Annotated in this window: 63 protein-coding genes (2 of these 63 cut by a window edge); 27 read left to right on the top strand and 36 right to left on the bottom strand. The window is 73.3% G+C overall.

All coding sequences use genetic code 11. The features are described from left to right. Positions 1–578 carry the 3' end of a pyroglutamyl peptidase gene (locus HPT28_RS07310; RefSeq protein WP_219090120.1) on the top strand. The gene continues 700 nt to the left of window position 1, outside the view, so the window shows 578 of its 1,278 coding nt (coding positions 701–1,278); its start codon lies off the left edge, out of view; its stop codon occupies positions 576–578. 11 nt (positions 579–589) lie between these two features. On the opposite strand, the gene HPT28_RS07315 is transcribed toward HPT28_RS07310, so the two are convergent. From HPT28_RS07315 to HPT28_RS07320, 3 genes are read right to left on the bottom strand one after another with little or no spacing between them, the layout of a single operon-like run. Then, positions 590–796, bottom strand: coding sequence for a DUF397 domain-containing protein (locus HPT28_RS07315; RefSeq protein WP_219090121.1), 207 nt, complete (start codon positions 794–796; stop codon positions 590–592). 29 nt (positions 797–825) lie between these two features. Beyond that, positions 826–960 (bottom strand): DUF397 domain-containing protein, encoded by a 135-nt coding sequence (locus HPT28_RS26670; RefSeq protein ID WP_308119120.1) that lies wholly within the window; start codon positions 958–960, stop codon positions 826–828. Then, the gene (locus HPT28_RS07320) at positions 902–1,870 is read right to left on the bottom strand and encodes a helix-turn-helix transcriptional regulator (RefSeq protein WP_257578211.1); all 969 of its coding nucleotides are present in this window, start codon (positions 1,868–1,870) and stop codon (positions 902–904) included. The genes HPT28_RS26670 and HPT28_RS07320 overlap by 59 nt, the downstream gene beginning before the upstream one ends. A gap of 138 nt (positions 1,871–2,008) precedes the next feature. Between HPT28_RS07320 and HPT28_RS26675 the strand changes: the two genes are divergently transcribed. Both HPT28_RS26675 and HPT28_RS07330 read left to right on the top strand, forming a co-directional pair. Continuing rightward, on the top strand, positions 2,009–2,626 hold the full coding sequence (locus HPT28_RS26675; protein ID WP_257578191.1) for a hypothetical protein: 618 nt from the start codon (positions 2,009–2,011) through the stop codon (positions 2,624–2,626). Further along, positions 2,623–3,057, top strand: coding sequence for a hypothetical protein (locus HPT28_RS07330; RefSeq protein ID WP_219090123.1), 435 nt, complete (start codon positions 2,623–2,625; stop codon positions 3,055–3,057). The genes HPT28_RS26675 and HPT28_RS07330 overlap by 4 nt, the downstream gene beginning before the upstream one ends. A 159-nt stretch (positions 3,058–3,216) precedes the next feature. Here HPT28_RS07330 and HPT28_RS07335 read toward each other — a convergent pair whose 3' ends face one another. The 3 genes from HPT28_RS07335 to HPT28_RS07345 all read right to left on the bottom strand — a co-directional run bounded on the left by HPT28_RS07335 (position 3,217) and on the right by HPT28_RS07345 (position 6,113). Further along, positions 3,217–3,516 carry a hypothetical protein gene (locus HPT28_RS07335; protein WP_219090124.1) on the bottom strand — a complete coding sequence of 100 codons (300 nt, stop codon included), beginning with the start codon at positions 3,514–3,516 and terminating at the stop codon, positions 3,217–3,219. 101 nt (positions 3,517–3,617) lie between these two features. Further along, positions 3,618–4,181, bottom strand: coding sequence for a Uma2 family endonuclease (locus HPT28_RS07340; protein ID WP_219090125.1), 564 nt, complete (start codon positions 4,179–4,181; stop codon positions 3,618–3,620). A 153-nt stretch (positions 4,182–4,334) separates the two neighbouring features. Beyond that, the gene (locus tag HPT28_RS07345; RefSeq protein ID WP_219090126.1) at positions 4,335–6,113 is read right to left on the bottom strand and encodes a biotin carboxylase N-terminal domain-containing protein; all 1,779 of its coding nucleotides are present in this window, start codon (positions 6,111–6,113) and stop codon (positions 4,335–4,337) included. Between the two features lie 367 nt (positions 6,114–6,480). Here HPT28_RS07345 and HPT28_RS07350 point away from each other — a divergent pair, with 367 nt between their 5' ends. Then, positions 6,481–6,921 (top strand): hypothetical protein, encoded by a 441-nt coding sequence (locus tag HPT28_RS07350; protein WP_219090127.1) that lies wholly within the window; start codon positions 6,481–6,483, stop codon positions 6,919–6,921. Between the two features lie 3 nt (positions 6,922–6,924). Here HPT28_RS07350 and HPT28_RS07355 read toward each other — a convergent pair whose 3' ends face one another. The 4 genes from HPT28_RS07355 to HPT28_RS07365 all read right to left on the bottom strand — a co-directional run bounded on the left by HPT28_RS07355 (position 6,925) and on the right by HPT28_RS07365 (position 9,747). Then, positions 6,925–7,551: a nucleoside triphosphate pyrophosphatase gene (locus tag HPT28_RS07355; RefSeq protein WP_219090128.1), complete on the bottom strand. Its 627-nt coding sequence runs from the start codon at positions 7,549–7,551 to the stop codon at positions 6,925–6,927. A gap of 39 nt (positions 7,552–7,590) precedes the next feature. Then, the gene (gene mmpB / locus HPT28_RS26680; protein WP_257578192.1) at positions 7,591–7,719 is read right to left on the bottom strand and encodes a morphogenic membrane protein MmpB; all 129 of its coding nucleotides are present in this window, start codon (positions 7,717–7,719) and stop codon (positions 7,591–7,593) included. 209 nt (positions 7,720–7,928) lie between these two features. Continuing rightward, positions 7,929–8,135 carry an acyl-CoA carboxylase subunit epsilon gene (locus HPT28_RS07360; protein ID WP_219090129.1) on the bottom strand — a complete coding sequence of 69 codons (207 nt, stop codon included), beginning with the start codon at positions 8,133–8,135 and terminating at the stop codon, positions 7,929–7,931. A gap of 13 nt (positions 8,136–8,148) precedes the next feature. Then, the gene (locus HPT28_RS07365) at positions 8,149–9,747 is read right to left on the bottom strand and encodes an acyl-CoA carboxylase subunit beta (protein WP_219090130.1); all 1,599 of its coding nucleotides are present in this window, start codon (positions 9,745–9,747) and stop codon (positions 8,149–8,151) included. A gap of 109 nt (positions 9,748–9,856) precedes the next feature. Here HPT28_RS07365 and HPT28_RS07370 point away from each other — a divergent pair, with 109 nt between their 5' ends. The 5 genes from HPT28_RS07370 to hutH all read left to right on the top strand — a co-directional run bounded on the left by HPT28_RS07370 (position 9,857) and on the right by hutH (position 16,072). Then, positions 9,857–10,783 (top strand): biotin--[acetyl-CoA-carboxylase] ligase, encoded by a 927-nt coding sequence (locus tag HPT28_RS07370; protein WP_219090131.1) that lies wholly within the window; start codon positions 9,857–9,859, stop codon positions 10,781–10,783. Between the two features lie 210 nt (positions 10,784–10,993). Beyond that, a complete protein-coding gene (locus HPT28_RS07375; RefSeq protein ID WP_219090132.1) occupies positions 10,994–12,244 on the top strand; it encodes an adenylate/guanylate cyclase domain-containing protein in 1,251 nt (416 codons plus the stop codon). A 199-nt stretch (positions 12,245–12,443) separates the two neighbouring features. Further along, positions 12,444–13,238 (top strand): enoyl-CoA hydratase/isomerase family protein, encoded by a 795-nt coding sequence (locus tag HPT28_RS07380; protein ID WP_219090133.1) that lies wholly within the window; start codon positions 12,444–12,446, stop codon positions 13,236–13,238. A 56-nt stretch (positions 13,239–13,294) separates the two neighbouring features. Next, positions 13,295–14,437 carry a GGDEF domain-containing protein gene (locus HPT28_RS07385; protein ID WP_219090134.1) on the top strand — a complete coding sequence of 381 codons (1,143 nt, stop codon included), beginning with the start codon at positions 13,295–13,297 and terminating at the stop codon, positions 14,435–14,437. An 81-nt stretch (positions 14,438–14,518) separates the two neighbouring features. After that, positions 14,519–16,072 (top strand): histidine ammonia-lyase, encoded by a 1,554-nt coding sequence (hutH, locus tag HPT28_RS07390; protein ID WP_219090135.1) that lies wholly within the window; start codon positions 14,519–14,521, stop codon positions 16,070–16,072. A gap of 73 nt (positions 16,073–16,145) precedes the next feature. Here hutH and HPT28_RS07395 read toward each other — a convergent pair whose 3' ends face one another. Continuing rightward, positions 16,146–16,445, bottom strand: coding sequence for a hypothetical protein (locus tag HPT28_RS07395; RefSeq protein ID WP_219090136.1), 300 nt, complete (start codon positions 16,443–16,445; stop codon positions 16,146–16,148). A gap of 141 nt (positions 16,446–16,586) precedes the next feature. Between HPT28_RS07395 and HPT28_RS07400 the strand changes: the two genes are divergently transcribed. Next, on the top strand, positions 16,587–16,964 hold the full coding sequence (locus HPT28_RS07400) for a hypothetical protein (RefSeq protein WP_219090137.1): 378 nt from the start codon (positions 16,587–16,589) through the stop codon (positions 16,962–16,964). Between the two features lie 223 nt (positions 16,965–17,187). Further along, positions 17,188–18,447 carry an Ig-like domain-containing protein gene (locus HPT28_RS07405; protein WP_219090138.1) on the top strand — a complete coding sequence of 420 codons (1,260 nt, stop codon included), beginning with the start codon at positions 17,188–17,190 and terminating at the stop codon, positions 18,445–18,447. 111 nt (positions 18,448–18,558) lie between these two features. Here HPT28_RS07405 and HPT28_RS07410 read toward each other — a convergent pair whose 3' ends face one another. From HPT28_RS07410 to hypA, 11 genes are all read right to left on the bottom strand, one after another. Beyond that, entirely contained in the window at positions 18,559–19,917 is a 1,359-nt protein-coding gene (locus HPT28_RS07410) for an APC family permease (protein ID WP_219090139.1), read from the bottom strand. 10 nt (positions 19,918–19,927) lie between these two features. Continuing rightward, complete coding sequence (locus HPT28_RS07415; RefSeq protein WP_219090140.1) at positions 19,928–20,077, bottom strand: hypothetical protein; 150 nt, start codon at positions 20,075–20,077, stop codon at positions 19,928–19,930. Between the two features lie 7 nt (positions 20,078–20,084). Continuing rightward, the gene (locus HPT28_RS07420) at positions 20,085–20,936 is read right to left on the bottom strand and encodes a hypothetical protein (protein WP_219090141.1); all 852 of its coding nucleotides are present in this window, start codon (positions 20,934–20,936) and stop codon (positions 20,085–20,087) included. A gap of 110 nt (positions 20,937–21,046) precedes the next feature. Beyond that, positions 21,047–21,964, bottom strand: a complete 918-nt coding sequence (locus HPT28_RS07425; RefSeq protein WP_219090142.1) for a TauD/TfdA family dioxygenase — start codon at positions 21,962–21,964, stop codon at positions 21,047–21,049. A gap of 569 nt (positions 21,965–22,533) precedes the next feature. Beyond that, positions 22,534–23,076: a type 1 glutamine amidotransferase domain-containing protein gene (locus tag HPT28_RS07430; protein WP_219090143.1), complete on the bottom strand. Its 543-nt coding sequence runs from the start codon at positions 23,074–23,076 to the stop codon at positions 22,534–22,536. A 109-nt stretch (positions 23,077–23,185) separates the two neighbouring features. Next, positions 23,186–24,277 (bottom strand): hydrogenase expression/formation protein HypE, encoded by a 1,092-nt coding sequence (hypE, locus tag HPT28_RS07435; RefSeq protein WP_306824590.1) that lies wholly within the window; start codon positions 24,275–24,277, stop codon positions 23,186–23,188. Further along, complete coding sequence (gene hypD / locus HPT28_RS07440; protein ID WP_219090144.1) at positions 24,270–25,442, bottom strand: hydrogenase formation protein HypD; 1,173 nt, start codon at positions 25,440–25,442, stop codon at positions 24,270–24,272. The genes hypE and hypD overlap by 8 nt, the downstream gene beginning before the upstream one ends. After that, the gene (locus HPT28_RS07445) at positions 25,439–25,744 is read right to left on the bottom strand and encodes a HypC/HybG/HupF family hydrogenase formation chaperone (protein ID WP_219090145.1); all 306 of its coding nucleotides are present in this window, start codon (positions 25,742–25,744) and stop codon (positions 25,439–25,441) included. Before HPT28_RS07445 ends, hypD begins: the two co-directional genes overlap by 4 nt. 12 nt (positions 25,745–25,756) lie before the next feature. Beyond that, entirely contained in the window at positions 25,757–28,276 is a 2,520-nt protein-coding gene (gene hypF / locus HPT28_RS07450; protein WP_219090146.1) for a carbamoyltransferase HypF, read from the bottom strand. 18 nt (positions 28,277–28,294) lie between these two features. After that, the gene (hypB, locus tag HPT28_RS07455) at positions 28,295–29,185 is read right to left on the bottom strand and encodes a hydrogenase nickel incorporation protein HypB (RefSeq protein ID WP_219090147.1); all 891 of its coding nucleotides are present in this window, start codon (positions 29,183–29,185) and stop codon (positions 28,295–28,297) included. Then, entirely contained in the window at positions 29,185–29,586 is a 402-nt protein-coding gene (hypA, locus tag HPT28_RS07460; RefSeq protein ID WP_219090148.1) for a hydrogenase maturation nickel metallochaperone HypA, read from the bottom strand. Before hypA ends, hypB begins: the two co-directional genes overlap by 1 nt. Positions 29,587–29,790: 204 nt before the next feature. On the opposite strand from hypA, the gene HPT28_RS07465 reads away from it, so the two are divergent. From HPT28_RS07465 to HPT28_RS07530, 14 genes are all read left to right on the top strand, one after another. Continuing rightward, positions 29,791–31,554, top strand: coding sequence for a hydrogenase maturation protein (locus HPT28_RS07465; RefSeq protein WP_219090149.1), 1,764 nt, complete (start codon positions 29,791–29,793; stop codon positions 31,552–31,554). A 142-nt stretch (positions 31,555–31,696) separates the two neighbouring features. Next, positions 31,697–32,761, top strand: a complete 1,065-nt coding sequence (locus HPT28_RS07470) for a hydrogenase expression protein HypE (RefSeq protein ID WP_219090150.1) — start codon at positions 31,697–31,699, stop codon at positions 32,759–32,761. 37 nt (positions 32,762–32,798) lie between these two features. Beyond that, positions 32,799–34,592 carry a nickel-dependent hydrogenase large subunit gene (locus tag HPT28_RS07475; protein WP_219090151.1) on the top strand — a complete coding sequence of 598 codons (1,794 nt, stop codon included), beginning with the start codon at positions 32,799–32,801 and terminating at the stop codon, positions 34,590–34,592. A gap of 9 nt (positions 34,593–34,601) precedes the next feature. Further along, positions 34,602–35,180: a NifU family protein gene (locus tag HPT28_RS07480; protein WP_219090152.1), complete on the top strand. Its 579-nt coding sequence runs from the start codon at positions 34,602–34,604 to the stop codon at positions 35,178–35,180. Continuing rightward, positions 35,177–35,878: a DUF5947 family protein gene (locus HPT28_RS07485; protein WP_219090153.1), complete on the top strand. Its 702-nt coding sequence runs from the start codon at positions 35,177–35,179 to the stop codon at positions 35,876–35,878. Before HPT28_RS07480 ends, HPT28_RS07485 begins: the two co-directional genes overlap by 4 nt. Next, positions 35,863–36,069 carry a hypothetical protein gene (locus HPT28_RS07490; protein WP_219090154.1) on the top strand — a complete coding sequence of 69 codons (207 nt, stop codon included), beginning with the start codon at positions 35,863–35,865 and terminating at the stop codon, positions 36,067–36,069. The genes HPT28_RS07485 and HPT28_RS07490 overlap by 16 nt, the downstream gene beginning before the upstream one ends. After that, positions 36,066–36,767, top strand: a complete 702-nt coding sequence (locus tag HPT28_RS07495; protein WP_219090155.1) for a DUF6084 family protein — start codon at positions 36,066–36,068, stop codon at positions 36,765–36,767. Before HPT28_RS07490 ends, HPT28_RS07495 begins: the two co-directional genes overlap by 4 nt. Before the next feature lie 92 nt (positions 36,768–36,859). Next, complete coding sequence (locus HPT28_RS07500) at positions 36,860–37,939, top strand: hypothetical protein (RefSeq protein WP_219090156.1); 1,080 nt, start codon at positions 36,860–36,862, stop codon at positions 37,937–37,939. Then, on the top strand, positions 37,936–38,832 hold the full coding sequence (locus tag HPT28_RS07505; RefSeq protein WP_219090157.1) for a hydrogenase maturation protease: 897 nt from the start codon (positions 37,936–37,938) through the stop codon (positions 38,830–38,832). The genes HPT28_RS07500 and HPT28_RS07505 overlap by 4 nt, the downstream gene beginning before the upstream one ends. Then, positions 38,832–38,987, top strand: a complete 156-nt coding sequence (locus tag HPT28_RS07510) for a hypothetical protein (protein ID WP_219090158.1) — start codon at positions 38,832–38,834, stop codon at positions 38,985–38,987. The genes HPT28_RS07505 and HPT28_RS07510 overlap by 1 nt, the downstream gene beginning before the upstream one ends. 137 nt (positions 38,988–39,124) lie before the next feature. Continuing rightward, complete coding sequence (locus tag HPT28_RS07515) at positions 39,125–39,472, top strand: DUF1330 domain-containing protein (protein WP_219090159.1); 348 nt, start codon at positions 39,125–39,127, stop codon at positions 39,470–39,472. A 68-nt stretch (positions 39,473–39,540) separates the two neighbouring features. Then, the gene (locus HPT28_RS07520; RefSeq protein ID WP_219090160.1) at positions 39,541–40,470 is read left to right on the top strand and encodes an SGNH/GDSL hydrolase family protein; all 930 of its coding nucleotides are present in this window, start codon (positions 39,541–39,543) and stop codon (positions 40,468–40,470) included. A gap of 89 nt (positions 40,471–40,559) precedes the next feature. After that, positions 40,560–41,993 carry an MFS transporter gene (locus HPT28_RS07525; RefSeq protein WP_219090161.1) on the top strand — a complete coding sequence of 478 codons (1,434 nt, stop codon included), beginning with the start codon at positions 40,560–40,562 and terminating at the stop codon, positions 41,991–41,993. A gap of 62 nt (positions 41,994–42,055) precedes the next feature. After that, positions 42,056–42,838 (top strand): MIP/aquaporin family protein, encoded by a 783-nt coding sequence (locus HPT28_RS07530; RefSeq protein WP_219090162.1) that lies wholly within the window; start codon positions 42,056–42,058, stop codon positions 42,836–42,838. Positions 42,839–43,017: 179 nt separating this feature from the next. On the opposite strand, the gene HPT28_RS07535 is transcribed toward HPT28_RS07530, so the two are convergent. The 5 genes from HPT28_RS07535 to HPT28_RS07555 form a co-directional block, all read right to left on the bottom strand. Further along, on the bottom strand, positions 43,018–43,251 hold the full coding sequence (locus tag HPT28_RS07535; protein WP_219090163.1) for a hypothetical protein: 234 nt from the start codon (positions 43,249–43,251) through the stop codon (positions 43,018–43,020). Next, on the bottom strand, positions 43,251–43,469 hold the full coding sequence (locus tag HPT28_RS07540; RefSeq protein ID WP_219090164.1) for a hypothetical protein: 219 nt from the start codon (positions 43,467–43,469) through the stop codon (positions 43,251–43,253). Before HPT28_RS07540 ends, HPT28_RS07535 begins: the two co-directional genes overlap by 1 nt. A 5-nt stretch (positions 43,470–43,474) precedes the next feature. After that, positions 43,475–44,014: an ATP-binding protein gene (locus HPT28_RS07545; protein ID WP_219090165.1), complete on the bottom strand. Its 540-nt coding sequence runs from the start codon at positions 44,012–44,014 to the stop codon at positions 43,475–43,477. A 57-nt stretch (positions 44,015–44,071) separates the two neighbouring features. Continuing rightward, positions 44,072–44,386, bottom strand: coding sequence for a hypothetical protein (locus HPT28_RS07550; protein ID WP_219090196.1), 315 nt, complete (start codon positions 44,384–44,386; stop codon positions 44,072–44,074). Positions 44,387–44,459: 73 nt separating this feature from the next. Beyond that, positions 44,460–44,747: a hypothetical protein gene (locus HPT28_RS07555; RefSeq protein WP_219090166.1), complete on the bottom strand. Its 288-nt coding sequence runs from the start codon at positions 44,745–44,747 to the stop codon at positions 44,460–44,462. 160 nt (positions 44,748–44,907) lie between these two features. On the opposite strand from HPT28_RS07555, the gene HPT28_RS07560 reads away from it, so the two are divergent. Further along, positions 44,908–46,047: a helix-turn-helix transcriptional regulator gene (locus HPT28_RS07560; RefSeq protein WP_219090167.1), complete on the top strand. Its 1,140-nt coding sequence runs from the start codon at positions 44,908–44,910 to the stop codon at positions 46,045–46,047. Here HPT28_RS07560 and HPT28_RS07565 read toward each other — a convergent pair. From HPT28_RS07565 to HPT28_RS07590, 6 genes are all read right to left on the bottom strand, one after another. Beyond that, complete coding sequence (locus HPT28_RS07565; protein ID WP_308119121.1) at positions 46,042–46,614, bottom strand: NUDIX hydrolase; 573 nt, start codon at positions 46,612–46,614, stop codon at positions 46,042–46,044. The genes HPT28_RS07560 and HPT28_RS07565 overlap by 6 nt on opposite strands. 154 nt (positions 46,615–46,768) lie before the next feature. Beyond that, entirely contained in the window at positions 46,769–47,689 is a 921-nt protein-coding gene (locus HPT28_RS07570) for a phosphotransferase enzyme family protein (protein ID WP_219090168.1), read from the bottom strand. Between the two features lie 341 nt (positions 47,690–48,030). After that, positions 48,031–48,303, bottom strand: a complete 273-nt coding sequence (locus HPT28_RS07575; protein WP_219090169.1) for a hypothetical protein — start codon at positions 48,301–48,303, stop codon at positions 48,031–48,033. Next, entirely contained in the window at positions 48,300–48,653 is a 354-nt protein-coding gene (locus HPT28_RS07580; protein ID WP_219090193.1) for a DUF6247 family protein, read from the bottom strand. Before HPT28_RS07580 ends, HPT28_RS07575 begins: the two co-directional genes overlap by 4 nt. Before the next feature lie 145 nt (positions 48,654–48,798). Then, a complete protein-coding gene (gene msrA / locus HPT28_RS07585; RefSeq protein WP_219090170.1) occupies positions 48,799–49,461 on the bottom strand; it encodes a peptide-methionine (S)-S-oxide reductase MsrA in 663 nt (220 codons plus the stop codon). A gap of 35 nt (positions 49,462–49,496) precedes the next feature. Then, entirely contained in the window at positions 49,497–50,687 is a 1,191-nt protein-coding gene (locus tag HPT28_RS07590; RefSeq protein ID WP_219090171.1) for a hypothetical protein, read from the bottom strand. A gap of 138 nt (positions 50,688–50,825) precedes the next feature. On the opposite strand from HPT28_RS07590, the gene HPT28_RS07595 reads away from it, so the two are divergent. Continuing rightward, positions 50,826–51,968, top strand: coding sequence for a cystathionine gamma-synthase (locus HPT28_RS07595; protein WP_219090172.1), 1,143 nt, complete (start codon positions 50,826–50,828; stop codon positions 51,966–51,968). 54 nt (positions 51,969–52,022) lie between these two features. On the opposite strand, the gene HPT28_RS07600 is transcribed toward HPT28_RS07595, so the two are convergent. The 3 genes in view from HPT28_RS07600 to HPT28_RS07610 are tightly spaced (at most 57 nt apart) and all read right to left on the bottom strand, a layout consistent with a single transcriptional unit that may run on beyond the window. After that, a complete protein-coding gene (locus HPT28_RS07600) occupies positions 52,023–52,307 on the bottom strand; it encodes a hypothetical protein (RefSeq protein ID WP_257578196.1) in 285 nt (94 codons plus the stop codon). Then, complete coding sequence (locus HPT28_RS07605; protein ID WP_219090173.1) at positions 52,304–52,786, bottom strand: sigma factor-like helix-turn-helix DNA-binding protein; 483 nt, start codon at positions 52,784–52,786, stop codon at positions 52,304–52,306. The genes HPT28_RS07600 and HPT28_RS07605 overlap by 4 nt, the downstream gene beginning before the upstream one ends. A gap of 57 nt (positions 52,787–52,843) precedes the next feature. Further along, a protein-coding gene (locus HPT28_RS07610) for a MarR family winged helix-turn-helix transcriptional regulator (RefSeq protein WP_219090174.1) crosses the window boundary here: on the bottom strand, positions 52,844–53,096 show its final stretch. 281 nt of this gene lie beyond the right edge of the window; only the last 253 of its 534 coding nucleotides appear in the window; its start codon lies off the right edge, out of view; it ends in the stop codon at positions 52,844–52,846.

Here is a 53,096-nt window from a genome sequence, read left to right on the forward strand (position 1 = left end):
GCACCCTGCTCCCGCACTTCGCCGAGGGCCCGGCGCAGGTCGACATGTTCGCCACCATCAGCCAGGGCCGTCCGGAGCAGTTCGACATCGAGCGCTTCAACGGCGCCTGGCGCGGCGGCTACCCGGACAACGAGAACGCCTCGGAGACGGGTCTCGTGCCCATCCCCGCCGGGGTCCCCTCCGTCACCCCGCAGCCCCAGTGGACGGCCACCTCGCTGCCGTACACCGACATCGTCAACGCGGACACCGGGCGGTTCCCCGTCCTGGACAACACCCGCGTCACCGAGATACCCGTCGGCGCGGCCGACCCCGTCGTCCGGGACGACGGCCCAACCCCCGGCTCGCAGGCCCGCCAGGGTGGCGGCGGCAACTACCTGTCCAACGAGATCGCGTACCGGGCCACCCTGCTCCGCGACGCCCTCGGCCTCGACGTGCCCGGCGGCCACATCCACACCCCGGTGCTGCGCTTCGGCGAGGGCAACACCGACGCCGTCACGGACCCGGCCTACGAGCGCAACCGCTCCGACATCACGGCCCAGATCCGCGCCATCGTCACCGTCGGGGCGGGGACCCTGTAGCGGTCAGGTCGTCAGCGAAGCGTCCCGGTGCTGGTGGAGTCCACGAACGCGGCCCACGCGGCGGCGGGGAACACCAGCACCGGGCCGTCAACGGCCTTGCTGTCCCGGACGGGGACGCTGCCGTGGGTACCGAGGGCGGTTTCCACGCAGTTGCCGCCGTTGCCGCCGCTGTGGCTGCTTTTGATCCACTGTGCGTTGGTGAGTTCGTGCTGCTTCATGTCGGGACGCCTCCCGGTGCCGTGGTCTCTCAACGAAGTTGGTCGGAGCGCGTGGCCCCGACGAATGCGGTCCACGCAGCGTTGGGGAAGATCAGCACCGGGCCGTCAACCGCCTTGCTGTCCCGGACGGGGACGCTGCCGTGGATGCCGAGGGCGGTTTCCACGCAGTCGCCGCCGTTGGCGCCGCTGTAGCTGCTCTTGGTCCACTGTGCGTTGGCGAGTTCGTGCTGCTTCATGTCGGCCGTACCCTTCCATGACGTCGCAGATCAGCGCGGCGGACTCTCGAGCGGACAGTGCATCAGCTCTGAGCACATCATAGATCTGGGATTGCGCGGCGAAGACTGCCGGATTATTACTGAAGTGGCCTCGGTCCAGCGACTCCGAGTAGACCCACTGCTGCCCATCAGGCAGATGGATCAGCGACATCGGGCTGTCCGGAGGGTTGATGCTCGGGTCTGACGAGGGCGCGATTTGAATGCGGACGGAGCCCAGCTTGCCCGCGGTGAGTAGGTGCGCGCATTGCTCACGCATGACGGTCGTTCCACCGACTACGTTGTGCAGCGCGCTTTCGTCGAGCACTGCCACCAGCAGTGGGCCCCGCCCGTTGGCTGCGAGGAACCGCTGCTGGCGGCTCATCCGGGCTCGGATCAGTTCCTCCAACTCTTCGCCCTCAACCAGGCGACGGAGGACCGCACGTGCGTACTCCTTCGTCTGAAGAAGCCCAGGGATGACCAACGTGCCGTAGATCCGCAGGGCGACGGCTTCGGCGTCCATCGCGGCCCGGCGCTTGAACCAGTCGGGGTGGGCGACTTCGGGGTACCAGTCGATGCGCTGCCACAGGCGTTCGAGCATGCCGCCGGTGCCCAGGACGTGGTCGGCGGCCACGGCGAACGTGTGCTGAGGGACGCGGGTACCGGCCTCGATGCGGGCGACCAGCGAGCGGTCGCACGGGATCTTGCAGGCCAGCTCCTCCTGCGTCAGGTGTGCCGACTCCCGCAGGTCGCGCAGGAGTTCTCCGAAGACGGCGGCCGAGGTCGCGGCCGGGTTCTTCGTACCGTTGCGTCGGTGTACCAAGGTTCCCCCCTTGTGACAGAAGGCCCATGGCACGCGGAACGCGTTGAACGCGCCATGGCCTAGGGCAACGCTGTACTCACGGATGGTAGCCGCCTCGTCCGACAAGCGGGGCGAAAACGTACAGGGATGCCCATGGTCATGACGCCTGCGGACACGCAGCGCGAAGCGCGGCGCATCGCGGCGCGGATCGCCGAGGAGCTGCATATCGCCTTGCTGGGACGGGGGTTCTACCTCCCGATGCGCGCGGCGCCCCCGCTCGGCGGGCGGGCCTACATCGGGGTGGAGCCGATCCGGGCGGACGTCGCGATCCGGCTGATCGACACCCTCGCGCCGCCCGCACCCGCCTTCCCGGCCATGGACGACCCGTGGGAGGAGGCCGAGGACGCGGTGGCCGCGATGCGCCGGGCGCTGTGGTCGGCGGGAGTCACCCTGCCCTCGCTGGCGGTTGACGCACCATACGGCGGAGGACGCGGCGTCCTGGTGACGTTGGGCAGGGCGCGGCCAGCGGCCGTGCGGCGGCTCGCGACCGCGGTTCGGGCCGGTGCCGGGCTCCGGCCGGGGGCACTCGTCGTGGACGTCGCGACCGGTCGGCCGGGGTACGTCGTCGCGGAGGACGGCGAGCGGTACCGGCTGCGTCCCGTCACCGGGCGGGGGCCGCAGTGGGACGCCGGGCACGTCCGCCAGCCGGATGCGAGGGAACGGCTCGCCGCCCGCAACGCCCGCGCGAACGCCCGCAGTCGCGGGGACGTGCTGTGAGCGCCCCCCGGGCCGCCACGGTGTTCCGGTGCGAGGCGACGGCGTACGCGCTGGACCACGCGCGGACCTGGCCGCTCGGCGTGTACCGGACGCACACGGCGCGGCTCGCCCTGCGCTGGCTGCGCGACCGGGCCACGCGCATCGCGGACGCGCTGGACCCGGCTCCGGGCCTGCCCTGGTGCCCGCCGGGAGCCCTGAGCTGTGCCACCGGGGACGCGACCGAGGCCGCCGAGACGCTCCGCGCCTGGCGCGACGGCACCGCCCAGCAGGACACCGCGCTCGCTCACCTGGCCGACGGCGCCGTGTTCACCCTCGCCGCCCGCGACGGTGCCGCCCACTACGTCCTCTGTGCCACCCGTGAACCGTGGCCAACGGCTCGTTCCTCGTGGACCGGCCGGGATGTCGGTGCCTCGGGATACGTTGCGGGGTGATGGGCCGGACGGAGATCGTGAGGGACTCGCGGCCATGGGGGGCGGGTCGTACAGGCCCCGGCGCCAGCTCGGGCCTGGAGGTGTCTTGCCGTGCCCCCGCCCCCCACCCGGAAGCCAAGGCCCCGCCACGCACGTCATGGCGGGGTGGGCGCGTGTCTGTCAGACGACTTCTTGGCCGATCGCGCGGAGGACGTCGGCAAGCCAGACCAAGTCGTAGCCCAGGGCCCGGTCCGGCTCGGCGAGAAGGTGTTCGAGGTGTTGCCACGATTCGGAGAGCTGCCCGATCGTCATCGTGGCCGGCTCGTCGGGCACCTGGTAGAGCTCGTCCACCGGGATGGACCAGAAGTAGTCGTGTCCGAGCTCCACCGTGCTTCCGGCTGAGGATTCGATGTGCTCCAGGGCAAGCTCGAAGGCATGGCGGAGCTGGCCAAGAGGGATCAGCAGGGGGTCGCTCGGCATGGGTCAAACCGCTGGGTCGAGGTTCGGAGGTCAGGCGCGCGGTGCGTCGGAGGCGTTGTCGGAAAGCGGCGCTTCGCTGTGCCGGTCCCGGACACCGGAGGCTACTGCCGGGAGAGGTCGGCTGGGTCGATGTCGAGGGGGATCGGGGTGTCCACGTGTGTGACGGCGCCGGCGAGGGCGGTGGTGCGCTCCACGTACCGGCCACTTTCGAGCTCGTGGATGATGAGCATGGGCGCCGGGTCGAACTCGAGCCGCCAGAAGTGCGGGATGGCGGCCTCGGCGTACAGCATCGGCTTGAACTTGCGGTCCACCGTGCGGTTGCCCGGGGAGACCAGTTCGACCACGAGCTGAACGCCTTCTGCGTCGATGCTGACGCCGTCCTCGGCGGTGGCTCCGGCGTCGGCCACCACGAGGTCGGGGACGACCAGCCCCGAGGGCAGGATGACGTTGACGGCCTCCAGCACCTCGACCGGTGTGCGGGCAGAGCGGGCGGCAGCGTGCAGGGCCATGGCGAGCCGGAAGGAGGCTCGCTGGTGGCGGATGCCGGGTGCGGGAGTCATGACGAGGGACTCTCCCAGCAGCTCGTAGCGCATCGTGCGATCTTCGGGCAGTGCCAGGACGTCGGCGACGGTCCAGGGCCCGGTGTGGTTGACGGCAAGGCTCATTTCCCCTTCACCTCCTCGGCCGACCGCTGCCTCGGCCTGATCCCGGCAGGCGGTATGAGGTCAGCATACGGTCGGGCGAGAGGCCCGGGGGAACGCGTGAGCCCCGCCGGGCGGGTGGGCTCGGCGGGGCTCACGCGTGGGACGGACGCGGGGTCAGTCCTTGATCTCGCAGATGACGGTGCCGGAGGAGATGGAGGCGCCGACCTCCGCGGCGAGGTCCTTGACCGTGCCGGCGCGGTGGGCGTTGAGGGGCTGCTCCATCTTCATGGCCTCCAGGACGACGATGAGCTCGCCCTCCTCGACCTGCTGGCCCTCTTCCACGGCGACCTTGACGATGGTGCCCTGCATCGGGGACGCCAGGGCGTCGCCCGAGGCGGCGGAGCCGGACTTCTTGGCCGCCCGGCGACGCGCGGGCTTGGCGCCGCCCGCGACGGCCGCGCGGGCCAGGGGCATGCCGAGCGAGGCGGGCAGGGAGACCTCGAGGCGCTTGCCGCCGACCTCGACGACGACGGTCTCGCGCGAGGACTCGTCCTCGTCCTCGGCGACGCCGGCCCCGGCGAAGGGCTTGATCTCGTTGACGAACTCCGTCTCGATCCACCGGGTGTGGACGTCGAAGGGCTCGCCCTCGCGGCCGTTGACCTCGGGGGCGAAGGCCGGGTCCTCGACGACGACGCGGTGGAACGGGATGGCGGTGGCCATGCCCTCCACGTCGAACTCCGCGAGCGCGCGGGCGGCGCGCTGGAGGGCCTGCTGCCGGGTGGCGCCGGTGACGATGAGCTTGGCCAGCAGCGAGTCCCAGGCGGGGCCGATGACGGAGCCGGACTCGACGCCCGCGTCCAGGCGGACGCCCGGGCCGGTCGGGGCGACGAACTTGGTCACCGTGCCGGGGGCGGGCAGGAAGTTGCGGCCCGGGTCCTCGCCGTTGATGCGGAACTCGAAGGAGTGACCGCGCAGCGGCGGGTCGTCGTAGCCGAGCTCCTCGCCGTCGGCGATGCGGAACATCTCGCGGACGAGGTCGATGCCGGTGACCTCCTCGGTCACCGGGTGCTCGACCTGGAGGCGGGTGTTGACCTCCAGGAAGGAGATCGTGCCGTCCTGGCCGACGAGGAACTCGCAGGTCCCGGCGCCGACGTAGCCGGCCTCCTTGAGAATGGCCTTGGACGCCCGGTACAGCTCGGCGTTCTGCTCGTCGGTGAGGAAGGGCGCGGGGGCCTCCTCGACGAGCTTCTGGTGACGCCGCTGGAGCGAGCAGTCACGGGTGGAGACGACGACGACGTTGCCGTGCTGGTCGGCGAGGCACTGGGTCTCGACGTGCCGGGGGCGGTCGAGGTAGCGCTCGACGAAGCACTCGCCGCGGCCGAACGCGGCGACGGCCTCGCGCACCGCGGACTCGTACAGCTCCGGAACCTCTTCGAGGGTCCGGGCGACCTTGAGGCCGCGACCGCCACCGCCGAAGGCGGCCTTGATGGCGATGGGCAGGCCGTTCTCCTTCGCGAACTCGACGACCTCGTCGGCGCCGCTGACCGGGTCCTTGGTGCCGGCCACCAGCGGCGCGCCGGCGCGCTGGGCGATGTGCCGGGCGGCGACCTTGTCACCGAGGTCCTTGATGGCCTGCGGCGGCGGGCCGATCCAGGTGAGTCCGGCGTCGAGCACGGCCTGGGCGAAGTCGGCGTTCTCCGAGAGGAAGCCGTAACCCGGGTGGATGGCGTCGGCACCGGAGTCGGCCGCGGCTTTCAGCACCTTGGCGACATCCAGGTAGCTCGTGGCCGGAGTGTCACCGCCCAGGGCGAATGCCTCGTCAGCGGCCCGGACATGCAGCGCGTCCCGGTCCGGGTCGGCGTAGACGGCTACGCTCGCGATCCCGGCGTCCCGGCAGGCCCGGGCTACGCGGACAGCGATTTCACCGCGGTTGGCGATGAGCACCTTGCGCACGATGGCTCCCTCCTTGAAACAACCTGAGTTTAGGTACCTGCGACACCACACGCGCAGTCTTCCAGGGGGGTGAGCTTGCCCACACGATCCGTAGCCGGGCTCGCGCGCCCCTTCCCGTTTTCCTTGTCGTCCCACGGTACGCCGGGAACACGAGGCTGACTGGAGCATCAGGAGCGTGATCGACGTCTCCTGCCGGACAGGGGATCTGTCGCGGTGGTCCTTTGTGGAATCCCTACTAATGAATAGGGGTTTCTTTGCGACGCGTCGGTGACGGAGGGGCAGCCGGTGAGCGACCTCTTGCCGCCGTCATTACCCGTTAGTAGCGTGCGCGCTCGACAGTAGCGTGTGGGCAGTGAGGGGGCGGACGGTGGGACTCCGGCGAGCGGTGGCCGCGACGACGGCGGTGGTGCTGATCCTCGAAGGGCTCGGCCTGGCCGCCCTGCACTGGGTGTTGAGCCTCGTCGTGCGCCGCCAGTCGATGTCCCTGGACGGCCTCGATCCCGACCACATGGTGTGGGGGACGCGGATCGCGGGGCTGGCGCTCGGCGCCTTCGTCGTCCTGTGCGGGGTGGCCGCGCTCCTCGTGGCGGGACGGGACCGGGCCCCGGGGCGGGCCGCACGGCTGGCGCTGATCGGCTGCGCGGTGACGCACGGGGTGCTGGGTGCCGTCGTCGTGGGGCTGGTCGGCTGGGTGGCCTTCGTCGCCCTCATGGGGGTGCTCGGGCTCATCGTCCTCACCCTGCTGGGCTACGCGGAGACGGGGCGGGAGCCGCAGGCCGAGCAGGGGCCGGAGCCCGCCGCCGCGTGAGGCTCAGCGGGCGGTCGTCGCCCACAGGGACGTGATGGCGACGTCGAGCCGGGCCAGGAGCCGCCGCAGGAGCGGCAGGGAGAGCCCGATGACGTTGCCGGGGTCGCCGTCGATGCCGTCGACGAACGGCGCCGAGCGGCCGTCGAGCGTGAACGCCCCGGCGACGTGGAGGGGTTCGCCGGAGGCGACGTAGGCGGCGATCTCCGCGTCGGTGGGGTCGGCGAAGCGCACCGTCGTGCCCGCGGTCGCGGAGGCGCGGCGTCCGGTGGCGGTGTCGATGACGCAGTGCCCGGTGAGCAGGACGCCGGAGCGCCCGCGCATGGACTTCCAGCGGGCGATGGCGTCCTCGGCGTCCTGGGGCTTGCCCAGGGCGCGCCCGTCCAGCTCCAGGACGGAGTCGCAGCCGACGACGAGGGCCTCGGCGGCCTCGGGTCGGGCGGCGACGGCGTCCGCCTTCGCCTCGGCCAGGACGAGGGCCAGCTCGCCCGGTGTCGGGGCGCTCAGCGCGTCCTCGTCGACCCCGCTGACGATCACCTCGGGGGCCAGCCCCGCCTGCCGGAGCAGCCCGAGCCGGGCGGGCGACTGGGAGGCGAGCACGAGACGGCGGGAGGGCGTGACGGATGCGGTCATGTGGTCATCGTAGAAGGCCCGGCGGCGGGGGTGTGTCCGTCAGCGCAGGCCGAGGACGACGGTGACGACGAGGACGGTCGCGGCCAGCAGCCAGCCGGCCCGTCGCAACTGCGCCTGGGCGGCGCGCAGCGACTCGGGGGGCCGGTTCGGGGGGTCGGACCACAGCATGGGTCCAGGGTCCGTCCGCGGCCGCGGGGGCGCCTGAGTACGCGTACTCAGTTCGACCCTGATTCAGGCCCGGTGCAAGCGGGATTCCGGCCCGCTTCGAGCCGAGCCCGGCCCCTCCCGACCGGCTCGGGGCGGGAAGTTGCCGGGCGGCGCGGCCGCGTGGCCCCGCCGGAGGGGCCACGCGGCCACGGTGCCGGAGTGGTCGGCCGTCAGACCGGCCAGTAGGACGTGCGCCAGGCCAGCGGGCCCGGGTGCGGGGTGCGGCGCTGGACCGTCCGGGCGGGGTCGGACCACTCGGAGACGTCGCGCGGACCGCCGGTGTCCGCGGACGCCGCCGCCGTGGCCCGGGCCTGGACCACCGCCAGTGCGGCGGCCAGCTCCTCCGGGGTCGGGTTGCCGCGTAGGACCTTGATCATGCGCTGACCTCCATCACAGCGGGATGTTGCCGTGCTTCTTGGGCGGCAGCTGCTCCCGCTTGTTGCGGAGCGAGCGCAGGCCGCGCACGATGTGGCGGCGCGTCTCGGAGGGCAGCACGACGGCGTCGACGTAGCCGCGCTCGGCGGCCACATACGGGTTGAGCAGCGTGTCCTCGTACTCCGCGGTGAGTTCGGCGCGCAGCTCCTCGCGCTCGGCCTCGTCCTCGACGCCGGCGAGCCGGCGGCGGTGCAGGATGTTGACCGCGCCCTGGGCGCCCATGACGGCGATCTGGGCGGTGGGCCAGGCGAAGTTGAGGTCGGCGCCGAGGTGCTTGGAGCCCATGACGTCGTAGGCGCCGCCGAAGGCCTTGCGGGTGATGACGGTGATCAGCGGCACCGTCGCCTCCGCGTAGGCGTAGATCAGCTTGGCGCCGCGCCGGATGATGCCGTTGAACTCCTGCTCGGTGCCGGGCAGGAAGCCCGGGACGTCGACGAAGGTCAGCACCGGGACGTTGAACGTGTCACAGGTGCGCACGAAGCGCGCGGCCTTCTCGCTCGCGTCGATGTCCAGACAGCCCGCGAACTGGAGGGGCTGGTTGGCGACGACGCCGACCGCGTGGCCCTCGACCCGGCCAAAGCCGGTGATCATGTTGGGCGCGAAGAGGGCCTGCGTCTCCAGGAACTCGCCGTCGTCCAGCACGTGCTCGATCACGCCGTGCATGTCGTAGGGCTGGTTCGCCGAGTCGGGGACGAGGGTGTCCAGCTCCCGGTCCCGGTCGGAGGTCTCCAGGTCGACGTCCTCGGGGTAGACGGGAGCGTCGGAGAGGTTGTTGGACGGGAGGTAGGACAGGAGCGCCTTCACGTACTCGATGGCGTCCTTCTCGTCCCCGGCCATGTGGTGGGCCACGCCGGAGGTCGAGTTGTGGGTGCGGGCGCCGCCCAGCTCCTCGAAGCCGACGTCCTCACCGGTGACCGTCTTGATGACGTCGGGCCCGGTGATGAACATGTGCGAGGTCTTGTCGACCATCACGGTGAAGTCGGTGATCGCCGGGGAGTAGACCGCGCCGCCCGCGCACGGGCCCATGATCAGCGAGATCTGCGGGATGACGCCGGAGGCGTGGACGTTGCGCCGGAAGATCTCCGCGAACAGGCCGAGCGCGGCCACACCCTCCTGGATGCGGGCGCCGCCGCCGTCGTTGATGCCGATGACCGGGCAGCCGGTCTTCAGCGCGAAGTCCATGACCTTGACGATCTTCTCGCCGTAGACCTCGCCCAGCGAACCGCCGAAGATCGTGAAGTCCTGCGAGTAGACGGCGACCGGGCGGCCGTCGACCGTGCCGTAGCCGGTGACGACGCCGTCGCCGTACGGGCGGTTCTTCTCCAGCCCGAAGTTCGTCGAACGATGCCGCGCGAACTCGTCGAGTTCGGTGAACGAACCCTCGTCCAACAGCAGTTCCACGCGCTCGCGCGCGGTCAGCTTGCCCTTGGCATGCTGCTTCTCCACCGCGCGAGCGGAACCCGCGTGCGTCGCCTCGGCGGCACGACGCTGGAAATCGGCGATCTTGCCCGCCGTGGTGTGGATGTCGGGAGTGCTTTCCTGCTGCTCGGACACGGGGAGCGGCTCCTAGTCGTCCTCGGGGCTACCGACTCGTAGCGTAGCGGCGACGGCCCGTGTCGGCGGTGCGTCGTTGGCCACACCTGAAGCCCCCTACAGTGTCGCCATGACACCGCAGATGTCCTCAAATGTGCCAGGTTCGGGCGGGGGCTCGGCAGGCCCTCAGGGTGCGGGCGGCTCGCCGGGCCCGTGGAGCGATCTCGAACGGCCGCCCCTCAGCGCACCCGCCCTCCGGCGCGCGCTGTTGACGCCCGAGAGCCTGTGGAACGAGCTGGACGTCGTCGAGCGGACCGGTTCCACCAACACCGACCTCGTCCACCGGGTGAACCGGGGCCCGGTGGACGAGGGCACGATCCTGGTCGCGGAGGAGCAGACCTCGGGCCGCGGCCGGCTCGACCGGCGCTGGGACGCGCCGCCCCGCAGCGGTCTCTTCTTCTCCTTCGTCCTCCACCCGGCCCCCGAGATCCCGCAGCGGGCCTGGAGCTGGCTGCCGCTGCTCGCCGGGGTCGCCACCGCCACCGCGCTCGCCCGCACGGCCGGGGTGGACACGATGCTCAAATGGCCCAACGACCTGCTGGCCGAGGTGGACGGGGAGGAGCGCAAGATCGGCGGCATCCTCGCCGAGCGCGTGGGCGACGCCGTCCACCACGCCGTCGTCGTCGGCATCGGCATCAACGTGTCGCTGCACGCCGAGGAGCTGCCCATCCCCGAGGCGGGCTCGCTGCTCCTCGCCGGCGCCCAGGGCACCGACCGCGACCCGCTGCTGCGGGCCATCCTGCGCTCCGTCGAGGGCTGGTACCGCAAGTGGCGGGACGCCGGCGGGGACGCGGCGGCCTGCGGGCTGCAGGAGACCTACGCCGCCGGGTGCGCGACGCTCGGCCGGACGGTGCGCGCCGAGCTGCCCGGCGGCAGGGAGCTCGTGGGCGAGGCGGTCGCGGTCGACGGCGACGGGCAGCTGGTGCTCGCCACCGGCAGCGGCGTGGAGCAGGCCGTCGGCGCGGGCGACATCGTCCACCTGCGGCCCCACGACTGAGCGCGGCCCGATGCCCGGCGGGGTGTCCCCCGGGGCCCCGCCGGACGCGTCGCCGCGGGCGTGGACGCATACGTCCGCGTCCGCGCCGCGTGAGCTACGGCACACCTGCCGTATCGTGGTGGCGGTAGCGCGGCGCGGTGGGCGCGGTGTAGAGAACGGAAGGGCAGAGCGCAGGCACGTCATGCGCGAGAACCTGGCAAGGGGCGGGCAGTGACCGCGAACGATCCGGCCGTGCCGCCCGCCGACGCGGGCGGCGGCGCAGGCGGTGACGCGTCGGCCGCCGCCGCCACCGGCGCGGCCTCCGGTGCCGCCGACCCCTCCGCCGCCTCCGGTTCCGCCTCCGCGTCGTCCTCCGCCGCCTCCGGTTCCGCCTCCGAGCACGCCTTCTCCGCGCGCGGCGGCGAGGCCGGGTACGGCGAGGAGCGCGAGAGCGCGGAGGAGCGCGGCAAGGAGAACCCGCTCGCCCTCAAGGTCGAGGAGCTGATCCTCGGTGCCGCCCGCACGTACACCCCGTTCCAGGCCGCCCGGGCCGCCGACGTCCCCATGGACCTCGCGGCCCGGTTCTGGCGCGCGATGGGCTTCGCCGACATCGGCCAGGCCCGGGCGCTCACCGAGGCCGACGTACTGGCCCTGCGCCGCCTCGCGGGCCTCGTCGAGGCCGGGCTGCTGACCGAGGCCACAGCCATCCAGGTCGCCCGCTCCACCGGGCAGACCACGGCCCGCCTGGCCGAATGGCAGGTGGACTCGTTCATCGCCGGGCTCACCGTCTCGCCCGAGCCGGGCATGAGCCGCATGGAGGTCACCTACCCCCTCGTCGAGCTGCTGCTGCCGGAGCTGGAGGAGTTCCTCATCTACGTCTGGCGGCGGCAGCTGGCCGCCGCCACGGGGCGCGTCGTGCAGGCGCAGGACGACGAGGAGATGGTCGACCGCCGCCTGGCCGTGGGCTTCGCCGACCTGGTGGGCTTCACCCGCCTCACCCGGCGCCTTGAGGAGGAGGAACTCGGCGAGCTGGTCGAGGCGTTCGAGACGACGGCCGCCGACCTGGTGGCCGCTCACGGCGGCCGGCTCATCAAGACGCTCGGCGACGAGGTCCTCTACGTCGCCGACGAGGCGGGGACGGCCGCCGAGATCGGCCTGCGGATGATCGAGACCCTGTCCGGCGACGAGACGATGCCCGAGCTGCGCGTCGGCCTGGCCTTCGGCACCGTGACGACCCGGATGGGCGACGTCTTCGGCAACACCGTGAACCTCGCGAGCCGGCTGACGTCCATAGCGCCCAAGGACACCGTGCTGATCGACGGCGCGCTGAAGGAGGAGCTCACGGCCGTGGGTGACGCCCCGCACTCGGAGAAGGACTCCGCGGCCGGGGCGGGGTACCGCTTCGCCCTCCAGCCCCTCTACCAGCGGCCGGTGCGCGGTCTCGGCGTCGTCGAGCCCTGGCTCCTGGGCCGCCGCGGCTGAGCCCGCCCCCGGGCGCGCCCCCGCTCCCCCCGGCGCCGGGCCCCGGCCCGCCCGCGTCCCTGCCTCCAGCCGCCGACGACCCTGCCCCGGGCCGCTCGGGAGCTGCCCCGGGGCTTCGTGTGCGGGAGCCCAGGATCCGGTGCGAGTGGTGGGGCTATGGTGTGAGCGGTCGTTAACCAAGCACCGGGAGGGCATCGCAATGACGCGGTACGGCGAGTTCGTCGAGGTTCGCAGGGACACCGGGACGCACGTGGCGGAGCTGGTGCTGGACCGGCCGAAGGCCATGAACGCGGTCTCGACCGAGATGGCCGCCTCCATCGCCGCGGCCTGCGCCGCCCTGTCGGACGACCGCGACGTGCGCGCCGTCGTGCTGACGTCGAGCAGCGAGCGGGCCTTCTGCGTCGGCGCGGACCTCAAGGAGCGCAACCGGTTCACCGACGCCGAGCTGGGGCGGCAGCGTCCGCACGCCCGGGCCGCCTACACGGGCGTGCTGGAGCTGCCGGTGCCGTCGATCGCGGCCGTGCACGGCTTCGCGCTCGGGGGCGGGTTCGAGCTCGCCCTCTCCTGCGACCTCATCGTGGCGGACGCGAGCGCCGTCGTGGGCCTGCCGGAGGTGTCCGTCGGCGTCATCCCCGGGGGCGGCGGCACGCAGCTGCTGCCGCGCCGGGTGGGTGCGGCCCGGGCGGCCGAGCTGATCTTCACCGCCCGCCGGGTGGCGGCGGAGGAGGCCAGGGCGCTGGGGCTGGTGGACGAGCTCGTGGCCGAGGGCACGGACACCGCGGAGGCGCTGGCGCTGGCCGCCCGGATCGCCGCGAACTCGCCGGTCGGGCTGCGGGCGGCCAAGCGGGCGCTGCGGACCGGGTGGGGCATGGGGCTGTCGGCCGGGCTGGAGGTGGAGGACGCGGCGTGGCGGACGGTGGCGTTCTCCGGCGACCGGGCCGAGGGCGTCGCGGCGTTCAACGAGAAGCGCACGCCGGAGTGGCCCGGAGAGTAACGAGCGGCACACGGTCCGCAGCGCAGAGTGGGGCGTAGGGCCCTAATCTGGGTCGTATGGGTGACGATGCCAGGCTGCGTGCCGTGGTCCGGGTGGCGCAGGCCATGGCCGCGGCCCCGGCCTCCGAGGAGGCCGCCCGGGCCGCGGCGGCCGGGGCGCGGGCTGCGATGGACGGCTCCTTCGCCGCCGTCTCGGTGTGGGAGCGGGCCCGGGGACGGCTGCGGGTGCTGGTGAACGAGGGTGAGCTGGCGCCCGGTGAAGAAACCTTTCCTCGCGACGAGTCGTACCCCGTCCACGACTTCCCCGAGATCGCCGAGTTCCTGCACGAGCGCTGGGCGGGCGGCGAGGGGCCGCAGGCGTGGGTGGAGACGTCGGACCCGTCCTCGGACCCGTCCTCGGAGGCGGGCGCCGAGGCGGGGCCGTACCGGCGCCACCGGTCCGCCACGCTCAGGCGCCGGGGGCGGGGGAGCTGCGTCGTCGCGCCGATCGTGCTGCACGGCCGGGCCTGGGGCGAGCTGTACGTGGCCCGGCCGCCGGGCGTGCCCGGATTCGGCACCGGGGACGCGGAGTTCGCGACGGTGCTGGCCGCGGTCGTGGCGGCCGGACTCGTCCAGCACGAGCGGCTGGAGGAGGTGCGACGCCTGGCGTTCACCGACCCGCTCACCGGCGTCGGCAACCGGCGGTCCGTGGACGTCCGGCTGGAGCGGGCGCTGGAGCGGCACCGGACGGACGGCGACGTCGTGAGCCTGGTCGTCTGCGACCTGAACGGCCTGAAGGAGGTCAACGACACCCTGGGTCACGCGGCGGGCGACCGTCTGCTGGAACGTTTCGGCGGACTGCTGTCCCGGTGTGCCGCGCGGCTGCCCGACGCCCTCGTGGCCCGGCTCGGCGGCGACGAGTTCTGCCTCCTGGCCGAGGGGGCGCCCGCGGACGAGGTGATCGCCGTCGCCGAGGAGCTGTGCCGCCGGGCGGACGAGCTGGAAGGCGGACAGGGGGTCGCCTGCGGCGTGGCCTCGACCGGCGACCCGGTGGGGCCGGTGCACTCCGCCCGCCGGCTGCTGCGGCTCGCGGACGCCGCGCAGTACCGGGCCAAGGCCGCACGCTCGGGAAAGCCCGTGGTGGCCGGGCGCGAGATCGTCCACCTCGCCGACGAGGCCGAGCCGCCCACGGGCGAGCGGCGCCGCTTCCGCGGCCGCTGACCGGTCCCGGGCCACCGCCGGGCCCGGGGCGCCCCGGCCAGGGGGTGACAGGGACGCATTCAGTGCTTAGGGTGCGTGAATATGGATATGCAGAGCAGTGTGGTGGTGGACTCCGCGGGCGTCACCGCGGCCGATGTCCTGGCCGTGGCCCGCGGCGAGGCCCGCGTCGAGCTGGGTCAGGACGCGCTGGCCAAGGTCGCCGAGGCCCGCCGCTTCATCGACGACCTCGCCGCGAAGCCCGACCCGGTGTACGGCGTCTCCACCGGCTTCGGCGCCCTCGCCGTCCGGCACATCAGCCCCGACCTGCGCGCCCAGCTCCAGCGCAACATCGTCCGCTCGCACGCCGCGGGCACCGGGCCCCGGGTCGAGCGCGAGGTCGTCCGGGCCCTGATGTTCCTGCGCCTGAAGACCATCGCCTCCGGCCACACCGGCGTCCGCCCCGAGGTCGTCCAGGCCATGGCCGACGTGCTCAACGCGGGCATCACGCCCGTCGTCCACGAGTACGGCTCGCTGGGCTGCTCCGGCGATCTCGCCCCCCTGTCACACTGCGCCCTCACCCTCCTCGGCGAGGGCGACGCCGAGGGCCCCGACGGCACCGTCCGCCCGGCCGGCGAGCTGCTGGCCGAGCACGGCATCGCCCCCGTCGAGCTGCGCGAGAAGGAGGGGCTGGCCCTCCTCAACGGCACCGACGGCATGCTGGGCATGCTCGTCATGGCCGCCGCCGACCTCGCCCGGCTGTTCACCAGCGCCGACGTCACCGCCGCCCTCAGCCTCGAAGCCCTCCTCGGCACGGACAGGGTGCTCGCCCCCGAGCTGCACGCCGTCCGCCCGCACCCGGGGCAGGCGGCCAGCGCCGCCAACATGCTCAGGGTGCTCGACGGCTCCGGGCTCACCGGCCACCACCAGGACGACGCGCCCCGCGTGCAGGACGCCTACTCGGTGCGCTGCGCCCCGCAGGTCGCCGGCGCGGGCCGCGACACCCTCGCCCACGCCCGCCTGGTGGCCGACCGCGAGCTGGCCGCCGCCGTCGACAACCCCGTCGTCCTGTCCGACGGCCGGGTGGAGTCCAACGGCAACTTCCACGGGGCGCCCGTCGCGTACGTGCTCGACTTCCTGGCCATCGCCTGCGCCGACCTGGCCTCCATCTCCGAGCGCCGCACCGACCGGCTGCTGGACAAGAACCGCTCCCACGGCCTGCCCGCCTTCCTGGCCGACGACCCGGGCGTCGACTCCGGGCTCATGATCGCGCAGTACACCCAGGCGGCGCTGGTCAGCGAGCTGAAGCGACTCGCCGTCCCGGCCTCGACGGACTCCATCCCCTCCTCCGCGATGCAGGAGGACCACGTCTCGATGGGCTGGTCGGCGGCGCGGAAGCTGCGCACCGCCGTGGACAACCTGAACCGCGTCGTCGCGATCGAGCTCTACGCCGCCGCCCGGGCGCTGGAGCTGCGCGCGGCCGAGGGCGGGTCGCCCGCCCCGGCGAGCCGTGCGGTCCTGGACGCCGCCCGCCGTGCCGGGGTCGGCGGCGCCGGACCGGACCGTTTCCTGTCCCCGGACATCGCGGCGGCGGAGGCGTTCGTCCGCGACGGCGGGCTGGTCCGGGCGGCCGAGACGGTCACCGGCCCGCTGGCCTGAGCCGTCGCCGGGTCCGGACGAGGTGCCGGACGCGGAACCGGAGGAGCGGGCGCCCGACGCGGGGCTGCCGCGCTCAGACGCCGACGGGGGAGCGGCGCGCCGCGTGGGCCACCAGGCCCGCGCCCGCCGCGAGGAAGGCGAAACCTCCGACGACGTAGGGCGTGGTGCCGACGGCCCCCGTCTCGGCCAGCCGGGGGCCCTCCCCGCCGGCCGTCGCCGTGCTCGTCCCGGCGGAGGCGGTCTGTGCGGGGCCCGCGGGCCGGGCGTCTTCGGGGTGGCTGCCCGAGGCGTTCGCCGAGGGGATGAACCACACGGCACAGAGCAGGCCGCCCGCCACGGCCGAGGTCACCAGCGTACGGCGGGTTGCGGCCACGGGGGCCTCCTTCGGTCGTGCAAGTGCTGCGTGCGTGGGGGGATACGGGCGGAACACCCGTGCGGACGTGCGGAAGTTGATGTTAGCCATGGCGGCGGGTCGCGGGGAAGTCCCGCCAGGGGTGCCGCCTACTCTCCGAACATGAGCGAACACGACATCCCCCGCTTTGTCCGGCTCCAGGTCGAGGTCGTGCTGGAGGTGGCCGACCCCGGGGCCCTCTCGGCCGCCGCGGCCGAGCACGTCGAGGCCGACGAGTTCATGCCGGACGAGGAGCGCCGGCACGCCGTGGCCGCCGTCGCGGAGGACACGGCCGAGGCCCTGGCGTACCTCGTGGATCCGATCGACCTTGTCAGCGCCGTCCCCGGCGTCGAGCTCGCTCAGGCGTCCTGGAGCAGCGAGCGCGTCGACGACGTCGGTCACCCCGACGCCTGGCCGTTCGACACCCCGGACCCGGCGGAGGACGCCGAGGACGCCGAGGACGCCGGGGAGGCCGCGGCCGCCCGCGCGCCCTCCGCGTAGGTCCGGCCCACCGGATCCGGCCTGACGCACGGGATGTGGCCGACGAACGCCCTGGTACGCGGTACGGGCTGGACCGGAGCGGGTGTTCTGGGCCACAGTTTCCGTCGGGGTGGAACGCGCCACAGACTCCCTTGCGTCTCGTAAGTACGAATGTGAGGGCACATACCCGACATGTGGGGTGGCGATCCGCCTCGTGATCGGGGAGTCCAGGGGTCTGGAAGTGATGGAGAAGCGTGTGAAGACGGTCGGCAAGCGCCGCAAGGGCATAGCCGTGACGGCTGCCCTGCTCAGTGGCGTCCTCGTGCTCAGCGCGTGCAGCGAGGGCGACGGTGGGCAGGAGGGCCCCGGCAAGAGCGAGCGCACGGACGCGGCCTCGAAGAACGGGGAGAAGCCGGATTCCGCCGCGCAGATATCCATCACCCCGGAGAACGGCACGCAGAACGCGGGGATCAACAACGACGCGCAGGTCACCGTCAAGGGCGGCAAGCTGACCGAGGTCACCATGACCGCGGTGGCCGACGGCAGCGGCGTCGAGGGTGAGATCTCCGCGGACGGCACCACCTGGCGGCCCTCCGGCCAGCTGGAGCGGGCGACCGAGTACCGCGTGGAGGCGGTGGCCGAGGACGGCAAGGGCGCGGAGACGACGGAGAACTCGACGTTCACCACCGTCTCCCCGGACAGCAGCTTCATCGGGTACTTCACCCCGGAGGACGGGGACACCGTCGGCGTGGGCATGCCGGTCTCGTTCAACTTCGACAAGGCGATCGAGAACAAGGCCGAGGTGCAGTCCGCGATCGAGGTCTCGTCGACGAGCGACCAGGAGATCGTCGGCCACTGGTTCGGTGACAAGCGGCTCGACTTCCGGCCCCGCGAGTACTGGAAGCCCGGCACGCAGGTGGACGTCAAGCTCTCGCTGGACGGCGTCGAGGCGTCCAACGGCGTCACGGGCGTCCAGGACAAGAGCTTCAGCTTCACCATCGGCCGTTCCCAGGTCAGCACGGTGGACGTCGAGGCCCACACGATGACCGTGGTCCGGGACGGCAAGGAGATCAAGACGGTCCCGATCTCCGCGGGCTCCGAGGAGACTCCGACCTACAACGGCCAGATGGTGATCTCCGAGAAGTTCCGCGAGACCCGGATGAACGGCGCGACGGTCGGCTTCACCGACGACGACGGCGAGGGGGAGTACGACATCCCCGACGTGCCGCACGCGATGCGCCTGTCGACCTCGGGCACCTTCATCCACGGCAACTACTGGGGCGCGCCCTTCGGTGAGGGCAACACCAGCCACGGCTGCGTCGGCCTCCAGGACGTGCAGGGCGCCGAGGACCCGACGACCGACGGCTACTGGTTCTTCGAGAACTCGCTGATCGGCGACGTCGTGACCGTCGTGAACTCCCCGGACAAGGAGATCAAGCCGGACAACGGTCTGAACGGCTGGAACATGTCCTGGTCCGAGTGGGTGGCCGGCTCGGCGGTCTGACGCCGGTCCGCAGGGGACGCGACGCCGCCGCGGCCCGGGTGCTCACCCGGGCCGCGGCGGCGTTCTCGTGCTGTGCCGCACGGTGCGTTCCCGCGCGGTTCGCCCCCGGCGTCAGACGCTCTTCTCCTCGCCCGCCGAGCGGCTCAGGACGTCGGTGGGCGCGGCCGGGCCGGGGCCGGGCTCGGGCCCCAGCAGGCACATCTGCTCGTCGAGCTCGCGGCGCCTGCGCCACCGTGTGTAGCACAGGGCGACGGCGATCCAGCCGACGCCGGTGACGACGCCCGCGACGCCGGCCGAGGTGATGAAGACGAGGCACAGCAGCAGCGCCAGGGCCGGGGTCAGCGGGTAGAAGGGGACCTTGAACGAGGCGAGGACCCCGCGTCGTCGCGCCCGGAAGAGGGCCAGGATCGACGTGATGAAGGTGAGCGTGTAGAGGAACCCGGTGGCGGAGACCGCGAACCGCAGGTTGCCCGCGATCGACATCAGCGTCTGGGCGAGCCCGGCGCACACGATGGCGATGACGGGGACCTGCTTGCTGGAGACGGTCCGGTTGAGCAGGGCGGGAGCCAGCCGGTCCCGGGCCAGCACCATCGAGGCGCGCGAGATGACGATCAGGTTCGCGTTGACGGCGGCCAGCAGGGCGATCAGGACGATGCAGTTCACGATGAACGGGCCCTGGGAGCCGAAGAAGGCGCGGCTGACGTCCACCACGGGCGTCTTTGAGGCGCCGAGCTCGTCCCACGGGATGATCCCGTTCTCGATCAGCAGGAGGCCGGCGTAGAGGATGAAGGAGATGCCGAGGCTCGTCAGGACGGACAGCGGGATGGTCCGGCGCGGGCGCTCGATCTCCTCGGCCGACACCACGATCGCGTCCCAGCCGGTCAGGGCGAGGAAGCCGATGAGCGCCGCCTGCATGACGCCGCTCATGCCGTGGGGCATGAACGGCGTGTAGTTGGCGGTGTCCACATGCGCGGCGCCCACGGCGATGAAGCTCAGCAGGACGATCACGGTGAGGATGAGCGCGACGAACTGCACGGTGCCGGAGAAGCGGATGCCCAGCAGGTTCAGGCCGGTGAAGACGGCGATCACCAGCGCGGAGGCGACGGGTTGGCTCAGGGCGGGGACGAGCAGGTGGAGATAGCTGCCGACCCCGATGCCGACGTAGGAGCTCGCGCACATCCAGGCGCCCCAGTTGGACCAGCCCACGACGGTCGCCACGGACGGTGGCAGGTGGCGCTTGGCGTAGGCGTACGGCCCGCCCGAGTCGTCGTGCATGGAGCTGAGTTCGGCGTAGCACAGGCTGAGGATGAGGGAGGCCCCGAAGGCGATCCCGAAGGCCAGGACGACCGCGGGCCCGGCGAGTCCGCTGGCGGTGCCGCTGAGCACGAAGATGCCGGCGCCGACGATGCCGCCGACTCCGAGAGCCGTGGCTTCCCGGTATCCGATTTTCTGACTGGGTTTCGTCGACAACCTGGTTCCTTCACCTTGCTGGGCCGGCCAGAGCGGAGAGCGCGGCCGTCACCACGGCCTCGGGCGCCGTGCGGAGCGTGGGCCGTGGGTCGGGCGCGAACTGCGGGGAGGGATTGGCCGGGAGGCGGGCGGCCTTCTCCGGGGTGCGCGGGGCGGCCATGGGCCGGTCACCGCCCCGCCGGGGCCGATGCGCCCCACGGCGGCCGCCGGGACCGGGCCGCCCGCATCGCGCCGAGCTCCCGCGCGCCCCACTGCCGGACGAGCCGGGGCAGGCCGACGCGGGCGATGACGATGTAGGCGTCGACCGGGCGCAGCGTCTCGTGGAAGAAGGCGTCGACGGCCCGGTCGCCGCAGCTGGGCAGGTCGCCGTAGAGGGCGTCGAGATTGTCGTAGGCCCCGAGGACGCGCAGGCTGGCGCGGTCGAACTTGTCGCTCTGGCCCAGCCATTCCGCGACGTCGGTGGCGATCAGCGAGACCCGGGGGTCGACGGGGGTGCCGGGGGCGGGCCAGATGTTGCCGGGACCGCAGCCGTTCCGCAGGAGGCGGTACACGACGGGGCTCTCGGTCCGGGCCACCAGGTGGACCGGCCGCGGGGCGTAGGCGAGGCACTCCCGGGCGATCATCCGCGCGTGGACGTGTCCCATGAGGCCACCGCCCTGCGACTCGGGCAGCACGCCGCTGGAGTCCAGGTAGAGGCAGTGGGCGTTGCCGAAGATGCGCCGGTGGTACCCGGTCCAGCCGCAGACGGCGCCGAGCGGGTCCACGAGCAGGCAGAACCTGGAGACCTTCTCGAAGAAGCGCCCCTTCCTGCGGTCGCGCCAGTACGGGGTCATGTCGGCGCCGAACGCCTTGGTGGAGATCTCCACGAGCAGGGCGTAGACGGTGTCCTGGAAGCGCTCGGAGAAGCGGGCGGTGTCGTGCCAGGAGACGTAGGACCAGCCGTCTTTGAGGGGGCGCAGCGACAGCGGGGACGCCGCCGCGTCGCGCAGCACGCTGAGGGAGTTCACGGGCGAGGACACGTCGGGCTCCTTTCGGGGGTGGGGGCACCGGACGGGGGAGGGCCGGGGCCGCCCACCGCGTCGCTCGCGGCGGGCGGGAGGCCGTCGTCACCACACCCGGGCGGAACCGTTCAACGCCGGTCGTCCACGTAGCCGAGGGCGACGTAGATGCTGCGGCGGTCGGCGTCCTCGATGGCCCGGCGCCCGTGCATGACCCGGGTGTTGTCGACGATCGCGACGTCGCCGTCCTGCCAGTCGAGGTCCTCGGTGAGGTCGGCCGTCACCCGCTCGATCTCCTCGATGACCTCCTTTGGGATCTCCTCGCCGTCCGCGAAGGCGATGCGGGGCTTCTCGTAGTGGTAGGACGGCCCGAGGATGCTGTTGGCGAAGGCGATCCGCTCGCCGAAGAGCGTCGGATGCGCCGCCCCCACCCGGTAGACGTAGTGGATCGATCCGTCGTCGCCTGCCCGGACCGTCAGCTGGTCCTCGCCGAAGAGCGCGGCGAGCCCGACGAGGTCGTCGACGGTGATCTCGTCGTCCGGCTTGGCTCCGGACAGCAGGCTGGCGGTCAGGGGCCGCCAGGTCTCCTCGCCGATGTTCCGCGCGTAGACGACGTCCTGGTCCAGGAACAGCCGCCGGGTCTCCTCGGAGAGGTGCTCCCAGACCCGGTAGCCGTCGCAGACCGTGGTCTGGGAGCCGACGCGGGCCGCGCGCTCGCACAGGAACCAGGTGAGGTCGGGCGTCAGCGGGTTGGTGCCGTGCTCGACGTGCAGCCCCACCGCGTCCGTGCCGAGGTCGACCTTCTGGACCGTGGTGCCCGCGCTGAACTCCCGCGCCGGGTCGAGGGTGGTGCGGGTGCACACCGACCGCACCAGAGCGGAGAACTGCTCGACCGAGGGCTCGAAGCCGCGGAGCACCAGATAGCCCGAGGCCGCGAGCCGCTCCAGCAGCCAGTCGCGTTCGACGGTGTCCAGCGGCCGGTTCTCCGTCGCGGTGACGAGAGCGCCGTCCCCGCCGCCGTGCCGTCGGATCTCGAAGTGCTGCCGCATGTCGGTCCTTTCACGATGGACGGGGACGTCGCGCCCGGCCGGGTACGGCCGGCACGGGACTCGTGGGGCCGACGTCGACGGGCGAGGCGGAGTCCGGGGAGCCCGGGGGCCGACGGGAGTTCGGGTTGACCGACGTCACGGGGAAACCGTTCCGTCGGCCGGTACGCGGTACGACGCTCACGTGCGGAAGCCGACCCCGTCGCGGAAGCCGGCGGGGAAGTGCGCGCTTTCGGGGACGTGCGTGCTCAACGCTGTGCCCTCGCGATGTCGGCAGGCCCGCAAACCAGCCCACGGTGCGCGTTCACGGCGGGGAGCGGCTCGAACGGGGACGAGCGTAGTCATACGCCTGACCGCATGACAAGTGCCCGTATTATTAGGGGAGTTGGGCTTACGCGCGCGCGGCGGGCGCGCTGGCCCACGCCCGCCGCGAGCAGTTCGGCCAGGGGATCGGCACGGCGCGACACCCGTGCGGCGCGGATGCCGTACGGGCGCCGTGCCGACGGGAACAGGCGTGTCCGAGCACGAACGCCCCGCCGAGCCGAGCGCCCGGCGGGACTTTCGAAGCCCCCCTAGGCGGAGACCTTCTGGAACTCGGGGACGAAGGCCGCGCAGAAGTCCTTGAGGTCGGCCGGCTTGCGGCTGCTGACCAGCACGTTCGGGCCGTCCTCGCAGCGGACCACCGACGCGTCCTCCCAGCGGGCCCCGGCGTTGCGCAGGTCCGTGCGGACGCTGGGCCACGAGGTGATCCGGCGGTCGCGCACGACGTCCGCCTCGACCAGGGTCCACGAGCCGTGGCAGATCACGGCGACGGGCTTGCCCGTCTCGAAGAACTCGCGCACGAACGCGACGGCCCGCGCGTCCATCCGCAGGAAGTCCGGATTGGCGACGCCGCCGGGGAGCACCAGGCCGTCGTAGTCCTCCACGTCCGCCCGGCCGACCTCCTGGTCGACGGGGAAGGTGTCCGCCTTGTCGAGGTGGTTGAAGGCCTGGATGCTGCCGCCCCGGGTGGACAGCAGGTGCGGCGTGCCGCCCGCGTCCCGCACCGCCTTCCACGGCTCGGTCAGCTCGATCTGCTCCACGCCCTCCGGTGCCACGAGAAAAGCGACCCGCACGTCGTCCACGTCCTTTCTTCGCCGCCCCTGCCTTCCGGGGCGCACTGTCCGACAACGCCCCCCGAGTGCCCCGGGACCGGGCGCGTATGCCCGGTCCCGGCGGACGGCCTCAGCAGATGCGCGGCAGCTGCTCGCCGAGCGGCAGATCGACGACGCGGGTGCCGCCGAACGCCGTCCGGGCGACGACCATGCCCGGGTGCTCGGCCACGCACTCCCCGATCAGCGCCGCACCGGCCCCCTGCGGGTGGGCGCGCATCGCGGCCAGCACCGCGTCGGCCTCCGCCCGGGGGACGACGGCGACGAGTCGGCCCTCGTTGGCCACGTAGAGCGGGTCGAGCCCGAGGAAGCCGCAGGCGTTGGCCACGGCCTCGGGAACGGGGACGGCGCGCTCGCTGAGGACGATCCCGGTGCCCGAGGCGGCGGCGACCTCGTTGAGCGTGGCCGCGACCCCGCCGCGGGTCGGGTCGCGCAGGACGTGCACGTCCCGGCAGGTCTCCAGCATCACGGCGACCAGGCCGCCCAGCGGTGCCGTGTCGCTGACCAGCTCCGGGCCGCCGAACTCCAGCCCCTCGCGCACGCTCAGGATCGTCACCCCGTGCAGCCCGACGGGCCCGCTGACGAGGACCGCGTCGCCGGGACGGGCGCGCTGCGGCCGGATGTCGACGCCCTCGGGGACGAGCCCGATCCCGGCGGTGTTGATGTACACGCCGTCGCCGTGCCCGGCCTCCACCACCTTCGTGTCCCCGGTGGCCACGGTGACCCCGGCGGCCTCGGCGGCTGCCCCGAGCGCCTGGGCGATCCGCCCCACGACGGACAGCTCGGTGCCCTCCTCCAGGATGAACCCGCAGGACAGGTACGCCGCCCGCGCCCCGCTCATGGCCAGGTCGTTGACCGTGCCGTTGACGGCGAGGTCGCCGATGGAGCCGCCGGGGAAGAACAGCGGGCGGACGACGTAGGAGTCGGTGGAGAAGGCCAGCCTGGCCCCGCCCAGGGAGAGGGTGGCGGAGTCCGGAAGCCCCTCCAGCGTCTCGTTGCCGTAGGCGGGGACGAAGAGGTGGCGCAGCAGCTCGGCGGACAGCGCTCCGCCGCCGCCGTGCCCCATGACCACCCTCGGGTGGTCGCGCAGGGGAGCCGGGCAGGACCAGGCGGCCGGGTCCACCACCCCGGCCGCCGTGTCCGTCGCGGTGGTCGTCTCAGCCAAGGGGAGTCGCCTCCTTCGCGGGAGCCGGAGCCGGAGCCGGAGCGGGAGCGGGAGCGGGGGCGGCGGGAGCCGGGGCGGGGGACAGGCGGCGGTAGAGGTAGTACGCGGCGCACGCGCCCTCGCTGGAGACCATCGTGGCGCCCAGCGGGGTGCGGGGCGTGCACCGCGTTCCGAAGGCCTCGCACTCGTGCGGCTTGATCAGCCCCTGCAGCACCTCGCCGCTGCGGCAGGCGGCGGGTTCGGCCGTGCGCAGTCCGGTCACGTCGAAGCGGTGCTCGGCGTCGAACTCGCGGTAGGTCTCGGTGAGCCGCCAGCCGCTGTCCGGGATGGTCCCGATGCCCCGCCAGCTGCGGTCGGTGACCTCGAAGACCTCCTCGATGCGGGCCAGCGCCGCCGCGTTCCCCGCCTCCCGCACGGCCCTCGGGTACGCGTTCTCCACCCGGTGCTCGCCGCGCTCCAGCTGGCGCACGGCGCGCCGCACGCCCTCCAGGATGTCCAGCGGCTCGAAGCCGGTGACGACGACGGGGACCCGGTGGCGCTCGGCCAGCGCGGGGTACTCCTCCGTGCCCATGACGCTGCACACGTGACCGGCGGCCAGGAACGCCTGCACCCGGCAGTGCGGGGCCCGCATGATGGCCTCGATGGCCGGGGGCACCCGCACGTGGGAGACGAGCATGCTGAAGTTGCGCACCCCCAGCCGCCGGGCCTCGTGCACGGTCATGGCGTTGGCCGGTGCGGTCGTCTCGAAGCCGATGCCGAAGAAGACGACCTCCCGGTCCGGGGTGCGGCGGGCGACGTCCAGGGCGTCCAGCGGCGAGTAGACGACGCGGACGTCGCCGCCCTCGCTCCGCACCCGGAACAGGTCACGGTCGGTGCCGGGCACCCGCAGCATGTCGCCGAACGAGCAGAAGACGACTCCGGGGCGGGACGCGATCTCCAGCGCCCGGTCGATCGTCTCCAGCGGTGTCACGCACACCGGGCAGCCGGGCCCGTGGATCAGCTCCAGGGAGTCGGGGAGGAGCTGGTCGAGGCCGTGGCGGACGATCGAGTGGGTCTGGCCGCCGCAGACCTCCATCAGCGCCCAGGGCCGGGTCACCGTGGCCGCGATGTCGTCCAGCAGCCTGCGCGCCAGCGCCGGATCGTGGAACTCCTCGATGTACTTCACCGCGTCGCCTCCTGATCGGGTCGTTCCGTGCCCGCCTCGGCCGCCGCCCGTCCCCAGGCGTCGCCGAACTCCTCCTCCAGCAGCCCCAGCTCCTCGAAGAGCCGCAGCGAGGCCCGCGCCGACTCCTCGTCCAGCCGCTGGAGAGCGAAGCCCACGTGGACGATCACGTACTCGCCCACCCGGGCGTCCGGCACGTAGGCCAGACACACGTCCTTCGTCACGCCACCGAAATCGACCCGCGCCATGCGCGTCCCGTCCCGGTCACCGGTCTCCACGACCCGTCCTGGCACCGCCAGACACATCGGGCGCCCTCCTCATCCTGTCGTCGCCGCCGGGTGTCCCGGCCGTTCCCGGGCGGCGGCCACGAGCTGGCCCAGCGCCAGCCCGCCGTCCCCGGGCGGTACGCGGTGGTGCCGCAGCACCGTGAAGCCGCTCTCCGTCAGGCCCCGGTGGCAGGCCTCGTCCAGCAGCGCGTTGGCGAAGACCCCGCCCGTGAGGGCCACCGTCCGCACGCCCGTCTCGTGCCGCGCCCGGCGGCAGACGGTGACCACCGCGTCCGCCAGCGCCCGGTGGAAGCGGGCCGCCATGACCTCGGCGGGGGTGCCGCGCCGCAGGTCCGCGACGAGGTCCGCCAGCACCGGGGCCGGGTCGAACACCGTGCCGCCGGAGGGTTCGTGGGCCGCCGGGCCGCGCAGGGCGAAGGCGTACGCGGGCGCCGTGCCGTGCGGCCCCGGCCCCTCGCCGCCGTCCCAGGCCCGGGCGGCGGCGGCCTCCAGCTCGATGGCGGCCTGCGCCTCGTAGCCCGAGCGGTGGCAGACGCCGGTCAGTGAGGACACCGCGTCGAACAGCCGGCCCATGCTCGACGTCGGCGCGAGCGCGACGCCGCGCTCCAGCTGGCGGGCCAGCAGCCGCAGCTCGTCCCCGGAGCAGGCCGTGACGCAGGGCAGGTCCGGGTCCCAGCGGAGGCCCGCCGCGCGCAGCCGGGCCAGCGCGGTGCGGCAGGGGTTGGCCACGGCGGCGTCCCCGCCCGGCAGCGGGGCGTAGCTCAGGTGGGCCAGCCTGCGGTAGCCGCCGTAGTCGGCGAGCATCACCTCGCCGCCCCAGACGGCGCCGTCCGCGCCGTAGCCGGTGCCGTCGAAGGCGACGCCGAGCACGGGCGCGGTGCCGTCGAGGCCGTGCTCGGCCATGGCGGAGGCGATGTGCGCGTGGTGGTGCTGGACGAACCGCAGGGCGCGCCCCCCGGCACGGCCCCGCGCCCAGCGTGAGGAGTGGTAGCGCGGGTGCGGGTCGGCGGCGAGCAGCTCGGGCTCGACGCCGGTCAGGTCCCGCAGCCGCCGTTCGACCCGCTCGAAGGCGGCCGTCGCCCCGAGGTCGCCCAGCTCGCCCAGGTGTGGGGAGAACCAGGCCTCGGCCTCCCGGCCCAGGCACAGGGTGTTCTTCAGGTCCCCGCCGACGGCCAGCGCCGGGCGCACCGGCACGGGCAGGGCCAGCGGCGCGGGGGCGTGGCCGCGCGAGCGGCGCAGGACGAGCTGGGAGCCGTCGGGCCGGACCCGGACGACGGAGTCGTCGCAGGGCACGTCGATGCGGCGGTCGTGGGAGAGCCAGGCGTCGGCGATCCCCGCCAGCCGCTCCAGCGCCTCGGCGTCGTCGGTGACGATGGGCTCACCGGAGCGGTTGCCGCTGGTCATGACGAGGACGCGGGGCCCCGGCGGGTCTCCCGGCAGCCCGAACAACAGGTGGTGCAGCGGGGTGTAGGGCAGCAGCACGCCGATGTCCGGGCTGCCGCCGCACACTCCGTCCGCGAGCCCCGGCGCCGCGCCGGGGCCGCGGCGCAGCAGCACGACGGGGCGCTCGGGCCCGGTCAGCACCGCCCGCTCGGCGGGGCTCAGCGGCGCCAGGACGGCGGCCGTCTCCACGTCGGCGCACATGACGGCGAAGGGCTTGCCGCCGCGCGCCTTGCGCTCCCGCAGCCGGGCGACGGCGGCCTCGTCGCCCGCGTCGCAGGCCAGGTGGTAACCGCCCAGCCCCTTGACGGCGACGATCGCCCCCGCGGCCAGCAGCCGCCGGGCGACGACGAGGGCCCGGCCGCCCTCGGCCGGGCGGGCGGCGGTGCCGGCGGCCGGCTCGAACCGCAGCCGCGGTCCGCACACCCGGCAGGCGACGGGCTGGGTGTGGAAGCGGCGGTCCAGGGGGTCGTCGTACTCGGCCCGGCAGGCCGGGCACAGCGGGAAGGGGGCCATCGTCGTCGTCGCCCGGTCGTAGGGCAGCGCGGTGGCGATGGTGTAGCGGGGGCCGCAGTGCGTGCAGGCGATGAACGGGTGCCGGTGGCGGCGGTCGTCCGGGTCGGCGAGCTCCCGCAGGCAGTCGTCGCAGGTGGCGGTGTCCGGCGGAATGCGGGTGCGGCCCTCGCCCGGCTCGGACGGGCGGATGGCGAAACCGTCCTCGCCGACCGGGGTCAGCGGCTCGTGGGTGACGTCGGTGACCTGAGCGAGCGGCGGCGCCTGCGTGCGCAGCAGCCCGCAGAACTCCTCGACGGCCTCCGGCGCGCCCTCCACCTCGGCGGTGACGCCGCCGGAGGTGTTGCCGACGTGGCCGGACAGGGCGAGCTCCGTGGCCAGCCGGTACACGAACGGGCGGAAGCCCACGCCCTGCACCACACCGCGGACGGTGACGCGCCGCCGCAGCGGAGGCTCCTGCCCGGAACGGTCCCCGGGAGCCGGTCGCGGCTCCGGGGCCGCAACCGGCGCCGCGTCCGGGTTCGGCGCCGCGTCCGGGACCGGTTCCGGCGGGTCGGCCGGTGCCCGGCCGGGTGCTGTGGTGATGCCCTCGGTCATACGGCGGCCTCCCGGGGCTCAGGAGCCGTCGGAGGCGGTCTGGAACGCGGCCTCGGCGGGCACGGGCCCGTCGGAGTGCGCGTGCCCCGGCTCGTCCGCGGTGGCGGTGGCGTGGGCGTGCTGGGGCGCCGGCTCGTGGCTGTGCTCGGGCCCGGGCTCGTGGGAGTGGCCAGGCCCGGGCTCGTGGGAGTGGCCGTGCTCGTGGCCGTGTCCCCGGGCGTGCTGCCGGGCCAGGACGGGCTGGTGGGGCCGCACTCCGGCGCAGGTGGCCAGCGCCCGGTCGAGCAGCTCCTCGACGCCCTGCCCGGTGCGGGCCGAGGTCCGCAGGACCTCCACGCCGGGGTTGATCTGCTGGACGTGGGCCGCGAACGCGTCCGCGTCGAACTCGACGGCCTGCGCGAGGTCGGTCTTGGTGAGGACGACGAGCTGGGCGAGCCCGAACGCCGTCGGATACTTGACGGGCTTGTCCTCGCCCTCGGTGACGGACATGAGGACGACCCGCAGGGACTCCCCGAGGTCGTACCCGGCCGGGCAGACCAGGTTGCCGACGTTCTCGACGAACAGCACCCGCGTGTCGCGGGGCAGCCAGCCGGTGAGGTGCCCGCGCACCTGCTCGGCCTCCAGGTGGCACAGTCCGCCGGTGAGCACCTGCTTGACGGGCGCTCCGGAGCGGGCCAGCCGCCGGGCGTCGTTCTCGGTGGCCAGGTCGGCGGTCAGGGCGGCGGCGTGGACGTGCCGCTCACCGGCCCTGGCCAGCACCCGCTCCAGCAGGGCCGTCTTGCCGCTGCCCGGGCTGGACATCAGGTTCACCGCGGTGACGCCGCGGGCGGTCAGCTCGGCGCGCAGCTCCGTGGCCAGGTCGTCGTTCTTCGCGAGCACCGCGTGGCGCAGGTCTACTGTCCGGCACATCAGGGGAGGCCTCCTCGGGGTGGTGGTGGGGTGCCGCCCGTGGCCGCGGCGTCCGGTTCCGGCAGGGTGACGGCGGCGATCTCCAGCTCCCGTCCGGTCAGCAGCCCGGCCGCCGGGCCGCCGCAGTCCGGGCACTCCAGCCGCGGCGGGGAGCCCACGGCGAACGCGCCCGGGCAGCGCGCGCAGCGGGCCCGGGCCGGGACGTCCTCGATCAGCAGCCGCGCGCCGGCCAGGGCCGTGCCCTCGGCGGCCAGTTCGAAGGAGAAGCGGAGGGCGTCGGGCACCACGCCGGCCAGCTCGCCCACGCGCAGGCGCACCGACTCGACCGCCGTCGCCCCGTGCCGCCGGGCCGCCTCGTCGGCGCTCTCGACGACGGCCGTCGCGATCGAGAGTTCGTGCATGGAACGTCACGCTAGGGACCGGTGGCCGCCCGCTCGCGGGACGCGAGCGGCGGGGGCTCCGTTTTCGCCCGGCTAGCCCACGCGTGCGCCCCCGCGCGGACGTACCGGGCGCGTCCGCCGGGCGGGTCGGCGCGCGGTACGGCCACCATCGGGCGGAACCGCGCGGCCCGATGGGGCCGCGTACCGCCCACCCCGGGAGCTTCGATGCGCATCCTGCTTCTCGCCAGCGCCTTCAACAGCCTGACGCAACGGGTCTTCACCGAGCTCGTGGACCGCGGCCACGCCGTCGCGGTGGAGCTGGCCCTGGTGACGGAGCCCGGGGGCGGGCCCGCCGAGGCGGTGCGACGGCACGGGCCGGACCTGGTCGTCGCGCCGATGCTGACGAGCGTCCTGCCGCCCGAGGCGTGGTCGGCCGTGCCGTGCCTGATCGTGCATCCGGGCCCGCCGGGCGACCGCGGCCCCTCGTCGCTGGACCGGGCGCTGACGGACGGCGTGCGGGAGTGGGGGGTCACGGTGCTGCAGGCGGAGGCGGAGTTGGACGCCGGGCCGGTGTGGGCGTCCGCGGCCTTCCCGGTGCCGCCGGGGGTGGGCAAGAGCGAGCTGTACCGGGGCGAGCTGGCGGACGCGGCGGTCGGGGCCGTACTGGAGGCGGTCGGGCGGTTCGCCGCGGGGGAGGGGCCGCGGGGAGCGGCCGCCTGGCCCGGCACCGGGTGGCGCCCGGTGCTGCGGCAGGAGGGCCGTCGCATCGACTGGGAGCGGGACCCGACGGAGGCGGTCCTGCGGCGGCTGCGGGCCGCCGACTCGAGGCCGGGCGTGCTGGACGCGTTCTGCGGCGGCGAGTGGTACCTGCACGGGGGCCACCCGGAGGACGGGCTGCGCGGCCGTCCGGGGGAGCTCCTCGCGACGCGGGACGGCGCGGTGTGCCGGGCGACGGTGGACGGCGCCGTGTGGATTCCGGAGCTGCGCGCCCGGCGCCGTCCGCAGTCGCCGCCGACCTGGCGGCTGCCGGCCACGCTGGCGCTCGGCGAGCGGCTGCCCGCGGACGTGCCCGAGGTGCCCGCCCCGCTGTGGCCCGCCCCCGAGGCCGAGGTGAGCGAGGGGAGCTGCGGCGGGCGGACGTGGAGCGACATCCGCTACGCCGAGGAGGGCTCGGCCGGCTTCCTGCGCTTCGGCTTCCCCGGCGGAGCCATGAGCACCGGCCGGTGCCGACGGCTGCTGGCCGCCTACCGGTTCGCCTGCTCCCGGCCGACGGACGTGCTGGTGCTCGGCCCCGAGCGCGACTTCTTCTCCAACGGCATCCATCTGGGCGTGATCGAGGCCGCGGCCGATCCGGCGGCGGAGTCCTGGGCGAACATCCAGGCCATCGACGACCTGGTGGAGGCGGTCGTGACGACGACCGACCGGCTGGTGGTCGCCGCGCTGCCCGGGAACGCCGCCGCGGGCGGCGTGATGGCGGCCCTGGCGGCGGACGAGGTGTGGTGCAGGGACGGGGCGGTGCTCAACCCGCACTACCGGCTGATGGGGCTGAGCGGCTCGGAGCTGTGGACGTATCTCCTGCCGCGCCGGGTGGGAGCCGAGGCGGCGCGCCGGTTCACCGAGTCCGCCCTGCCGGTGAGCGCGCGGACGGCGCTCGCGGCCGGGCTGGTGGACCGGGTGCTGCCGACCGCGCCGGGGGAGTTCGCGGGGGAGGTGGCCCGGCTGGCCGGGCGTCTCACCCGGTCGGCGCAGCTCTCGGCACGGGTGGCGGAGAAGAAGGCGCTGCGGGAACGGGACGAGGCGCTTCGGCCGCTCGCGCGCTATCGGGCCGATGAGCTGACGGCCATGCGGCGGACGTTCTTCGACCCGCGGGCGCCCTACCACGCGCTGCGCTCGGACTTCGTGCGCAAGGCCCGCCCCGCGCGGACGCCGGAGCACCTCGCGCGCTGGACCTCCGCCGGACACACAGCGTCACGCGTGTCCGATTTGTGAGGGATTGCACAACGTGTCAGCCTGCTTGCGTGGCCGCCCGGGCTGAGCCGGGCCGTGCCCCGCCCGGCTCCCCGGCAGACCGGGTAACGGCCCACGCCGGGCCGCCCCCAGGCCATCAGGCCCAGGTCGAAAGGAAGGCGCCATGACGACCACCGAACCGGCCGCCGAGGTCGCCACCGGAGTGGAGGAGGTCCACATCCTGTGGACCTCCGAGGGCATGAGCTGCGACGGCGACACCGTATCCGTCACCGCCGCCTCCCTCCCCAGCCTGGAGGACGTCGTCCTCGGCGCCATCCCCGGCCTGCCCAAGGTCCACCTGCACAACAAGGTGCTCGCCTACGAGACGGGCGACGACTTCATGCGGGTCTTCCACGAGGCGGCCCGCGGGGAGCTGGAGCACCCGTTCGTCCTCGTCGTCGAGGGCTCCATCCCCAACGAGAACATCAACGGCGAGGGCTACTGGACGTCGATGGGCAACGACCCGGCCACCGGGGAGCCGCGCCCGCTCAACACCTGGCTCGACCTGCTCGCGCCCCAGGCGTTCGCCGTCGTCGCCGTCGGGACCTGCGCCACCTACGGCGGCATCCACGCCATGGCCGGCAACCCGACCGGGTGCATGGGCCTGGCCGACTACCTCGGCTGGGACTTCCGTTCGGCCGCGGGGCTGCCCGTGGTCAACGTGCCCGGCTGTCCCGTCCAGCCGGACAACTTCATGGAGACGCTGACCTGGCTGCTCTACCAGGCCGCGGGCAGCGCCCCCACCATCCCGCTGGACGAACAGCTCCGCCCCACCTGGCTGTTCGGCAAGACGGTGCACGAGGGCTGTGACCGGGCCGCCTACTACGAGCAGGGCGACTTCGCCAAGGACTACAACTCGCCCAAGTGCCAGGTGAAGGTCGGGTGCTGGGGCCCGGTCGTCAACTGCAACGTCACCAAGCGCGGCTGGATGGACGGCGTCGGCGGCTGCCCCAACGTCGGCGGCATCTGCATCGGCTGCACCATGCCCGGCTTCCCGGACAAGTTCATGCCGTTCATGGACGAGCCCCCCGGCGGCAGCGTCTCGTCCGGCCTGCTCAGCAGCACCTACGGCCCGCTCGTCCGTTCCCTGCGCTCCATCACCAACCGCACCGTGAACCACGAACCCAAGTGGCGCCACAACCGGGCCGAGCTGACCTCCGGCTACGCCCCGCGGTGGACGGGCCGCTGAACACCCCGCCGACACCGCGCGAAAGGACCCGCACCCCGTGACGACGACGCAGGCCAGCCCGACGACCGAACAGCGCACCCTGACCGAGGTGGCGTTCGACCCCATCACCCGGATCGTGGGGAACCTGGGCATCTACACGAAGATCGACTTCTCCGCCCGGGAGGTCGTCGAGTGCCGCAGCACCTCCTCCGTCTTCCGCGGCTACAGCGTCTTCATGAAGGGCAAGGACCCCCGGGACTCGCACTTCATCACCAGCCGCATCTGCGGGATCTGCGGGGACAACCACGCCACGTGCTCCGTCTACGCCCAGAACATGGCCTACGGCGTGAAGCCACCGCCGCTCGCCGACTGGATCATCAACCTCGGCGAGGCCGCCGAGTACATGTTCGACCACACGATCTTCCAGGACAACCTGGTCTTCGTCGACTACAGCGAACGCATGGTCAAGGAGACCAACCCCGGCGTCCTGGAGCGGGCCGAGCGCACCCCCTCGCCGCGCGGCGACGTCCACGGGTTCCGGACCGTCGCCGACATCATGCGCTCCTTCAACCCGTTCGAGGGCAGCACCTACAAGGAAGCCCTCGTCTTCAGCCGCCTCACGCGCGAGATGTGCTGTCTGATGGAGGGTCGGCACGTCCACCCCTCCACGCTCTACCCCGGCGGCGTCGGCACGGTGGCGACCCCCCAGCTCTTCACCGACTACCTCGTCCGGCTCACCCGCTGCCTGGACTTCGTCAAGCGCGCCGTCGCCATGAACGACGACGTCTTCGACTTCTTCTACGAGGCCCTGCCCGGGTACGAGGAGGTCGGCCGCCGCCGCACCCTGCTCGGCTGCTGGGGCGCCTTCCAGGACCCGGGCGTCGTCGACTACCGCTACCAGTCGATGAACACCTGGGGGAACGCCATGTTCGTCACCCCCGGCGTCGTCGTCGACAACGAGCTCGTCACCACCGACCTCGTCGACATCAACCTCGGCATGCGCATCATGCTCGGCAGCTCCTACTACGAGGACTGGACGAACGAGGAGACGTACGTCGAACGGGACCCGCTCGGCAACCCCGTGGACAAGCGCCACCCGTGGAACCAGACGACGCTGCCCGCGCCGCAGAAGCGCGAGCTGACCGAGGGCGGCAAGTACAGCTGGGTCATGAGCCCCCGCTGGCTCGACCGACGCACCGGCGACCTGCTCTCCCTCGACACCGGTGGCGGCCCCATCGCCCGGCTGTGGGCCACCGCGCTGGCCGGCCGCGTGGACACCCCCTACGTACGGGCCCGGGGCGGCAGCGTCGAGATCGACCTGCCGAAGACGCCCGGCATGCCCGAGAGCAACCTCCGCTGGACCCCGCCGCCCTTCCCCAACACCATCGAGCGCAACCGGGCCCGGATGTACTTCGTGGCCTACGCCGCCGGCATGGCCCTGCACTTCGTCGACCAGGCCCTCGCGGAGGTGCGGGCCGGACGCACCAAGGTCTTCGAGGACTTCACCGTGCCCGACGAGGCCATCGGCGTCGGCTTCCACGAGGCCGTGCGCGGCGTCCTCTCCCACCACCTGGTGATCCGCGACAAGAAGATCGCCAACTACCACCCCTACCCGCCGACCCCGTGGAACGCGAGCCCCCGGGACATGTACGGGACGCCGGGCCCCTACGAGGACGCCGTACAGGGCTGCCCCATCTTCGAGGAGAACGGCCCCGAGAACTTCAAGGGCATCGACATCATGCGCACCGTGCGCAGCTTCGACCCCTGCCTGCCCTGCGGCGTCCACATGTACCTGGGCGGCGGACGCACCCTGAGCCAGACGCACTCGCCCACCTTCGGCCAGCACCTCTAGGGAGCCCTGATGACCTGGGACGACGCGCGGGCGCGGGAGACCGTCGGCCGCGCCGAGGAACTGCTGTCCGGCCTCGACGCACTCCCCGACAACCGGGCCGCCGCCCGCGCCCGCGAGACGGTGGAGACCCTCGTCGCCCTCTACGGCGAGGCCCTCGCCCGCGTCCTGGCCCACCTCGGCCAGGACGCGGCGAGCGCACGGAAGCTGGCCGACGACGAGCTCGTCGGCCACCTCCTCCTCGTCCACGACCTGCACCCCGACCCGCCCGGCGCGCGCGCCCGCCGCGCGCTCGACGCCGTCCGCGAGCACCTCGCCGGGCACGGCGTCGACCTGGAGACGACGGAGCTCACCGACGAGACCGCGCGGGTGCGCCTCACCGGCACCCCGCGCGGCTGCTCCGCCCCCGCCGAACCGCCCGAGCAGACCGTGCGGGACGCCCTGGCCGGAGCCGCCCCCGACCTCGTCCGCGTCGAGGTCGAGACGGAGCCCGCCCCGGCCGCCGAACCGGCCGTGATCCCGGTGGACTCCCTCTTCCGCCGCCCCGGCCCCGCCCGCGACACGGCGGCCGACGAGGTGTCCCACGCATGAGCGGCGCGACCGCCCCCGGCACCTCGAAACTGCGCACGGTGGCCCGCCGGGCCACGGGCCGGGACCCCCGCGCCCCCGGCCAGGGCCCGGCGGCCGAGCGCTGCGACCTGTGCGCCGAACCCCTCGACCCCGAGCACCGGCACCTCCTCGACCTGCTCTCCGACGCGGTCTCCTGCGCCTGCCGTCCCTGCTCGCTGCTCTTCGACCACCAGGAGGCCGGGGGCGCCCACTACCGGCTGCTGCCGCGGCGTCGGCTCCGCCTCGCCGGCCAGCCCATCGACGACGCCCTGTGGGCCGCCCTCGGCGTCCCCGTCGAGCTGGCCTTCTTCACCCGCGCCGGGAGCTCCGGCGACGTCACCGCCCGTTACCCCAGCCCCCTCGGCACGCTGCGGGCCACGACCGACCCGGGCGTCTGGGCGCGCGTCACGGCCGCCCACCCCACCCTGGCCACCCTGGAGGACGACGTCGAGGCGCTGCTCGTCCACCGCGCCGGGGAGCGGCCCGAGCACTGGCTGCTGCCGCTGGACGACTGCTACCGCCTCGCCGCCCTCGTCCGCGCCCACTGGACGGGGCTGGGCGGCGGCGCCGAGGTGTGGCGCCACGTCGGCGCGTTCTTCGACGAACTGCGGGTACTCCCGGAGCACAGCGGCCCCGACACCGGCAGCACAGCACAGGAGGCGACATGGGTATCTCCGTAGGCCGACCGGACGTCAGCCTGGACGCCGCCGCCCACGTGGGCGGCGTCCGGCGGGGCAACGAGACCGGCGGCTACAAACACCAGAGGGGACACCGGGACGACGAGCGCAGCACCGCCCGCCGCTCCACCGGCATCTCCGCCCGGCACCACGAACCCGTCCAGCCCGACATGCCCAACCTGTCCCCGGCATGACGGCCCCGGAGCGGACGACGGCCGCCACGCCCGACATCCCCGACCTGAGCTTCGCCGTCACCGGCGTCGCTCAGGAGCGGTTCGCCGCGGTGCCCACCCTGCGCTTCGGCCTGGACATCGGCAGCGACGGCGTCCCCGTCCGCTCCGTCAGCCTCACCGTCGCCGTCCGCATCGACGTCGTCCGGCGCCGGTACGACCCGGCCGAGCAGCGCGCGCTCGCCGAACTCTTCGGCGTCGCCGAGCGGTGGGGCACCACGCTCCACCCGCTGACCTGGACCCAGTTCACCGTCCAGGTGCCCGGCTTCACCGACGACACCCACGTCGACCTCGTCCTCCCCTGCGGCTACGACAGCGAGATCGCCGTCACCAAGTACCTCTCCGCCGTCCGCGACGGGGAGGTGCCGCTGGACTTCCTCTTCAGCGGCACCGTCTTCTACACCGGCGCCGACGGCAGGCTGCTGACGGCCCGCGTCTCCTGGTCCAAGGACGCCACCTTCGGGCTTCCGGCCGAGCTGTGGCACGAGCTGATCGACCGCTACTACCCGCAGAGCCCCTGGCTGCGGCTCTCCCGTGAGACCTGGGGGCGGCTCGCCGCCTACCGGGAGCGGCACGTGCTCACCGGCTGGGACGAGACCGTCCGCGGCCTGCTCGACCAGGCCGGCGCCCCGGCCGCCGGCGACGGAGCCGCCACCCGCTGACGCCCGCCCGCCGACCCCGCCCGAGCCCCCCGCCGCACCAGCACCCGCCCGAGCCCCCGACCGACCCCAGATCCCCAGCACGACGGAGCGCCATGGACGCCGCCGAGGCCGTCGAGAAGATCGTCCGCACCTGCCTGTACGAGGGTTACCTGCTGTGGCCCTACCGCCGAACGGCGCTGAAGAACACCAAGCGGTGGACCTTCGGCGGCGTCTTCCCCGCACGCGTCGCCGACGCCCTCGGCGAGCCCGCCGCCCAGCGCACCCAGGTTCTGCTGGCCCCCGGCCCGGACGAGCCCGCCGAGCCGCGGCTGACGGTACGGGTGCGGTTCCTGCACGTCGTCGACCGCGCCGTCCTGCGCGAGGGCCCCGCGGGGCCCGAACCCGTCGACGCCGTCACCGTGGCCGGTGAGCGGTACGTCGCCTGGCAGGAGGCCACCGAGCGCGAGGTCTGCGCCACCCTCGGCCTCGACGAGCTGCGCGACGGACCCCGCCTTCTGCCCCTCGACATCCCCGCCGGCACGGAGCACGAGCCCCTGTACGCGGAGGACGGCGCCCACGCGGCCACCCTCGTCCGCCGGTGGCAGACGCTCACCGGCACCGTCGCCCTCCGCGCGGAGGCCCTGGACGGGGGCGTGCACCGCGTCGAGGTCCGCGTCGAGAACACCACCCGCTGTCCCGCCCCCCGGCCCGGGGACCGCGCGGCGCGGGAGAAGGCCGCGGCCCACGCCCTCGTCTCCACCCACACCGTCCTGCACTGCGGCACGGCCCGGTTCGTCTCCCTGCTCGACCCGCCCCCGCACCTGGCCGGGGCCGCCGCCGACTGCCGCAACGAGGGGGTGTGGCCGGTCCTGGTGGACGGCGGCCCCGGGGGCCTGGGCGCCGGACGTACCGAGAGCACCGCGGGCGCCCACACCGTGCTGGCCTCGCCCGTGACGCTCTACGACTTCCCCGCCGTCGCCCCGGAGAGCCCGGGCGACCTCTTCGACGGGACGGAGATCGACCAGCTCCTCGTGCGATGCGTCCTCAGCCTCACCGAGGAGGAGCAGGCCGAGGCCCGCGCAGCCGACCCCCGGGCCCGGGAGATCCTCGACCGCTGCTCCCGGCTCAGCCCCGCGGAGCTGGCCGCACTGCACGGCACCATCCGCGAGTTCCGTCCCCTGGAGCAGGCATGAGCGCAGACACGAGCACGCCCTGGGAGGCGCCCGAACCCACCGGGGAGCGCGCGGTGACCGTCGACGGCGTCCGCCTCGCACCCGGCAGCCGGGTCAGCCTCGCCCCGCTGCGCCACGGCGACGTCCTCGACCTCGCCCTGGCCGGACGCACCGCCGAAGTCGTCAGCGTCGAGGAGGACTTCGAGGGGCAGGTGCACGTCGCCGTCGTCCTGGAAGACGACCCGGGGCGGGACTTCGGCCCGGCCGCGCAGATCGGCCACCGCTTCTTCTTCACCCCCGAGGAGCTGCGCCCCGCGCCGCCCGGGGACACGCCCCGGCGCACGGGCCGCGTCCTGGTGGCGGGCATCGGCAACATCTTCATGGCCGACGACGGCTTCGGTCCCGCCGTCGCCGAGGAGCTGCGCGGCGTGGAGCTGCCGCCCGAGGTGCACGTGGCCGACTTCGGCATCCGCGGCATGGACCTGGCCTACCGGCTCACCGAGGGTTACACCACGGCCGTCCTGGTGGACGCCGCGCCGCGCGGGGAGGCGCCCGGCACGCTCGCCGTCGTCGAGCCGCCCCTCGACGACTTCGACGACGCCATGCCGGAGGGCCACGCGATGGACCCGGTCAAGGTCCTGGCCCTGGCCCGGCGGCTCACCGGCGACCGGCCGCTGCCGCGCGTGCTCGTCGTCGGCTGCGAACCGCTGGTGCGCATGACGGGGGAGGAGCCCGACGTCAGCGTGGGGCTCAGCCCCCCGGTACGGGACGCGGTCACCGCCGCCGTCCCCCTGATCACGTCCCTGGTCGCGGAGTTGCTGGCGCGGCCGGAGCAGGGTGGCGCCGCCGCGGGCCCCGGCGGGGCGGACCCCGGCGGGGCGGCTGCCGGAGTGGGAGAGGAGGTGAGCCCGTGATGCGGAGCGCGCTGACGCACGCGATGAGGAACGGCGTCGTCGTACCGGGCGCCGTCGTGCGCCTGGCGGTGGGGATGCTGGCCCTCGCGACGGTCGCCGTCGTCGCCGCGGAAGGCCCCGAGGCCGTGCGGTACCTGAAGATGAAGCGCATGTGAGCCGTGGGCGCGCGGCGGGCCCCCGGGGACGACGGCCCCGGGGGCCCGGCCATGACCTCGGAGGTCATCGACGTCATGACCCGGTCGGTGGCACAGTGAACTCACGTTGACCACCGCCAACTTGGAGGGGGACCCCGATGCCCGCCTACGCCATCGCCCACCTGACCGAGCTCACCCCGCACCCCGACATCCCCGAGTACATCGAGCGCATCCAGGCCACCCTGGACCCCTTCTCCGGCCGCTTCCTCGTCCACGGCGCCGAGGTCGAGGTGCTGGAGGGCGCCTGGCCCGGCGACGTCGTCGTCATCGAGTTCCCCGACACGGCCGCCGCCCGGGCCTGGTACGACTCCCCGGCCTACCGGGAACTGCTGCCGCTGCGCACCGAGCACATCAAGGGCGACGTGATCCTCGTCGGCGGCGTCGCCCCCGGCTACGACCCCGCCACCACGGCAGCGAAGGTACGGGAAAGCCTGCCCCAAAGCTGAGTTACCGATCGGTACCACTTTCGCCGCCGATGTGCTTGGCTGGCGCACCTGACCCTGGGGAGGGACCGATGCGCAAGCACATCGTGGCAGGGCTGGGCGTCGCGCTGGCCGCCGTCGTCCTGGTGGCCGCCTACCTCTGGGCGGCGGACCCGGCGACGTCCGCGGGAGAACCGTCCGCCGCCTCCGACGACCGGCCCGCCTACATCGAGGGCGGGCCGGAGCCCGAACCGTCGGGCACACCGGAGGAGGAGCGGCAACGGGAGCCCGCCCGCGTCCTGTTCGTCGGCGACTCCCTCGCCATGGAGACGCAGGACGAACTCGGCCGCCGCATCGAGGAGCTGGGCCGCACCACCTACCACAGCGCCCCCTACTCCGGCACCACCCTGTGCGACTACCTCGAAGCCCGCGACGTCGACTCCCTCGTCCCCGACCGGCACAAGGCGGCCGAACTCGTCCGCTCCTTCCAGCCCACGGTCGTCGTGCTGCAGTTCTGGGGCAACTCCTGGGGCTACACCCCCTGCATGGACGGCGTCGGCTCCGGAACCCCGCAGTACTACGCCCGCTACGCCTCCGACGCGGAGAAGCTCACCGAGGAGATCGGCGCGGCCGCCGACGCGGCCGGGATCGCCCGGCCCCAGCTCGTGTGGGTCCTCCAGGGGCCCGACGCCATGGCCCCCGAGCGCGTCCGCCACATCAACGACGTCTACGAGCAGCTCGCCCCGCGCACCGGCGCCCTGCTCTCCGACGCGGGCGCCACCGTCAGCCGCCCCGAAGCGCGCTACACCTGGACCCGCACCCTGCCCTGCACCGAGGAGGAACGCGCCACACCCGACTACTGCGAGGACGGGCGCACGCCCCTGCACCGCGAGGACGACCCGCTGCACTTCTGCCTCGCTCCGACGACGCCCGACAGCCGGCCGTGCCCCCGCCCCTCACCCGGCGTCGACCGCTACACGGCCGCCATCGCCGCCACCGTCGCCGAGCACCTGGAGACCTGAACCGGGCCGCGCCCCGGCGGGAACGGAGCCGATGGCCGATGTGCGAAAAGGCGGTCTGAGACGCGGGGCCCGCGCCATAACATGGCCGAATGGTCCACATACCCACCGGTCAACGGACAGTCACCGAGCGTCGCAGGACCCCACCGCTGTGGGCCGTGGTCTTCGCGGTCTGCGCGGGCCAGTTCCTCATCGTCCTCGACATCTCCGTCGTCAACGTGGCCCTGCCCTCCATCCGCGACGAACTGGGGATGAGCGCGTCGGGGCTGCAGTGGGTCGTGAACGCCTACACCATCACCTTCGCCGGGTTCCTGCTGCTCGGCGGACGGGCCGGAGACCTCTTCGGCCGCAAGCGCGTCTTCCTCCTCGGACTCGCCCTCTTCACCCTCGCCAGCCTCGCCGGAGGGCTCGCCCAGGAGGCGTGGCACCTGCTCCTCGCCCGGGCCGTGCAGGGCGTCGGGGCGGCCATCCTGGCCCCCGCCACCCTGACCCTCCTCACCGTCTCCGTGCCCGAGGGCCCCGCCCGCAACCGCGCCATCGGCACCTGGACGGCGGTCGGCGCGGGCGGCGGGGCCGCGGGCGGGCTCGTCGGCGGCGTCCTCACCGAGGGGCTGTCCTGGCGCTGGGTCCTGCTCGTCAACGTGCCGATCGGCGCCGTCGTCCTGGCCGCCGCCGCGTGGTGGCTGGTGGAGACCCGGGCGGGCGGACGGCGCCGGCTCGACGTTCCCGGCGCCGTCCTCGTCACCGCGGGCCTCGGCACCCTCGCCTACGGCATCGTGGCGACCGAGTCCGCGGGCTGGACCGAGCCCGCCGCGCTCCTCCCGCTGCTGGCCGGGCTCGTCCTGCTCGCGGCCTTCCTCACCGTCGAGGCCCGCACGGCGGAGCCGCTGATGCCCCTGCGGCTGTTCCGGCTGCCCTCGGTCGCGGCGGCCAACGTGGCGATGTTCGTCTCCGGCGCCACCATGATCTGCTCCTGGTACTTCATCACTCTCTACCTGCAGAACGTGCTCGGCTACTCGCCCATCCAGGCCGGGCTCAGCTGCGTCCCGCACTCGCTGACGATCGTCGCCGCCGCCAAGCTCGCCCCCCGGCTGATGGCGTGGGCGGGCGCGCGGAACGTCGCCGTCGCCGGGTTCGTGCTGGCCTGCGGCGGCTACCTGTGGCAGAGCACACTGCACGCCGACGGCAGCTACCTGGGCACCGTCCTGGGGCCGGGGATCATGATGATGCTCGGCGCCGGGCTCGCCGCGACCCCGCTCGCCTCGGCCGCGACGTCGGGCGCCCCGGCCGCCGACGCCGGTATCGCCTCGGGACTGGTCAACATGTCCCGCACGATGGGCGGTTCCCTCGGGCTCGCCGTCCTGGCCACCCTCGCCGCCGCCCACATGACCGGTGACGCCCCCGCCGACCTGGCCCCCGGCTACGCGCTCGCCTTCCGGGTCGGCGCCGTCGTCCTCGCGCTCAACGCGCTCTTCGTCCTGGCCGCCCTGCCCCGCAAGCCCGGCCCCGCGATGGACGCCCGGTGACGGGCCTGGCACCATCGAGCCATGTCAATTCAACAAAATGTTGCAGTCGGTGAGGTGGGCGCATGACCCGACCCGCCTCCCTGCGGCGCCGCGCCGCCGCCGAGGCACTGGGCACCGCCCTGCTCGCCGCCGTCATCATCGGCTCCGGCATCCAGGCCGACCGACTCAGCCCGGACATCGGCGTCAAGCTCCTGGCCAACGTCCTGGCGAGCGTCACCGCCCTCGGGCTGCTGATCGCCCTGCTCGCCCCCGTCTCCGGGGCCCACCTCAACCCCTTCATCACCCTGGCCGCCTGGTGGTCCGGCGAGCTCCGCCCCCGCCACGTCGCGGCCTACCTGGCCGCCCAGTTCACCGGCGCCCTCGCCGGGGCCGTCCTCGCCCACGCCATGTACGGGCAACCCCTGCTGGCCCCGGCCGGCAGCGTCCGCTGGGGCCCCGGCGTCTGGCTCGCCGAGGCCGTCGCCACGGCCGGGCTGCTCCTCGTCGCCTTCGGGCTCACCCGCTCCGGCCGGGCCCCCCTCGTCCCGCTCGCCGTCTCCGCGTGGATCGCCGCCGCGATCTGGTTCACCCCGTCCAACAGCTTCGCCAACCCGGCGCTCACGGTGGCCCGTTCGCTCTCCGACACGTTCGCCGGGATCGCCCCCTCCTCCGCCGCGCTCTACCTCGCCGCACAGCTCGTCGGCGCCGTCGCCGGGCTGGCCGCCGTCGTTGTGCTCTTCGGCCGGGCCTCGCCCCGCCGCCCCTCCCGCGTCGTCACCCGCTCCCCGGCGCCTCCGGCCCCGGCCCCACCCTCCGCCTCCCCGGCCGACGGCCCAGGGCCACCCGCCGCCCGCCCCGCGACCTGACGTCGCCTGGGCAGCCATGGGCGCGGAACACGGCGGTGGCCTGTCCCTGCTGCGTGGGGCCAGCGGCTTCCGGCCGGCGTCCAGTCGCCGGAGCAGTCTCCGGTACCGCACGTGTCGCCACCACCAGACCTCCACCGAGAAGGCGGCTGAGGCGAGGTGCTCCCACGTCTCACGGGCCCTCATCGGACGTCCACCAGGGAGGCCCGGAAGAAGCTGGTCGTCGTAGCCTGAAAGCCGGTGTGCCGAGTCCGCCCGGCGTGCCGCAGACACCACAACTCGGGCCCGTCCTTCGACGCGTCGGCGCCCGAGGTCTCCCCGCACGTCGTGCACACCGCCTCGTAGAGCGGTGGACCGCCGTGCGGGTCCGTCGTCAGCATCCAGTCCGCAAACCGGAAGACGGAGTTACCCACCATCACCATGTACCCCTTCCGGGCCGCCGCCGCACGGTCACTTGCTTCCCCAACGGCACTCGCAGCGCCGGACCGGCCTTGAACACGAAGGTCACGGCGGGGCCACCCGAGGTGTAGTGATCCGGGCGGATGGCCTTCACCTCCAGCCAGCGACCGTGGACGTTCAGCCAGTCTTCGCGCTGCACGCGGACGGTCGTCATCCGCAGACCCTTGTCGGACATCCGGATCACCTACCGCCGTGGAGATCGAAGCGGCAGAAGACGCTCTTGCCGCCCGTCTCCCGAGGCGCCCACCAGACCGCGTCGGCCAGCGTCTGGACGAGGAACAGGCCGCGCCCGCTGTCCTGGAGCAGGTCGTCGAGGGCAAGGCCCGAGAGGTCCGGGGAGAGCAGGTCGCCGACCGGCATCATCGGAGGTTTGGGGTCTTCGTCCGCCACCTCCACGAACAGCCAGCGAGGCCAGGCACGGAAGGCCACGGCGACGCGACGACTCCCGCCGCGATCGGTGAAGCCCCCGTCCGGCGTGGCATGGTGCACGGCGTTGCCGACGAGTTCGGACACGCACAGCTCTACGTCGTCTGCCAGCCGCGCCATGCCCCAGTCCCGAGACACCTCCCGCGCCACGCGTCGGGCGACACACCCCGTGTCGGGGGAGTGCGCCGAGAGCTGGACCGAGCGGAAGCGTTCAAGGCTGCCCGGCATCAGGGGTCCAGCCGTCGCGTGCCGCGCCGCCCGCAGCGGCAGCTCACGCAGCTCACCGGGTTCCATCACTCGTCCTTTCGTCCCGCACGAGGGCGCCCCCGCTCAGCGCGTCCGCGCGTCCGCTCACCGAGGCACCTCCACGCTGTGAATCCACCGTGGCCCGGTGTCGATGCCGTGCGTGGCCAGCCACAACGTCCGCCGCCGAGCGCGGCGCAGCCGCCGTTCCCGCCATTCCTCGGAGGTCATCACATACGGCCGGAGAAGTTCGCCGTTCGTGACCACGGGCAGAGGTGGAGTAACGGAGCTACCGATGCGTGGTAGCTCCACCGTCGGGCTGCCGATGCGCTCGACAGTCGGACGGCCAGCCCCGCGCTTGCCGGGCGCGGGAGGCAGCAGCCGCAGCAGGCGTTTGATGAACCGCCCGGTACCCTTCTTCATGTTGACGCTCCTAACCAGCGTTGACCGTGCCCCGGACCGTTCGCCCGGTCGCGGGGTCTTCTTCTTGCCGGGGCTACCGATGCCCCTTCGGCGATGAGGAGCCCGCGAACGCCTGATCACCCATGGCTCTTCGGGCTTCATTGAGCAGGTAGGCAAGCTGCTGTGTGGCAGCGGGAGTGGTCCGGCCCAGATTCACGAAGCCGTGGCCGAAGACGTTCACGTCCGCCTGGAGGAACGGGAAGCTACGGGCGAGCCCAGCCGCAGCGAGTACGTCCCGAAGGTCGAGCGCCGCCCTGCGGGCTTCGTACCAGGCATCGCCGGAAGACTCCCGGACGCCGGCGGCCTCCTCGTCACCCACCATTGCGGATCGATTCCTCTCGGCCATGTGCCCGCGAACACGCGACAGTTGCCGTCACTGCTGACAGTGACCAGCGTTGACCCCCACGCATGGCCAGCGGAAGATGACAGAACGCGACGAGGGGGTGACACGTCCTGCTGTCACCCCCCGGGGAGAAGAGGCGATGGCCCGCGAACTCGGCTTGGCGCTACGCCAGAAGCGACAGGACCACGGGTGGACGAAAGCGCAGCTCATCGTGCGCGTTCGCACCACCGCACAGCGACACGGGTTCGGGGTCCCCAAGGACGAGAGCATCAGTCGACGCATCTCCAGTTGGGAGAACGGACACACCCGGCCTGACGAGTTCTACCTCCCGTTGCTCTGCGAGATCTACAGATGCGGTCCGGAGGAGTTGGGGTACGGCGCGGACGAGACCGATTCGACGGCTGATGAGGCGACAGCAGCACTGCTCCTCCGGCTCGACACCGCTCGGAATGTCGACGCCGCCCTGATCGACAGCATGCGCATGCAGACGGACATCATCCGGATGAAGGATCGAAAGCTGGGCGCCGCCGTGCTGGCCGACGAGATGGACGCACATCTCAGGCAGACCAGCGAGCTCCTGCGCTTCAGCGTTTTCCGGACCGAGCGTGAGGGGCTGGCGTTCGTGCTGGCTGACGCCTCCGCGCTGGCGGGTTGGCAGGCCATCGATACCGGCACATTGAACACGTCGTGGGAACACTTTGAGCGCGCGAAGTCAGCAGCGCGTGAGGCGGGAGACCCCACCCTTCTGGCCTTTGCGACGGCCGAACAGGCGTACGTCCTCCTGGAACTCCAACGCCCGCAGCAGGCAGTCGAGCTCATCCAGCATGCTCACCATGCAGAACGGAACCGGTTGCCTGCCCTGATGCGTGCATGGCTGTGCGCCGCCGAGGCTGAGGCGCACGCGGCGCTCGGTGACCAGTCCACCGCCCTGCAGGCTATGGATGCCGCCGCGGGGGAACTGCCCACAGACGGAAACGATCCTGATTTCCCGTATCTGACTCTGAACTTGGTCCATCTAGCGCGGTGGCGTGGCAACGTGCTGGCCTCCCTCGGTGACGCTCAGGCCATCGACGACCTCAGCCGAGCTCTGGAAGGTATGGGCAGCGGCGCGTTCACCCGGGCCGAGGCAGGGCTACACGTTGACCTCGCCGGAGCTCTCATCGCCAACGGCGACACCGCCGAGGCACGTACCCACCTGGAGAGGGCTCGCACACTTGTCGACATCGCGGGTTCGGCCCGGCAGCGCCGCCGCATCGAGCATCTGACGCAGCGGCTATGAGCCGTCGGCGCTCTGCTGCCCGCGATCAGCCAGGACGTACAGCAGCGCCACCAGGGTGCCGGAGTTCCAGATCTCGCCGCCTGCGATCTTCTCCATCACGGTGGACAGCGGAACCCATTCCATGCGCTGCATCTCGGTCTTCTCCGTCGGCTCGGCCACCTTGACCGCGCCTTCCCCGACGAACACGTCGTGCCACGAGTCGACCATGCCGACCATGGGCTGGAACCGAGCCACATGGCGGAAGGACTTGGGCCGATAGCCGACTTCCTCCAGCAGCTCCCGCATCGCGGTGTCCTCGGGGTCCTCCCCGGCGTCCACCAGGCCGCCGGGGAGCTCCCAACCCCAGCGGTCCGACACGAAGCGGTGCCGCCACATGAGCAGGACCCGGTCCTGCTCATCGATGAGAGCCGTCATGGCTGCCGCCTTGAGCTTGGCCACGTGGTGCTCGAACCGGTCACCGTCCGGCAGCTCCACGTCCGTCAGAAAGACCTTGATCCACTCGTTGTCGTAGATGATCCGCTCACCGTGGACACGCCAGGCGCTCGAACAGTCGTCATCAGTAGCCACGCAGCAGACCGTACCCCGCGCCCAGCCCGGCAGACAGGCATTCTCGTAAAGGTGACGATAAGGGCTCGGCGGGCCGCTAGCAGCCTGAGTGACGGCCCGCCGCAAGGCTCTGGCCGAGCTGGACGACGAGGAGGAGTAGGCGAGAAATCCGACCTCATCCAGGCTGCCAGTGGCGCGGGGCGTCGTCGTCCCGGAGAGAGGCGATGCGCCGCGCGTACTCCTGAGCCACTGCCGGACTCTCGGCCACGTTCTGCATCAGCCATGTGGTCATCTGGAACTCCTGAATCCCGCGCAGCGTGGGGAAACCCTCCCAGTTCCGCAGGTCCCGGCCGTGGGCGGCGACGAAGGCGGCATACTGATCCGCCGTCTGCCAGCCGAGGCTGTGGTGTTCCGTGGCGGTCACCATCAGATCCCACTCCGGGTGATCGAAGCTGAAGCCCTCGAAGTCGATCAGGACCACCTGGCCGTCCCGGTCCACCATCAGGTTCTGGACGTGCGCGTCCCCGTGTACCGGCCCCTTGGCCGACTCGAACCGCAGACCGGCCAGCCGGTCCCGCAGCTCCCGGCCGCGCTTGCGCAGGAAGGCCCGGTCATCCTCCGGTATCCCGGTGACCTTCTCGATGCGCAGGTCCGTCCGCCCGAAGACGGTGTACGGCGGCAGGTCAAGCCCCTCCGGCACCGTCATCGCGTGCAGGTCCCGCAGGACGCCGCCCAGCTCACCGTATGTGGGCTTGCGGTCGCCCGCCTCGATCAGGTGCCAGAAGGTGACCGGGCGACCGTCGATGATCAACGGCTGCTCCACGTCCTCCAGAACGCGGGCCGCGGGGAACCCCTCCCGCGCCAGCCAGCGGGACACCCGCACCTCGTTCCGCACCGAGGCCAGGTAGTCCGTGGACCGGGCCACGCGGGCGATCACCGGATGCGCCGCCAGCCGGAAGAGCGCATTCTCCCCGAACCGGATCAGCTCCGCCCCGCCACTGCCGAGCCCGGCCACGCGGCAGGCCGCCGCCATGACCTGCGCGGCGCCCGCCGATGTGAACTCCGATGTTCCGCCCTGCGCCGCATCCGACGCCATGCCGCACCAACTCTCCATGCTCGCCGCAGCCGTACGCTGCCGAGGCAGCCAGCGACGCACGACCGAAACCGGTCCGACGGTACCCACGGTGTGCAGCGGGACACAGGAGGATCAAGCCTCTACCGTGGCCGTGGGAGGCGGAAGGGGCATCGGCCTCAGCCGTCGGCCCGGGGAACGTCGCGGGATCGGCCGGGCCTCGCCCCGCCGCCCCTCCGTCGTCGTCACCCGCTCCCCGGCGCCTCCGGCCCCGGCCCCACCCTCCGCCTCCCCGGCCGACGGCCCAGGGCCACCCGCCGCCCGCCCCGCGGCCTGACGTCGGCGTCAGGCCGCTGTCCGCAGGGCTACAACGCGTCGAACGGCGGCATGATGCGGACGATGACGATCAGCGAATCGCGCGGTGCCGCCAGGAAGTAGAACCAGCCGCCCGCAGCGTCCATGCGGCGCAGACCGCCTGGTCGGGGCCCATTGCCGAGATCGCTGACGTCGATGCCCGCGTCGGCGAGGTCGACGAGCTGGTCAGCCAGGCGTTCCACTTCCGCCACCACGTGAACGGGGATGCCGCCCGCCACGTGCTGGTGGTCTGGGTCGTACCCCCAGCGCCAGTCCGCGCTCACCGGGGCGGGAGGCCGACGGCCGCGTGGGCCGCGTCGAGGAGCTGCCCGAGGTGAGCGGCGGCCTGCCGCGCCTGGGCGGCATCGCCCGACTCGGCGGCGTCCTCCCAGCTACGGAACTCCGCCGCCACCTCGGGCTGGCGCTGGATGTGTACGTAGACGGCCCACTGGGCCACGAATCGCTGGAGCGGTGCCAGGTCGGAGCCCTGCCGGGACTGGTCGGCCGCCAGGTCGAGTTCTCTGGTGAAGGCCGGCAGCGCGGCAGGCGCGATCTGACTGACCGCCTGCCGCAGCGCGGCAACCGTGGCGGGGGGCTGGGGGATGAGTGGCTGCGCGGCGGCGGAGGTGGTCATGGCGGCTCCCATGGGCGCGATTCTGATCCCGTGCTTCAGCGTATCGGGCGGGATCACGATTTCACCGCTCGAACGGGTGAGGGAGGGGCTGGGCCGCTTCCCGCCCGAGTCGCCGGGGCGCGTGTGCCGGCGTCGGGCGGGGCGCTCAGCCGTCGGCCTTGAGGACGCCGACCGGGCAGGAGACGCCGGTGCCGCCGATGCCGCAGTAGCCGGTGGGGTTCTTGTCCAGGTACTGCTGGTGGTAGGGCTCGGCGGGGTAGAAGGGGCGGCCTTCGGCGGGGAGGATCTCGGTGGTGATGTCGCCGTAGCCGGACGCGGTCAACAGGTGCTGGTAGGCGTCCCGGGAAGCCTCGGCCTCCTTCTGGTCGGCGGGGGAGTGGGTGTAGACCGCCGAGCGGTACTGGGTGCCCACGTCGTTGCCCTGGCGGAAGCCCTGGGTGGGGTCGTGGGCCTCCCAGAACAGCTTGAGCAGCTTGCCGTAGGACACCTTCTCCGGGTCGTAGACGACGCGGACGGCCTCGGTGTGCCCCGTCAGCCCTGAGCACACCTCCTCGTAGGTGGGGTGCGTGGTGTGTCCGCCCTGGTAGCCGACGAGGGTCGTCCACACGCCGTCCTGCTGCCAGAACACCCGCTCGGCTCCCCAGAAGCAGCCCAGGCCGAAGTCGGCCGTCGCCAGGTGCTCGGGGTAGGGGCCCAGCAGCGGGGTGCCGAGGACGGTGTGCGGCTCGGTCAGGGTGAACGCGGGTTCGGTCCGCCCGGGCAGGGCCTGCTCGGGGGCGGGGAGGTGCGTCTTGCGATGGGTGAACATTGCGGTGCTCCTCGTGACGTCGGGCGGGCGGGGCGTCAGTGCAGCGGTGGTGGCGGCGCGGTGGTGGCGCTGCCGCCCTGGCTCTCGTAGCCGGCGACGGCCAGTGCGCGGTAGGCGGCGTACTCGCCGACCGGGTTCGCCGACTCGATCCACGGCAGCGCGCCGACGTAGCCGTCGACGACGCTCAGGGCCTCCATGGCCTCCTCGTAGCGCTCGGCGCGCACCAGCACGCACACGAGCAGGTGCAGGACGTGGGCGCGTACGGGGTGGTCGTCGTCGGCGTCGTCCACGGCGAACTCGGCGGCCTCGATGGCGTTCTCGACCACCTGGCTCTGGTACATGCCCCGAACCATCTGCGCCTCCGGCAGGTGCGCCCAGACGGCGAACAGCGGCAGGGCGGGCAGGAGGCTGCCCTCGGGGGCGCGGGAGGCGGCGCCCTCGGCGAAGGCGTAGGCGTCCTCGCGGGAGCCGTGCCACTTCTCCGACCAGTACGGCAGGGCGGCCAGATGGGCGCCCATGTGGTGCGGGGCGCGGCGCACGACCTCGTGCCACAGGGCCTCGAAGTCGGCGCGGCGGTAGCTGAGCTGCCGGGCGACGAACAGTTCGGTGAGGTACGGCGTCGGGTCCTGCTCCGCCATGGCCGCCGCCTCGCGGGCGACGTTGCGCGCCTCCTCCAGGACGATCCGGTGGTCGGCCGAGGCCGGGTCGGCCATGGCCTGCCAGACCAGGAACTGGGCGTAGACCTGGGCGGCGCCCTCGTCCCCGGGGCGCTCCGCGCGCCAGTTGCGCAGCCAGCGGGCGTCCTGCTGACGGGCCTCGCTGGGGGCGTCCTTGCTGAAGGAGATGCCCGGCGGGGCCTGCGGCGAGGGGGCCTGCCCGGCGCCGGACTCGCGGGCGGTGCGCAGCTCCATCGCGGCGGCGCCCGCCACGGACTGCACGCGCTGCCAGCGCAGCTCCCAGTCGTCGCCGGTCAGCGCCAGCAGCCGGGCGACAGGGCCCCAGTCCTGGGTGCGCTGCGTCTCGCCGAGCGCCTCGACGAGCTCGGGGTCGGGGCCCGGAAGCCGGACGTCCAGCTGCTCGGCGGGCACGAACCCGTAGGCGGTGGGGTCGTTCGACCGTGCCATGCCGCTCACGACCTCCCGCACGGCGCGCCGCCGGTGCAGCAGTCGGGGCACCAGGAACCCGGCGAGGACGGCGACGACCAAGAGGAAGAGCAGGAACTCCATGGGTCCACCGTACGGCGCCCGCGTCGGGAGGCGGCGGGGACCGCCCGGAATGCCCCGCCGTCCCTCGCGGTGGCGGCCGCGCCGGACGGCGTTCGGAACGGGCCCGTTCGGTGCCCGGGAGCGCTTAGGCTCGGCGTCATGAGCCACGAGCACTTCGAGACGCTTGCCATCCACGCCGGCCAGGAGCCGGACGCCGCGACGGGCGCCGTCGTTCCGCCGATCTACCAGGTCTCCACCTACAAGCAGGACGGTGTGGGCGGGCTGCGCGGCGGCTACGAGTACAGCCGGTCCGCCAACCCCACGCGGACCGCCCTGGAGGAGAACCTCGCAGCCCTGGAGGGCGGCAGCCGGGGGCTGGCCTTCGCCTCCGGGCTGGCCGCGGAGGACTGCCTGCTGCGCACCGTCCTCACGCCGGGCGACCACGTGGTGATCCCGAACGACGCCTACGGCGGCACGTTCCGGCTGTTCTCCAAGGTCGCCGAGCGCTGGGGCGTGCGCTGGTCGGTGGCCGACACCGGGGACGCCGACGCGGTGCGCGCCGCCCTCACGGACCGGACGAAGATCATCTGGGTGGAGACGCCCACGAACCCGCTGCTGGGCATCACGGACATCGCGCGGATCGCCGACGTCGCCCGCTCGGCCGGTGCCCGCCTGGTCGTCGACAACACCTTCGCCAGCCCCTACCTCCAGCAGCCGCTGGCGCTGGGCGCGGACGTCGTCGTGCACTCCACCACCAAGTACATGGGCGGCCACTCCGACGTCGTCGGGGGCGCCCTGGTCACCTCGGACTCCGCTCTCGGCGAGGAACTGGCCTTCCACCAGAACGCGATGGGCGCGGTGGCGGGTCCGTTCGACGCCTGGCTGGTCATGCGGGGCGTCAAGACGCTGGCCGTCCGCATGGACCGGCACAGCGCGAACGCCACCCGCGTGGCCGCGATGCTGGAGGCGCACCCGAAGGTCACCGAGGTCCTCTACCCCGGGCTGCCCGGTCACCCCGGCCACGAGGTGGCGGCCAAGCAGATGCGCTCGTTCGGCGGCATGGTGTCGTTCCGGGTCGCCGGCGGCGAGGAGGAGGCGGTCGCGGTGTGCGACCGCACCAAGCTGTTCACGCTGGGCGAGTCGCTGGGCGGCGTGGAGTCGCTGATCGAGCACCCGGGACGGATGACCCACGCCTCGGCCGCCGGCTCGCTGCTGGAGGTGCCGGGGGACCTGGTGCGGCTCTCGGTGGGCATCGAGTCGGTGGAGGACCTCCTCGCGGATCTCACCGAGGCGCTGCGCTGACGTTCCGGGCGGCGGCGCCTCCGCGCTGGCGCGGCTCAGGCGGTTGGCCGCCGGTCACCAGTCCAGGTCCGGCGGGGACAGCGTGTCCGGCGGGAGTTGCCAGGGCCGGGTGGCCGCCGCCCAGATCAGGAACAGCACGACGGCGACGGACAGCACCGTCCACGTGAGCGCGAGGGCGGTGTGCCGGCGCCGCAGCAGCCGGTCGCCGCGTACGGCCGCCCGCTCGGCCAGATCCGGCGGGACGGGCGGGTACGCGGTGTCCAGCAGGGCGAGGACGGGGCGCGCCCGCGGGTCGGGGGGCTCCCCGTCGTCGAGCGTGGGGCCGAAGACGCGGATCATCGCGGCGCCAGGCGGAGGGCTCCGGTGGAGCCGTGCGGCTCGGCCGTCCGGCTGCGCATCTCGGACAGGGCGTGCGTGTAGACCTCCCGGACGAGCTCCGGGGGCAGCCCGAGCGTCGCGGCCGCGCGCTCCTCGTCGACGTCCTCGTGCAGTCGCAGGACGAGGACCAGGCGCTCCCTCGGGCTGAGCCTCCCCAGGGCCCCGCCCCGCGCACGCCGGTACCGCCAGGCGCTTCGGGCGAAGCGGGCCGTCAGCTCGGTGCGGGCGTGGTCGTACGGGTCCTCGCCGCGGAGCCCGTCCCAGGAGGCGTAGGTGCGGGCGAGGGCGGCGACCAGCAGCCGTTCGGCGGCGGGGCAGGAGCCGCGGGCCTCGCCCGTCAACAGGGCGGCGACATGCAGGAGGCGGCCGGCCGCGCCCGCCGTGAAGGACTCGAACTCCTGGGCGCGGCGGCGATCGGCTGTCTCTCGCCGCGTTCCCATGCTCCCATGGGACGGCCGGTCGGGCCCGGCGTCAATACCCCTGCGCGGGGCAGGTGTTCAGGAGCCGTCGAGCGGCGAGTGCAGCTCGGAGAGGGCTGTGTTGAAGCGGGTGAGCAGGGCGCAGAACGTCTCGCGCTCGGCGTCGCTCCACCCTTCCGTCAGCAGCGCCATGAGCGCCCGCCGGGACTGGCGCACCTGGGCCAGCCGGGAGGCGCCGCGCGGGGAGAGCTCCAGGACGACGGCCCGGCCGTCCTCGGGGTGTGAGGCGCGGCTGACCAGGCCGGACTCCACGAGCGGCGCCACCTGCCGG

The organism is Streptomyces sp. JJ38 (assembly GCF_019303475.1).
In the GTDB taxonomy this organism is placed as follows: Bacteria; Actinomycetota; Actinomycetes; order Streptomycetales; family Streptomycetaceae; genus Streptomyces.

Excerpts from the sequence above, each read along its gene's own strand:
- HPT28_RS07465 (WP_219090149.1), top strand. The coding sequence starts at position 29,791 with ATGCGCATCCTGCTTCTCGCCAGCGCCTTCAACAGCCTGACGCAACGG.
- HPT28_RS07530 (WP_219090162.1), top strand. The coding sequence starts at position 42,056 with ATGACCCGACCCGCCTCCCTGCGGCGCCGCGCCGCCGCCGAGGCACTG.
- HPT28_RS07605 (WP_219090173.1), bottom strand. The coding sequence starts at position 52,786 with ATGGGAACGCGGCGAGAGACAGCCGATCGCCGCCGCGCCCAGGAGTTC.
- HPT28_RS07425 (WP_219090142.1), bottom strand. The coding sequence starts at position 21,964 with ATGCGGCAGCACTTCGAGATCCGACGGCACGGCGGCGGGGACGGCGCT.
- HPT28_RS07355 (WP_219090128.1), bottom strand. The coding sequence starts at position 7,551 with ATGACCGCATCCGTCACGCCCTCCCGCCGTCTCGTGCTCGCCTCCCAG.
- HPT28_RS07415 (WP_219090140.1), bottom strand. The coding sequence starts at position 20,077 with ATGGCCGCCCCGCGCACCCCGGAGAAGGCCGCCCGCCTCCCGGCCAAT.
- HPT28_RS07545 (WP_219090165.1), bottom strand. The coding sequence starts at position 44,014 with ATGGAACCCGGTGAGCTGCGTGAGCTGCCGCTGCGGGCGGCGCGGCAC.
- HPT28_RS07400 (WP_219090137.1), top strand. The coding sequence starts at position 16,587 with ATGAGCGAACACGACATCCCCCGCTTTGTCCGGCTCCAGGTCGAGGTC.
- HPT28_RS07505 (WP_219090157.1), top strand. The coding sequence starts at position 37,936 with ATGAGCGCAGACACGAGCACGCCCTGGGAGGCGCCCGAACCCACCGGG.
- HPT28_RS07485 (WP_219090153.1), top strand. The coding sequence starts at position 35,177 with ATGAGCGGCGCGACCGCCCCCGGCACCTCGAAACTGCGCACGGTGGCC.
- HPT28_RS07495 (WP_219090155.1), top strand. The coding sequence starts at position 36,066 with ATGACGGCCCCGGAGCGGACGACGGCCGCCACGCCCGACATCCCCGAC.
- HPT28_RS07470 (WP_219090150.1), top strand. The coding sequence starts at position 31,697 with ATGACGACCACCGAACCGGCCGCCGAGGTCGCCACCGGAGTGGAGGAG.
- HPT28_RS07540 (WP_219090164.1), bottom strand. The coding sequence starts at position 43,469 with ATGTCCGACAAGGGTCTGCGGATGACGACCGTCCGCGTGCAGCGCGAA.
- HPT28_RS07315 (WP_219090121.1), bottom strand. The coding sequence starts at position 796 with ATGAAGCAGCACGAACTCACCAACGCACAGTGGATCAAAAGCAGCCAC.
- HPT28_RS07535 (WP_219090163.1), bottom strand. The coding sequence starts at position 43,251 with ATGGTGGGTAACTCCGTCTTCCGGTTTGCGGACTGGATGCTGACGACG.
- HPT28_RS07525 (WP_219090161.1), top strand. The coding sequence starts at position 40,560 with ATGGTCCACATACCCACCGGTCAACGGACAGTCACCGAGCGTCGCAGG.
- msrA (WP_219090170.1), bottom strand. The coding sequence starts at position 49,461 with ATGTTCACCCATCGCAAGACGCACCTCCCCGCCCCCGAGCAGGCCCTG.
- HPT28_RS07360 (WP_219090129.1), bottom strand. The coding sequence starts at position 8,135 with ATGATCAAGGTCCTACGCGGCAACCCGACCCCGGAGGAGCTGGCCGCC.
- HPT28_RS07370 (WP_219090131.1), top strand. The coding sequence starts at position 9,857 with ATGACACCGCAGATGTCCTCAAATGTGCCAGGTTCGGGCGGGGGCTCG.
- HPT28_RS26675 (WP_257578191.1), top strand. The coding sequence starts at position 2,009 with ATGACGCCTGCGGACACGCAGCGCGAAGCGCGGCGCATCGCGGCGCGG.
- HPT28_RS07510 (WP_219090158.1), top strand. The coding sequence starts at position 38,832 with ATGCGGAGCGCGCTGACGCACGCGATGAGGAACGGCGTCGTCGTACCG.
- HPT28_RS07560 (WP_219090167.1), top strand. The coding sequence starts at position 44,908 with ATGGCCCGCGAACTCGGCTTGGCGCTACGCCAGAAGCGACAGGACCAC.
- HPT28_RS07335 (WP_219090124.1), bottom strand. The coding sequence starts at position 3,516 with ATGCCGAGCGACCCCCTGCTGATCCCTCTTGGCCAGCTCCGCCATGCC.
- HPT28_RS07590 (WP_219090171.1), bottom strand. The coding sequence starts at position 50,687 with ATGGAGTTCCTGCTCTTCCTCTTGGTCGTCGCCGTCCTCGCCGGGTTC.
- HPT28_RS07595 (WP_219090172.1), top strand. The coding sequence starts at position 50,826 with ATGAGCCACGAGCACTTCGAGACGCTTGCCATCCACGCCGGCCAGGAG.
- hypB (WP_219090147.1), bottom strand. The coding sequence starts at position 29,185 with ATGTGCCGGACAGTAGACCTGCGCCACGCGGTGCTCGCGAAGAACGAC.
- HPT28_RS07445 (WP_219090145.1), bottom strand. The coding sequence starts at position 25,744 with ATGTGTCTGGCGGTGCCAGGACGGGTCGTGGAGACCGGTGACCGGGAC.
- hypA (WP_219090148.1), bottom strand. The coding sequence starts at position 29,586 with ATGCACGAACTCTCGATCGCGACGGCCGTCGTCGAGAGCGCCGACGAG.
- HPT28_RS07550 (WP_219090196.1), bottom strand. The coding sequence starts at position 44,386 with ATGAAGAAGGGTACCGGGCGGTTCATCAAACGCCTGCTGCGGCTGCTG.
- HPT28_RS07600 (WP_257578196.1), bottom strand. The coding sequence starts at position 52,307 with ATGATCCGCGTCTTCGGCCCCACGCTCGACGACGGGGAGCCCCCCGAC.
- HPT28_RS07380 (WP_219090133.1), top strand. The coding sequence starts at position 12,444 with ATGACGCGGTACGGCGAGTTCGTCGAGGTTCGCAGGGACACCGGGACG.
- HPT28_RS07520 (WP_219090160.1), top strand. The coding sequence starts at position 39,541 with ATGCGCAAGCACATCGTGGCAGGGCTGGGCGTCGCGCTGGCCGCCGTC.
- mmpB (WP_257578192.1), bottom strand. The coding sequence starts at position 7,719 with ATGCTGTGGTCCGACCCCCCGAACCGGCCCCCCGAGTCGCTGCGCGCC.
- HPT28_RS07340 (WP_219090125.1), bottom strand. The coding sequence starts at position 4,181 with ATGAGCCTTGCCGTCAACCACACCGGGCCCTGGACCGTCGCCGACGTC.
- HPT28_RS07490 (WP_219090154.1), top strand. The coding sequence starts at position 35,863 with ATGGGTATCTCCGTAGGCCGACCGGACGTCAGCCTGGACGCCGCCGCC.
- HPT28_RS07385 (WP_219090134.1), top strand. The coding sequence starts at position 13,295 with ATGGGTGACGATGCCAGGCTGCGTGCCGTGGTCCGGGTGGCGCAGGCC.
- HPT28_RS07515 (WP_219090159.1), top strand. The coding sequence starts at position 39,125 with ATGCCCGCCTACGCCATCGCCCACCTGACCGAGCTCACCCCGCACCCC.
- HPT28_RS07580 (WP_219090193.1), bottom strand. The coding sequence starts at position 48,653 with ATGACCACCTCCGCCGCCGCGCAGCCACTCATCCCCCAGCCCCCCGCC.
- HPT28_RS07570 (WP_219090168.1), bottom strand. The coding sequence starts at position 47,689 with ATGGCGTCGGATGCGGCGCAGGGCGGAACATCGGAGTTCACATCGGCG.
- HPT28_RS07405 (WP_219090138.1), top strand. The coding sequence starts at position 17,188 with ATGGAGAAGCGTGTGAAGACGGTCGGCAAGCGCCGCAAGGGCATAGCC.
- hutH (WP_219090135.1), top strand. The coding sequence starts at position 14,519 with ATGGATATGCAGAGCAGTGTGGTGGTGGACTCCGCGGGCGTCACCGCG.
- hypF (WP_219090146.1), bottom strand. The coding sequence starts at position 28,276 with ATGACCGAGGGCATCACCACAGCACCCGGCCGGGCACCGGCCGACCCG.
- HPT28_RS07480 (WP_219090152.1), top strand. The coding sequence starts at position 34,602 with ATGACCTGGGACGACGCGCGGGCGCGGGAGACCGTCGGCCGCGCCGAG.
- HPT28_RS07500 (WP_219090156.1), top strand. The coding sequence starts at position 36,860 with ATGGACGCCGCCGAGGCCGTCGAGAAGATCGTCCGCACCTGCCTGTAC.
- HPT28_RS07555 (WP_219090166.1), bottom strand. The coding sequence starts at position 44,747 with ATGGTGGGTGACGAGGAGGCCGCCGGCGTCCGGGAGTCTTCCGGCGAT.